The organism is Oerskovia sp. USHLN155 (assembly GCF_037145535.1).
GTDB classification, from domain to species: Bacteria; Actinomycetota; Actinomycetes; order Actinomycetales; family Cellulomonadaceae; genus Oerskovia; species Oerskovia rustica.
This window is the reverse complement of record NZ_JBBCXG010000009.1, coordinates 112,409-168,690: the sequence shown is the minus strand read 5'-3', so window position 1 is coordinate 168,690 and position 56,282 is coordinate 112,409. Positions and strand designations below refer to the sequence as shown.

The following is a 56,282-nucleotide window of genomic DNA, read 5'->3' as shown; positions in this document are numbered from 1 at the left end:
AGCCTCCGGTCGAGCGAGCTGGCCGCCTACCGGTTGTCGGGCACGTCGCCGCGTTCGCTCGGGGTGCTTCTGGCACTCGAACAATCGCTGGTGGCCGGGACGTTCGTCACGGCCTCGGCCGCGACGACGCTCCTCCTGGCCGGTCAGGCGCTCGCTCCCGCCGCGAGCGTGCTGTGGACGATCGCCGGGGGCCTGGTGTGGCTCGTGGTCGGCAACATCGTCGCCCTGCCGGTGCTGCGCCGTCGGCCCTCCGACATGGCCAAGGACCGCTGAGGGGCCGACCAGCGCCGTAGGGTACGGTCCCCCCGGGCGTGCGCTTCACCGTCGGCGGGCCGGACGTCACCGTCGGCGGCCGTGCCCGTCACCCTCGGCGGGGTGGGGCGTCGCCCTCGGCAGGCGTCAGCGTTCGCAGGCCACGCCGTTGCCGTCCCAGTCGAGCGCCGGGTTGAAGCCGGCGTCGCCCTGCTTGAGCGGGGCCTTGCCGTCGCGCTTCGCGGCCTCGCACGTCAGGTAGATGCCGTTGACCTTGCCGTCCTGCCAGCCGCCGTCGTCGTTCCCCGCCTCGGACTCCTTCTCCGCGATCGCTGCCTCGCGCTCGTCGAGGGCGATCTGCCGCTCGTCGAGCTCGGTCTCGCGCGCGGAGACCGCGGTCTCCCGGGCGGCGACCGCCTCGGTCGAGGCCGCGATGCCCGCGAGCTGGGTGTCGAGGTCGGCGCGCTCGGCGTCGAGCTTGGCCCGTTCGGTCGCCATCTGCTCGGTCGTCTGCGCTGCGGCAGCGGCGGCGTCGCCGGCCTCCGACTGCGCCTTGAGCGTCACGCCCAGCCCGAGGATGAGCCCGACGGCGACGCCTCCGACACCGATGCCCAGCGGCAGGAGCCAGCGCAGGTACGAGCGCTCCTCCCGGGGCTCGTCGTCCCCCGAGAAGATCGCGAGCGGGCCGTGCGCCGACGCGGTCGGCTCCGCTGAGGGGGCGGGGAGCGGGGTCGCGGGACCGGCCGCGTGCCCAGCGGCGGCGCCACCCGCGGCAGCGGCACCGTTGACGACCGGCAGGATCATGGTCGACGACGGCGCCTCGGCCGGTGCGCCGCCGCCGACGTCGCGCAGCGAGCGGCGTGTCGGCCCGGACGGCGTGCTCGTCGGTGACGGCGCCGACGGGGCTGCGGCCCCGGGTGTCACGGGGACGATCGCGGTCGGGAAGTGGAGCGGGATGCCGCCGCCCGGTGTCTGCCGCGACCACGCCTCGGCCCCTGCCGTCGGCGGGGCGGGCGGGGGCGTCGGTGCCGCCTCGACCCAGAAGACCCAGCCCGCGGGAGCGGCCGGCCAGGCGGGGTCCGGGTGCCAGTCCGACGAAGGGGAGAAACCGGGAGGTACCAACCAGCCGGGCGGCGGGTTGAAATGTACGGCCATGGGAGCTCTCCTTCGACGGTTCCTGCGCGCTCACTATGCTGCAGGACGGCCCGAAGACGCCAATTTCCTCACCTCTCGTGAGATGACGTCGCACCTTGGGCGCGACGTGACGGCACCGGGATGTGGGCGGCACCCGGTAGAAAGGAACCGGGTCGCGGCAAGCGCAGCGACCGTCGACCGACGCTCGACCGGTTCGTCGAGATCGACGACGCGCGTGAGCGATCCCGAGGAGTCGCCGTGTTCCTGATGGACCAGCAGGACCCGTCCACCGAGCCTCTGCTCGTCTTCTCGGCGAGCGACCTCGTCGCGGCGAGCGAGTGCGAGTACCGCCTGCTGCGCACGCTCGACGAGAAGGTGGGGCGTGCCGCGCACGCCGCGGTCGAGGTCGACGACATGCTCGAGCGCACCGCGACCCTCGGTGACGTGCACGAGCAGCAGGTGCTCGCGGGCTTCGTCGACCTGGTGGGGGCCGACGCGATCCGCGAGGTCCCGGTGCCGCGCACGGTGCGGCGCGCGGACCTGGAGGCCGCGCACGCCGCGACGCTCGACGCCCTGCGCGACGGCGTCGACGTCGTCTACCAGGGCTCGTTCTTCGACGGACGCTTCCACGGTCGCGCGGACTTCCTGATCCGTACCGACAGCCGGGCGGCCCACGCCTGGCCCCACGCAGCCGGCCCGACGACGTCGGGCACCCGGGTCGTCCCGGGTACCGGTGGCCCGGAGTACGCCGTGTACGACGCCAAGCTCGCGCGCCGCGCCAAGGTGCCCGCGCTGCTCCAGCTCGCCGCGTACGCCGACCAGCTCCTCGCTGCCGGGGTCGAGACGTCACCGGTGCTGCACCTGATCCTCGGGACGAGGGCCGTGACCGACCACCGGCTCGCGGACGTCCTGCCCGTCTTCCGCGAGCGGCGCACCGAGCTGCTGCGGCTCCTGGACGCGCACCGGGCGAGCGGTGAGCCCGCTGCCTGGGACGCGCCCGGCCTGCGCCAGTGCGGCGCGTGCGCGTACTGCGCGCAGCAGGTCACCGAGCACGACGACGTGCTGCGCGTCGCCGGGCTGCGCAGCACCCAGCGTGTCCGGCTCCGCGCGGCCGGCATCACGACGATGACCCAGCTCGCGACCGCCACGGCGCCCCCGCAGGGGCTCGCGGCGCGCACGTTCGAGACGCTGCGCGTCCAGGCCAGGCTCCAGGCCGGGCTCGTCGACGTGCCGGTCGACGGGGGAGGGGTGCCCGACGTCGGGCCCGGCCCCAGCGGGTCGGTCACGTGGAGCACGCCCGCGGCCGGGGGCGTCGGGGACGGAGCCGGACCCGAAGGTACGGCCGAGCCCGAGCGGCACACGCTGTCCTACGTCGTCGTCGACCCCGCCCCGCTGCGCGACCTGCCGCGCCCGGACCCGGGCGACGTGTTCTTCGACTTCGAGGGCGACCCGCTGTGGTCCGCGCCCGACGCCTCGCCCGAGGGCATCGTCTGGAACATCGACTACCTGTTCGGGCTCGTCGAGCGCCCGGGCAGCCCGGGCGAGAAGCCGCCCTTCACCGCGTTCTGGGCGCACGACCTCGACCAGGAGAAGCAGGCGCTCGTCGACTTCGTCGACTACCTCGCCAAGCGCCGCGCCCAGTACCCGGGGCTGCACGTCTACCACTACGCGTCGTACGAGAAGACGCACCTGCTCTCGATCGCGGCCCGGCACGGCGTGTACGAGCAGGAGGTCGACGACCTCCTGCGCGAGGGCGTCCTCGTGGACCTCTACTCGACCGTGCGCCACTCGCTCAAGGTCTCGGCGCCGTCGTACTCCATCAAGAAGCTCGAACCCCTCTACATGGGCGACCAGCTCCGTGGCGGGGACGTCACGGACGCGGCGGCGTCCGTCGTGGCGTACGCGACGTACTGCGCGGCGCGCGACGCGGGCCGCGCCGAGGAGGCCGAGCGCCTGCTGCACGGCATCGCCGACTACAACGAGTACGACTGCCTCTCGACCCTGCGCCTGCACGAGTTCCTCCTGGGGCTCGCGGGGCGTGCCGCTCCCGCGACCTCCGCCCCGGGCCCGCTTGCGACACCCCTCGGCAACGGCTGGGAGGACGACCTGCCGCCCGCGCTCGAGCTCTCCGACGCGGAGGTCGCGCGGCGCGCCAAGCGTGCCGAGGCCGAGCAGGTCGAGCTCGACGTCCGGGCGCTGGCGGGGGGCGTGGACGGTCGCTCGGGGGACGGGCGGACCGACGACGAGGAGGCCGTCGCGCTCCTGGGCGCGGGCGTCGGCTACTACTGGCGCGAGGCCAAGCCGTTCTGGCAGGAGTTCTTCGCGCGCCTCAAGGAGCCGGTCGACCAGTGGCAGACGCCGCGCGCGTACTTCCTGGTGGAGCGCGCCGAGGTGATCGAGGACTGGGCGAGGGCCACGCCGCGCAGCAACCCGTCGCGGCGCCTGCGCCTGTACGGCGAGCTGCCGGACGGCTCGGAGCTCAAGGCCGGGTACGACGGCGCCACCGCGCTCTTCGAAGGACCGGCACCCGACGGGATCGAGCCCGCCCGCGGTGCGGTCCGCTGGTCGACGGGCAGCGTGCGCGTCCACGGCGTCGAGCGGGGCCGTCTCGGGAACGGGCGCGAGGTCGACGTCCTCGACGTGCGCCTGCCCGTGCCCAAGGGCGTCTCGCCGCACGAGGCGCTGCCCATGGCGCTCGCGGTCGGACAGGTGCTGCCGACGCCGCAGCAGGAGGCGTCGATCCGGGCGCTGGCGACGGCCGTGCAGGCGCAGAACCCCGCCGGCGTCGCTGCGCCCCTCGACCTCCCGGACCACCCCGCGCTCGACCTGCTCCGCCGTCGCCCGCCGCGCACGGTGTCCGGCGCTCCGCTGCCCGTCCTGGGCGACGGCCCCGAGCGGTACATCGACGCCGTGACCGACGCCGTACGGGACCTCGACGGCTCCTACCTCGGTGTCCAGGGGCCGCCCGGCACGGGCAAGACCCACCTCGCGTCGAAGGTCGTCGGCCGGCTCGTGGCCGAGGGGTGGCGCGTGGGCGTCGTCGCGCAGTCGCACGACGTCGTGGAGAACGTCCTCGCGGGGGTCATCACCAAGGGTGGCGTGCCCGCGGACCGCGTGGGCAAGAAGGCCTCGGGTCCCAAGGGCCGCGACGTGTCGAAGGTGGGGCGGGACGGGGGACCCCTGCCCGACGACGTCGCGGCGGCCTCCCTGCCCGAGGGCTCGCGGCTCGTGCCCTGGCGCCTCGTCGACTCCCCGCAGACCGCGGCCTTCGTCGCCGAGGGGCCCTGCGTCGTCGGCGGGACCGCGTGGGACTTCGCGCACGCCGAACGGTTCGGCGACGGCGAGCTCGACCTGCTCGTGATCGACGAGGCCGGGCAGTTCTCGCTCGCCAACACCATCGCGGTCTCCCGGGCCGCGCAGCGGCTCCTGCTGCTCGGCGACCCGCAGCAGCTCCCGCAGGTCTCGCAGGGGCAGCACCCCGAGCCCGTCGACCAGTCGGCGCTCGGGTGGCTGACCCGTGCGGGCGGCGGCCACGACGTGCTGCCGCCCGAGTTCGGCTACTTCCTGGCCCGCTCGTGGCGCATGCACCCCGCGCTGTGCGACGCCGTGTCCGAGCTCGCGTACGAGGGCCTGCTGCACGCCGAGGCCGCTGCGGGCGAGCGGCTCCTCGTGGGCGTCGAGCCCGGTGTGCACGTCGTCGAGGTCGAGCACGCGGGCAACGCGGTGTCCTCGGTCGAGGAGGCCCAGGAGGTGGTGCGGCAGGTCAAGGCGCTGCTCGGGACGACGTGGTACCCGGGAGGGCCCGGTGGGTCGGACGGCGCCGCACGTGCCTCACGCGCCCTCACGGAGGACGACTTCGTCGTCGTGGCCCCCTACAACGCGCAGGTGTGGACCGTGCGCCACGCGCTCCAGGCCGCGGGGCTGGGCGACGTGCGGGTGGGCACGGTCGACAAGTTCCAGGGCAAGGAGGCGCCCGTCGCGATCGTCTCGATGACGGCCTCGGCCCGCGAGGACGTGCCGCGCGGCATGGAGTTCCTGCTCTCGCGCAACCGGGTCAACGTCGCGGTCTCGCGCGGCCAGTGGTGCGCCGTCGTGGTCCGTTCGCCCCGGCTCACGGACTACCTCCCGAACCATCCCGAGGAGCTCGCCGAGCTGGGCGCGTTCATCGGGCTGTGTCGGTCGGGCGTGGCCCCGCTCCGCTGAGTGCGGAGTACTCGTCGTCGTTCGGGGCTCTCGGCGACGAGTGCTCCGCACTCAGGCGTTGGACTCAGAAGTCGCCGAAGCCGCCGAAGTCGCCGCCACCGAAGTCCCCGAAGCCGCCGAAGTCGCCGCCCGCCTCGGTGACGTCCCCGCCACCAGTGTCTCCGGCCCCCGTGTCGCCGGCTCCCGGGTCCGTCTCGCCGCCCGTCTCGGTCGCGCCGGGGTCGCCCTCGCCCGAGGTCCCGCCGTCGCCGGCGAAGTCCGCGGTCGGGTCACCGAACATCGGGCCGAACAACATGTTGGCGACCGCGGAGCCGATCACGACGCCCGCGATGGTGCCGAGCATGCTCGAGCCGATCATCGAGCCCATGCCCGGACCGCCCGGACCGCCCTGCCGGCCGCCGAACGACCGTTCGAGCGTGCCGGGGTTGCGCATCTCGGCGCGGGTCGCCATGCGGGCGAGCGACTGCGGGTCGTCGGAGGTCGCGCGCTCGGCGGGCGGCAGGTTCTCACCGAGCTCGGCCAGCACGCGGCGCCGCTGCTCCGGCGTCAGCCGCTCGAACGCCTCGGCGTGCGCCTGCTCGACGGCCTCGGGGGGAGCCGTGCGCAGCAGGTAGCGGTAGCGGTCGATCGCGACGTCGTCCTCGCTGCGTGCGGGGCCCGTCGGGGCCGGGGGCGGGGTGCCGTAGGCAGGGGCGCCGGGGCGGTCTGCCGAGCCGTAGGGTGAGCGCTCGTCCTGCGGGGTGCGGCCGAGGAGGCGGTCGAGGAATCCCATGAGCGTGTCCTTTGGTCGAACCGTCGAGGGCGGACGCCCTCACTGGTCCAACGCGGCGCCCGGCTCACCCGTTCCGCCGAGTGCATGATGCGGCCGAGAGACGCCCGGCGGGTCGCGGCCGGAACGCACTCAGCGGGGAGAGCGCACCGGTTCCGGCGTCGGGCCCACCCCGCCGAGCAGCCGCACGTTGAGGCCCTGGCCCTCGACCTCGAGCGCGTGGTACTGCTCGTGCACCCGCACGGTGGCACCGGGGCCGACGTCGAGCAGCGTGTGATGCCACACCCGGCACGCCCCCTCGCCCGACGCGTACTCGACGACGACCTCGGCTCCGCCGTCGTGCGCCCGCACCGCGAGCACGACGCCCTCGCGCCAACCCCAGGGCCGGTTGCGGAGCATGCGCTCGTGGACGGGGTGCAGGAGGTGCCCGGTGTCGAACCGTTCGCACACAGCGGGCGGGGGACAGGCGACGACCGTCGCCCGGCGTTCCATGACGCGCTCGGCCATGGTGCTCCTTCTCTCCGTGCCCGACGGCGGAGCTCGCCCCCGTGCGCACAACCACCCGGGACCGTCCCCGGGTGAGGGGCACGAGGAGGCGCCCTACGACGTCGGGCCTCGCTCTTCCCCCACGGTCGTGGGGGCGGGTCTTCCTCCGGGAGCACCGTGCGCGTCGCGCGGTTGCCGGACCAGCACGCCGGAGGGCGGTTCGCTGGTCCTCTGGACCGTTCTCAGTTCTACCACGGCGTCACCGCCCGAGCACCAGGGTGCCTGGTCCTGGACGCACGAGTGCCCCCGACCGAGACGGTCGGGGGCACTCGTTCAATGATCAGCTACGCCCGGAGGCGAGTGAGATCAGAGCGGGCGGATGTTCTCCGCCTGCGGGCCCTTGGGGCCCTGCGTCACGTCGAACTCGACGCGCTGGTTCTCCTCGAGCGAGCGGAAGCCCTGCGTCTGGATGGCGGAGTAGTGCGCGAACACGTCGGCGCTGCCGTCCTCAGGTGCGATGAAGCCGTAGCCCTTTTCGCCGTTGAACCACTTCACGGTTCCCAATGCCATGGGGATCTCCTTCTAGAGTTTCAAACAGCTCCATGATCTGGAGCCGAACATCACGGTGTTCGTCGTCAACTCTTGGGTAACAAGGTTCGCGGTGGCATGGGGCCGTTGCGCAAGGACAAGCGAGGCACTGCAATCTCACCGGCTACGGTACAGGGGTTACTCCGACTGTGCTAGCCCTGATGCTAACGATTGAAGTACGCGTGTCCGCCAACCAGGCCAGGGCCGAGCAAATCGGGCACCGTCACGAGCGTGTAGCCCGCGGCCCGCAGGCCGTCCACGATGCCCGGGACGGCGTCCACGGTGGAGCCGTGGATGTCGTGCATCAGGAGGATCGCCCCAGGTCGGACGCCTGCGAGAGCCCGCTCGGTCGTCATGGCGGTGTCCTTGTTCTTCCAGTCCTCGGTGTCGACGTCCCACAGGATCGCCGGCTCGTTCCGCTGGGAGAGGACACTCGTCACAGTGTCGCTCGTCGCGCCGTACGGAGGGCGAACGAGCGTCGGTCGGACGCCCGACGCGGCCTCGACCGCGTCCGCCGTCGAGGTCAGCTCGTCCGTGATCTGGTCGGTGCCGAGCTTCGAGAGGTCGGGGTGGGACCAGGTGTGGTTGCCCACCGCGTGCCCCTCGGCGACCTCGCGACGGACCAGGTCGGGATGCGACTTCACGGAACGGCCGACGAGGAAGAACGTCGCCCTCACCTGCTTCTCGGCGAGCGTGTCGAGCAGTCGGGACGTGTGCTTGCCCGGGCCGTCGTCGAAGGTCAGGGCCACGCACCGCAGCACCGAGCAGTCGGGGGCGCCGGACGGGTCGGGCGCGACGGGCGGGGTCACGGGCGGCGGCTCGACGGGGGGCGGTGCGATGCCCATGAACGGGGCGCCGCTCGCCGCGACGTCCGCGATCTGCTTCCCGACGGCGGACAGGGCCGTCCGGGTCGCGTCGGGCTCGATGCGCACGGCCAGCTCTCCGTCGGAGCGGGCAGAGACCAGGCCGGGCGCGAAGACCAGGGTCGCGGCGCCGTCGGGCCCGAGACGCACGTCCCGGAACGTGTCCTCCGACGAGGGCACCGGCTCGTCGAACCCCAGACCGGCCGAGGCGAGCGCCGCGTCGACCCACTGCGCGGCCTGCGTGCGTCCGTCGGCCGTGAAGAGGTCCGACGACCACGTCGTGGTCGCGCGAGGGAGGTCGGTGTAGAACGTCTGGGAGCCGACCTCGCCGTTCGCCCCGCCCGTGAAGGCGTACGTCGTGGCACGCACCCCCAGCACGTCGCCCTGCGCGAGCACCAGGTCCCACCCGACGTTGAGCTCGTTGCCCACCCCGTCCGGGTCGATCGCGGCGTCGTACGCCTTCTCGGTCGCGTCGACGAACCGGCCGAAGGCGTGCGAGAGGGAGCGCTCCCCAGGGATCGAGACCGTCGAGATCGAGCGCGCGTCACCGGCGTCCGCGGTCGACTCCTGGTGGATCTCGAGGTTCTCGACCGAGGCCGGGTCCAGGACCGCCGGCGGGTCGACCCGCTCGGCGGGGACCGGGGTCTGCGTGGGTGACGGGGCGCCCGTGGGGGAAGCCTCCCCGGACGGGTCCGCAGCGGCGCGCGTCAGGTAGAACGTGACCCCTGCGGCGACGACCAGGAGCGGCACGAGCACGGCGAGGACCCAGACGGCACGGTTCCGCGGGCGCGCGGGAGCGGAGCCGCCCGGCGTCTGGTCGTGGGTCGGAGGAAGGGACTGGGGCACCAGACCACCGTGCCACCCGCACCCGGTGCGCGTCGCGACCGGCACGGCGGATGAGAGCAGCGCCACAGTCGTCTTCAGCACCCTCGTGCACGGTCGTCGCAAGGGCTCCACAGCCTTCACCTCTCGGCCACCGAGGGACTTCCCCCCGCGTGCCCGTCCGCCGTCGCAGGGACGGGTGGTGCCCACCGTGCGCGCCGGGGTAGAACTGGACGATGGTCTCTCCCGCGCAGGTTCCCGACGTCGTCCTCAACAACGGCGTCACCGTCCCGCAGGTCGGGCTCGGCGTCTTCAAGGTGCCCGACGACGCGACCCAGCAGAACGTCGAGCAGGCGCTCGAGTCCGGCTACCGGCACATCGACACCGCGGCCGGCTACTACAACGAGGCCGGCGTGGGTGCCGCGCTGCGCGCGAGCGGCCTGCGCCGCGACGAGATCTTCGTGACGACCAAGCTCCGCAACGGCGACCAGGGGTACGAGTCGGCCCTGCAGGCGTTCGAGGACTCGCGGGAGGAGCTCGACGTCGAGGTCGTGGACCTCTACCTCGTCCACTGGCCCGTCCCCAGCAAGGACCTCTACGTCGAGACCTGGCGGGCGTTCGAGAAGCTCTACGCCGACGGCGCGGCGCGGGCGATCGGCGTCTCCAACTTCCTGCCCGAGCACCTCGCGCGCCTGCTCGCCGAGACCGACGTGGTGCCGGCCGTCAACCAGATCGAGGTCCACCCGACCTACCAGCAGCGCGCGACCCAGGCCGCGACCCGGGCCGCCGGGATCGCGGTCGAGGCGTACTCGCCGCTCGGCCGCGGAGCGGACCTCGACCACCCCGCGGTCGCCGCGGCCGCCGACGCCCACGGCGTCACGCCCGCCCAGGCGATCCTGCGCTGGCACGTCCAGAGCGACCGGATCGTGATCCCCAAGTCGGTGGACCCCGAGCGGCTCGCGACGAACATCGACCTGTTCGGGTTCGAGCTCTCGCCCGACGAGGTCGCGGCGATCGACGCGCTCGACTCCGACGCCCGGCTCGGCTCCGACCCCGCGACGGCCGCGTTCTCGCAGTACCCGTCCTGACCCGGTTCGCCGGGCATCTGCCGCTCCTGTGCCGGATCGAGACGTTCCCGTGACGGCGCCGTAACGAGGGACGGAGTCTCGTGTAACGGCGCCCGCGTACGTTCCAGGCACTCAGGTCGCCGGACCGGGGGCCCGGGACCACGGGCGCCTTGTCCGGTTCGCCGCGTGTGAGTCCCTGGTTGCAATTGTGCATCTGGGGTTTCGCGCTCGTCCGACCTGTGCCATCGTCAGCACGATATTCAGTGCTGAATATTCAGGTGATCCACCGCGGGTGCGAGGTCTCTGAGCACCCGGGTGCGATCTGGCGCACGGAGGTTCGGAATGCAACGCACAGCACGTCGAACGACGGGTGGACTGGCTCTCGCGCTGGCAGCCACCCTCGCCATCACCGCATGCGGCACCCAGTCTCAGGGGGACGACGGAGGATCGACGGAGACGTCGAGCGAGACAGGGTCGGCCGATCTCAAGATCGTGCCGTCCGTCCAGATCGACATCGACGGGGCCGAGGTCCCGGTCGAGACGTCGGGCGACCCCGTCGACCCGGCCGGCGACGGCGCGGCCGAGTGTGCCGAGGGCACCTCGATCGCCATGGCCGGTGCTCTGACCGGCCCCAACGCGGCGCTCGGGCAGAACATCCTCTACGGCGCCAAGGTCGCGGTGGACGCGTTCAACGCCGCGAACGCAGGCTGCCAGGTCACGATCAAGGAGTTCGACACCGAGGGCGACCCGCAGAAGGCGACCCAGGTCGCCCCGCAGATCGTCGGCGACGCGAGCATCATCGCGCTCCTCGGCCCGGCGTTCTCCGGCGAGACCTCCGCGACGGGCGACGTCTTCAGCCAGGCGGGCCTCCCGTCGCTGTCGGCGTCGGCCACCAACCCCGACATCACCAAGAACGGCTGGAAGACGTTCTTCCGCGGTCTCGCGAACGATGCGGTCCAGGGCCCGGCGGTCGCCAAGTACATGGTGGACACGCTCGGGTACGAGAAGGTCTGCGTGGTCCAGGACAACTCGGACTACGGCGTGGGTCTCGCGAAGGAGATCACCGCGGGCCTCGGCGACGCGGCCGACGACTCCTGCTCGGCCGAGGTCAAGGTCGGCGACAAGGACTTCGCGGCCGCGACGCAGCTCATCTCGAGCTCCGACGCGGACGCCGTCTTCTACGCGGGCTACTACGCCGAGGCCGCGCCGTTCGCGCAGCAGCTGCGTGACGCGGGCGTCGACATCCCGTTCGTGTCCGCGGACGGTACCAACGACCCGCAGTTCGTCACGCAGGCGGGCGCGGCGTCCAAGGGCGCGATCCTGTCCTGCCCGTGCGGTCCGGCTCCCGACGACTTCGCGGCCGCGTACGAGGCGCTCAACGGTCAGGCCCCGGGCGTCTACTCGGTCGAGGGCTACGACCTGGCGACGATCATGCTCACGGGCATCGCGTCGGGCGTCACGGACCGTGCCGGGATGCTCGACTTCGTGACGAACTACGACGGTGAGGGCCTGGCCCGCACCTACAAGTGGGACGACACGGGCGAGCTCTCGTCCGCGCTGATCTGGATCTACGAGGTCCAGTAGCCGGTCGGCGCCTGCCTGCCCGCAGCGCCGCCCCCTTCCCGGTCGAGCACGGCCGGGCCGGGGGCGGTGTCGCCTGACGGCAGCCGCCGAGCGGACCGCGGTGCGCCCGCCCTCCTCGCGGGGCGGACGCACCGCGGTCGGCCGACCGCCCTCCCACCGGCTTCAAGGAGCAGCATGTCGATGCTCGTCCACGGCGTCCTCGCCGCCGACCCACTCATCGGATTCGACCTCGCGGCGCTGGGCCGCAACTTCTGGGCCCTCACCGTCGACGGCCTGACCTACGGCGCGGTCTACGCGCTCGTCGCGGTGGGCTACACGCTCGTCTACGGCGTGCTGCGCCTCATCAACTTCGCCCACTCCGAGATCTTCATGCTCGGCATGTTCGGGCAGTACGCCACGCTTCTCGCCCTGGGCTTCTACCCGAGCGGCGACGCGTTCGACAAGGGCATCCTGCTCACGGTCCTCTACCTGGGGATCGCGATGATCGGCGGCATGGTGGTCGCGGGAGGGGCCGCCGTCGGGCTCGAACGCGTGGCCTACAGACCCCTGCGCAAACGTGGGGCCCCGTCGCTCGTCTTCCTCATCACCGCGATCGGCGCGTCGTTCGTGATCCAGGAGTTCGTGCACTTCGTGCTCCCGGCCCTGACGGGCGGTGAGCTGGGCGGCGTGAACGCCGAGCAGCCGATCCGGCTGGTCGAGCCCGAGGTCCAGTTCACGCTCTTCGGCGCCAACGTCACCAACGTGACCCTCATCATCATCTTCTCGGCGCTGATCCTGGCGCTCGCGACCGACATGTTCATCAACCGGACCAAGTTCGGTCGCGGCATCCGCGCGGTCGCGCAGGACCCCGTGACGGCGACCCTCATGGGGGTCTCGCGCGAGCGCATCATCATGCTGACGTTCCTCATCGGCGGCGTCCTGGCCGGTGCCGCGGCGCTGCTGTACACGCTGCGCGTCCCCAACGGGATCATCTACTCGGGCGGCTTCATCCTGGGGATCAAGGCGTTCTCCGCGGCGGTCCTCGGCGGGATCGGCAACCTGCGCGGGGCGCTGCTCGGCGGCCTGCTGCTGGGCGTCATGGAGAACTACGGCCAGGTCGTGTTCGGCACCGAGTGGCGCGACGTGGTCGCGTTCGTCCTGCTGATCGTGGTCCTGATGTTCCGTCCGACCGGCATCCTCGGCGAGTCCTTGGGGAGGGCGCGAGCATGAGCACCAGCACTCCTGCGGAGAACGACGGCACGACCCAGCCCGTGCGCCCCCGCCCCGAGCTCCCGCCCGCGGGTCAGACGCCCGTCGCCCAGCGCCCTCACGGCGGGCTGGGGGACCGGTTCCGGCTGTGGTGGGACGCGCTCGCGCGGCCCGCGCAGTGGGGGGTCGGGGTCCCGTTCATCCTGTTCGTGGCCCTGCTGCCGATCCTGAACATCCCGGTCCTGACCACGGTCGGCACCAACTTCGGGGCCGTGATGGCGCAGTTCGGGATGTACGCGCTCATCGCGATCGGTTTGAACGTCGTGGTGGGGCAGGCGGGTCTGCTCGACCTCGGCTACGTGGGCTTCTACGCGATCGGCGCGTACACGCTCGCGATCCTCACGAGCCCGGACAGCCCGTGGAACGTGACCCAGCCCGAGGGCTGGCTGTCGGACGACTGGGCGTGGCTCGCGATCCTGCCCGTCGCGGTCGCGATCACGGCCATGTCGGGCCTGGTCCTGGGGTCCCCGACGCTGCGCCTGCGCGGCGACTACCTCGCGATCGTGACGCTCGGCTTCGGTGAGATCGTGCGTCTGCTCGCGGACAACCTCGACGAGATCACGGGCGGTGGCCAGGGCCTCAAGTCGGTCGCCTACCCGCGGCTCGGCGTGACCGAGGAGCTGCCCAACGGCGTGTTCTCGGCGGGCAACGTCGGGACGACGCTCAACTCGGGCGTGTGGTGGTTCTGGCTGTCGCTCGTCTTCATCATCATCTCGCTCATGCTCGTGGGGAACCTCGAGCGCTCGCGCGTGGGCAGGGCGTGGGTCGCGATCCGCGAGGACGAGGACGCGGCCGAGATCATGGGCGTGCCGACGTTCCGGTTCAAGCTGTGGGCGTTCGTCATCGGGGCGTCGATCGGCGGCGTCTCGGGCGCGATCTACGCGGGCCAGGTGCAGTTCGTCATCCCGACGAACTTCAACATCATCAACTCGGTCCTGTTCCTGTGCGCGGTCGTCCTCGGCGGCCAGGGCAACAAGCTGGGCGTGATCCTGGGGGCGTTCATCATCGTGTACCTGCCGAACTTCTTCCTGGGGCGCACGTCCCTGTTCGGCATCCCGATCGACGGCAACGAGATCGCGAACTACAAGTACCTGTTCTTCGGGGTCGCGCTCATGGTGCTCATGATCTTCCGGCCGCAGGGGCTCATACCCGTCCGGCAGAAGCTCCTCACCTACGGGCGTGAGCTGTACGTCGCGGCGCGCCGCACGCTCGCCAAGATGCCCGACGGCGGCCCGCAGGCCGCGTACGCGACGGCCGCTCCGGCGTCGGGCACGGGGAGCGGGACGGACGGCCCCGCCGGGAACGGCGCCGGGGAGCACGACGAGACCACCGACGGGGGGAACCGATGAGCAACGATCCTGGTGGCATGGGGGCCGGCGGCGACGTCGGCGACGCGCACCTGTCGCTGTCCGCGGACGCGGGCGAGCCCATGGCCGAGAAGTACCTGCCCGGTGCCGGGCTCGCCGAGCCCGTGATGGTCGACGTGACCGAGGTGCGGCCCGAGCTCGCGGACTCCGCGCTGGTCGACGCGATCGTCGCGGCCGACCGCACGGTCCGCACCGAGGTGGGCGAGCCGCTGCTGCGCATGGAGGACGTGTCGGTCGTGTTCGGCGGCCTGACCGCGCTGGACTCGGTCTCGTTCGACATCCGGCGCGGAGAGATCTTGGGGCTGATCGGGCCCAACGGGGCCGGGAAGACCACGGCCTTCAACGCCATGACGGGCGTCTACCGGCCCACCAAGGGCCTCGTGCGGTTCGACGGGCAGGTCCTGGGGAAGGCCAAGCGCAACCAGATCACGCGCCTCGGCATCGCCCGGACCTTCCAGAACATCCGTCTCTTCAACGAGATGACGGCCCTGGAGAACGTCGTCGTCGGGACCGACGCGCGGCACCGGACCTCGGTGCCCGGAGCGCTGCTGCGCACCAGGAGGCACCGGCAGGAGGAGCGCGACGCGATCGACCGGTCCATGGCGATCCTCGAGTTCGTCGGGGTCGGGGCGCGTGCCACGGAGAAGGCGCGCAACCTGTCCTACGGCGAGCAGCGGCGCCTGGAGATCGCGCGGGCGCTCGCGACCGAGCCCAAGCTGCTGTGCCTCGACGAGCCCGCGGCCGGCTTCAACCCGGCGGAGAAGGAGGCCCTCATGGACCTCATCCGCCACATCCGCGACGACGGGTACACGGTCCTGCTCATCGAGCACGACATGCGCCTCGTGCGGGGCGTGACGGACCGCATCGTGGTGCTCGAGTTCGGCAAGGTCATCGCCGAGGGCACCCCCGAGGACGTCACGTCCGACCCCAAGGTCATCGCCGCCTACCTGGGCGTACCCGACGAAGAGCTGCCCGAGGGAGACGCAGATGCCCCTGCTTGAGATCACGGACATGACGGTCGCCTACGGGCGGATCGAGGCCGTGCGCGGAGTGTCGATCACGGTCGAGGAGGGCGAGCTCGTGACCCTCATCGGGGCCAACGGCGCCGGGAAGACGACGACCATGCGTGCGGTCTCGGGGATCCGGCCGCTGTCGCGCGGGAAGATCGTGTTCGACGGCAAGGACATCACGCGCATGAAGCCGCACCTGCGGGTCCTGGAGGGGATCGTGCAGGCGCCCGAGGGGCGTGGGATCTTTCCCGGCATGACGGTCCTGGAGAACCTCGAGATGGGGGCCTACGGGCGCACGTTCGAGAACAAGGCCGTGCACGACGAGACGCTGGCCCGCGTCTTCGAGCTGTTCCCGCGGCTCGAGGACCGCACGTCGCAGGTGGGCGGGACCATGTCCGGGGGTGAGCAGCAGATGCTCGCGATCGGGCGCGCGCTCATGGCGCGGCCCCGGCTCATGCTGCTCGACGAGCCGTCGATGGGCCTGGCGCCCATGGTCATCCAGCAGATCTTCCGGATCGTCTCGGAGATCAACGCGCAGGGCACCACGGTGCTGCTCGTCGAGCAGAACGCGCGGCAGGCGCTGTCGCGCTCGCACCGCGCGTACGTGCTCGAGACGGGGGAGGTCGTGCGTTCCGGGGGCGGCCGGGAGCTGCTCGCGGACCCGAGCATCAAGGAGGCGTACCTCGGGGTCGCGTGAGCGGGGGCCCGCCCCCTGTGCACACTGTCCCCAGGTCTGTGGATAACTTTGTGGACAGGCATGGGGACAACGTGTGGAGCACGGTGTGGACGGGCGTGGACAGGCGCGGCCGACGGTCCCCTCAGGATCCCAGGCGTTCCTTGGCCGCCAGGACCCGCAGCACCGCAGAGTCGACCTTGGCCGCGAAGGCGGGGTCGGCCTGCGCGCGCTCGACGAGGGCCGTCGCCATCTCGGGGACCACGGTCGGGTCGGCCGAGGCGAGCACCATGTCGCCGCCCGCGGCGATCGTCAGGACCGCCCGATCGCCCGGGGACCATGCCTGCACCTGCTCGGCCTTCGACACGTCGTCGGTGATGACGACGCCCCCGAAGCCGAGGTCGCCGCGCAGCAGCCCGTCCACGACCACGGGCGAGAACGCGGCGGGGAGGCTGCCGTCGATCTGGTCGTAGATCGCCGTCGACGTCATGACGAACGCCGCGCCCGCCTCGATCCCCGACCGGAAGGCCGCGACCGACGGGTCGTCGCGTGTCGTCGCGGCGTCGCGGACGTCCGCCGTCGTGTCGGTGTTGCCCCCGACGCGGCCCAGCCCCGGGAAGTGCTTGATCGCGACGTCGACGTCGTTCGCCTCCATGCCCGCGCTGAACGCGTTCGCGTGCGACGTCACGGTCTCGACCCCGAACCCGTAGTTCCGCTCGAAGTACCCGATCGGCGCGTTGGTCGCCGCCGTCTCGGGGCTCGTCACGACGTCCATGACGGGAGCGAGGTTGAGGTCGATCCCCGCGTCCGCGAGCTCCTTGCCCCACGTCGTGGCCTGGTTCTGGAGATCCGCAGGGGCGAGCGCGGACTGCTCCATGGCGCTCGGCATGTCGGAGAAGCCGGGCCCGCGGAGCACCTGGACCTCGCCGCCCTCCTGGTCGGTCGAGACGAACATCGGTGTCCCGTGCGTCGTCTCGTCGGACACCAGGGCCGTGAACGAGTCGACGAGGTTCTTCACGCGCACCGACCCTGCCTGGGTGCGGCCCGCGAGGAACACGTTGCCCACGTGGTGCTGGTGCACCGCGTCGTAGCTCGCCTGGTCGATCTTCCCCACGTTCACCCCGACCATGAGGAGCTGGCCCACCTTCTGCTCCAGGCTCCACCCGGCGAGGGGGTCCGCGGCGTCGGTGGTCGGGTCGGGGGTGGGGGGAGGGGTGGGCGTCTCGGTCGCGGTGGGGCTGGGCGTGCCCGACGGCGGAGCGCTCGTCGGGGAGGGCGTCCCGCCCCCCGGGGAGCACGCGGCGAGCAGCAGGACGGTGGTGAGCAGGGCGGCGCTCGTGGCGCCTCGACGGGACGACCTCATGCTTCGACCCTAGGACGGTTCCCGGGTGCACCGCGTCGCAGGGTGGCGCCGGAGGCGTGTTCTTCGCGTCACGTGCCGGGGTGCCGGGTGCTCCGGTACCGAGCATGATGCGCTCGATCTGGGTGGTGGGGCGGTCGGGGAGTCGGAAGGTGCCGGCGGTGAGACATGACGCGCCGGCCAGCCGCCCGACCGCCGCTGGTGTCTCATGAACGGTCGTTCCTGAGACGGCCGGGATGTTCACTCAAGTGTCGATGAGCGTGTCGTGGCCAGTCGTGATCGATCTGTCGCCCTGTCTGGCCGGCACAGAACGCTGGCGCGCGTCAGGCGCCGATGTGCGCTGCGCGCAGGGCGGAGACGGCTGCTTCGATCGCGTCGGGGCCGTCGCCGATGTCGGGCGCGTAGGCGCGGGTGGAGGGGTCGAGTCGCCCTCCCAGGTGTGCGAGCTCGACCAGGAGCGGCATCGCCGCCAGTCCGAGTTCGGTGAGCGAGTACCTGCCCTGCTTGCCGCGGGCGGTCTCGGCCTTCGTCAGGAGGCCCTGATCGACGAGGTCGGCCAGGCGGCGCGACAAGACAGGCGCGCTGATGCCCTCCTGACTGCCGGTGAGCAGCTCGCGGAAGGACCGCCGGTCGTGCAAGGCGATGTCACGCAGGATCAGCAGGCTCCACCGATCACCGAGCAGCTCCAGGCTGCGATTGATCGGGCACGACGATCGCGGTTCGGAGATCATCGCCCTCCATCCAGGTAGTTGCACTTCGTGATCACTCACTCTACGCTGAAACCAAGCAGTAACACAATGCAACTACTTGGCTGGTTTCGGCCGGCCCGAGGAGACACGATGAAGGCCTTCGTCCTGGAGACGTACGGAAAGCCGCTCCGGGCGGTCGAGATGCCCGAGCCGATGCCGGCCCCGCACGAGGTTCTCGTGCGGATGGTCGCGGCCGGGGTCAATCACGCCGACGAGCGCACCCGCATCGGCGAGTTCAAGGCCGTCTTCCACCTCGACCTGCCCAAGGTCATGGGTGGAGAGCTCTCCGGCGAGGTCATCGCCGTCGGTGAGGACGTGACCGGCTTCGGCCCCGGTGACCGGGTCTACGGCTACACGGGCGTCGTCGGCATGGGCTCCTGGGCCGAGGTCGTCGCCGTCGACGCCGCCGCCCTGGCACCCGCCCCGTCGAGCATCCCTCTCGTCGACGCTGCCGCCCTGCCCGTCGTCGCCCTGACCGCATGGCAGGCGCTCGTCACCCTCGGTCAGGTCCGGCCGGGGCAGACCGTCCTCGTGCACGGCGGGGCCGGCGGAGTCGGCTCGGCCGTGATCCAGCTCGCCAAGCACCTGGGTGCCACCGTCGCCACGACGGCGTCGGCCGACAGCGCCGACCTCGTCAGAGCCTTGGGCGCCGATGTCGTCATCGACTACCGCAGCGAGGACTTCGTCGACCGGCTCGCCGACACCCCCGTCGACATCGTCGTCGACACCCAGGGCGGCGACATCACCACCCGCTCCCTGCGTGTCCTGCGTCGCGGCGGCCTCGTCGTCGGGATCGCCGGGACACCCGACCCGCACCTGGCCGATCAAGCCGGCGCGGGACGCGTCGTCAAGGCCGCGCTCGCCGTCCTCAGCCTCCGCCTGCGGCGGCAGGCCCGGCGCCTCGGCGTGCGCTACCGGTTCCTGTTCATCCAGCCCGACGGCGAAGCCCTGGCCGCGACTGCCGGTCTCGTCGATGACGGCGTCCTGCGCCCGGTCGTCGACCGCGTCCTGCCTCTTGACGACACCCTGGTCGCACTCGATCAACTCCTCGCTGGTCGAGCTCGCGGCAAGATCCTCGTCACCACGACCTCCGAGGAGGACGCCAACCATGCCTGACGCACCCGCCACCCCGACGGGCCATCGCACCCGCGAGACCGTCGGCTGCGCAGCACGAGCGATGACCTGGGTCACCGCCCCCACCCTCCATCTGGACGTCGCCGGCGACACCCTCGCCTACCGCGAGCTCGGCGCCGACGCAGGCACACCGGTCCTGCTCCTCACCCACCTGGGTGCCACCCTCGACGAGTGGGACCCGCGCGTCGTCGACGCCCTGGCCGCTGGTCGCCGCGTCATCGCCGTGGACCTCCCCGGAGTGGGCGGATCGACCGGCACCGTCCCCCTGACCGTCCAGGGCATGGCCGACGCCGCGCGCGCGTTCGTCGCCGCGCTCGACCTCACCAGGATCGACCTGTTCGGCTTCTCGCTCGGCGGGTTCGTCGCGCAGCAGGTCGCCCTCGATGATCCCGGACTCGTGCGGAGGCTCGTCCTCACCGGCACCGGGCCAGCGGGCGGCGCCGGGATCGACCACCCCACCGGCGGCGCCTACATCTACGTCGACATGGTCCGCGCCGCGCTCGCCCGCACCGACGTCAAGGAGTTCCTCTTCTTCCCCCGCACGCCCGCAGGCAAGGCCGCTGCGAAGGACTACCTCACGAGGATCCGCGAACGCGTGACGGACCGCGACGACCCCATCACTCTGACCGCATTCCGGCGCCAGATCACCGGCATCAAGGCCTGGGGCCGCCAGCAGCCGCAGGACCTTGCCGCGATCACGGCGCCGACGCTGATCGGCAACGGTGACCACGACCGCATGGTCCCCACCGCGCTGTCCCGCGACATGCTCGCCCGCATCCCCGACAGCACCCTCGCCATCTACCCGGGATCAGGCCACGGCGGCGTCTTCCACCACCATCGCCACTTCATCCCCACGCTCCTGGCACACCTCGACGCCTGACCCCAGACCCCCGTGCACCAGTACGACGTCGACGGTCAGCCGCCGAGCGCGCGAGACACCCCGACAAGTACCCCTGCGGGAACATCGCCAATGAGCGCTGTGATTCACAGGGCGACGGGGGCCTTGCGGGGAGCCGCGGGGGGGAGGGGAGCGGCCGGGCGTCAGCTGGCGAGGTGTCGGCCCACGGGGTCGGGGGTCGCGATCGGCCGGCCGACGGTCAGGGCGTCGCGCATCGCCGGGTCGAGGTCGGCGAACACCGCGTCGGCCTGCGTCCCGGTCGCGTCCAGGACCGAGCTGAAGAAGCAGCGCGCCGACGCGGCCAGGATCACGTCGAGGATCTCGCCGTCGTCGAGCCCGAGGTCGCGCAGCTCGGTGAGGTCGGGCTCGGTCATGTCGGCGGCCCCGGCCGCGACCTTGTCCGCGAGGTCCATGACGGCGCGGTCGATCGGCGAGAGCTGGACGGTGTCGTGCCCCTCGGCGACCTCGCGCACGGCGTCGGCCCCGACGTGGTGGTCGGCGAGGACCGCGCCGTGCGCGAGCGCGCAGTACGTCGACCGGAGCCGCAGCGCCGCCGCGAGGGTCGCGAGCTCGTACCGGCGGGGCGACATGGACGCCTTGATCGCGCCGTTGAGCCCGATCCACGCGTCGAGCACCGCGGGCCGGTTCGCGAGGAGCCGCGTGAGGTTCGCGACGTACCCCAGCGTCTCGTGGTCCTTCGCGAACGCTGCCGCGACGGCGCCGCTGGGCTCGCTCTCGTCGGCCTCTCGGATCCAGCTCATGGCAGGTCTCCTTCCCGGGCGGCTGTGCGCTCGCGGTAGGGAGCGCCGCGCCCCGGGGCTGTCCCTCCAGGCTCGCACGGTGCCGGCCGCGCCGGAAGGTCTCCAGCGTCGCCGAGCATGCGGTTCCCGTCGCCCGAGCATGCGGTTGGCGTCCGAGTTCAGCCGAAGGGCGACGCCCACCGCGTGCTCGGCACCGAGAGGGATGGCCCCTAGGCGCGTGGTTGAGTGCGGAGGCGGGAGAGCTCCTGCGCGATCGCCGAGCCGACGACCTGCCCCGGGGCGATGCCGGTCTCGTCGGTCGGTGCGATCGCGGTCAGCCCGGCCAGGCCGATCCCGACCATGAGCAGGCGCAGGGCGGCGTCGCGGTTGCCGTCGTCGGGCCGTTCCCGGTCGAGGAGCCGTTCGAGGACCGTGCAGACCTGCTGGAGCGATGTCAGGTATGCGGGGGCGAACTCCTGGGTGAACCGCGCGTACGAGCCCGCCTCGGCCCAGAGGGCGAGGGCACCGCCGTCCTGCCCGCCGCGCAGGCCCTCGAAGAAGTGGCCGACCGCTTCCTGCGGGTCGAGGTTCGCCGCCTCGGCCTCGAACTGCTCGACCTCGGTCCGGGTGTACAGGAGCCAGGCCTCGGCGACGAGCTGCGTCGTCGACCCGAAGTGGTGGTGGATCTGCCCCTGGGAGCCGCCGAGCTCCGCCGCGACCGAGCGGGCCGTCACGGCGGCGATGCCGTCGCGTCCCAGGACGACCACGGCCGCGTCCAGGATGGTCCTGCGGCGCGCGTCTCGTGCGAGATAGCTCCCCATGGTGTTCTCCTCGGTGTCGGCAGCGGCCTATTGCATCACGACGGAGCGCACGAACGCGCTGGTCCGGGTGCGCAGCCCGTCGCGACGGGACGCGACGATCTCTGCGGCCGGCGGGTCGAGGGGGCCCGGGAGCGGGGTGCTGTGGACGTTCGTGTGGCAGTCGAGGTCGACGCACACGTAGATGCCGAGGGTGTCGAGGCGGGCGCGCTTGTCCGCCCCTGCGCGGGCGGCCGAGAACAGGGCGACCTCGTTGAAGCGCCGGGTGAAGCGGCACAGCACGCACATCACGGCGCGGCTCGCGAGCTCGTTGCGGGTCGCCGACTGGCGGAGCATGACGCCGTGGGGCACGTCGTCGACGAGGGCGACGAGGTACGCGCGCAGGGGTGACCGGGGGTCGCGCCAGCCGAGGTAGTCGAGGCGGGACCAGTCGAGCGTGTCGAACGTGGCGGGGAGCCGCAGGACCTTCGTCTCCTGCGTGGTGGTGTTCCTGAAGGCGTGGCGGGTCTCCTGCCGGGTCAGTGGTCGCACGTGCGGCTCCGGTTTCCGTCGAATTTGTACGGGTGTTCAAGTTGGACACTAGTACAGATTCGTGGGGCGGAGCACGCCCTTTCTCCCGCCCCGACCTGGTGGCTCCTCAGGGAAATCACCCTCCCGCTCCCTCGCCGACGCGCGCCCGCGGGTCTAGCGTCGAGAACAGGTACGCCCGTCGCTCGACCGGGGGGATCTCATGTGGGCGATCCGTGGACGCGTCGTCGCACTGTCGGACGACCGGTCGGTCGCGCCGTCCGAGTCCGCGGTCTTCACGGGCCGCGTGTGGATCGACGACGACGGCCGCGTCGCCGCCGTCACCCGCAGCACCCGGCCCGGTCCCGCCCGCTTCGACGGATGCCCGGTCGTCGACGTCGGCGGCTCGCTCGTCCTGCCGGGCCTGATCGACCTCCACAACCACCTGGCCTACGACACGCTGCCCCTGTGGACCGAGCCGTCGCAGGCCGTCCCGTTCGCGCACCACGACTCGTGGCCCCGTGCCAGGACCTACGCCGCGAGCACCACGTGGCCCGCGTACGCGTTCATCACCGCGAGCCCGCACGAGCTCCTCGCGTACGTCGAGACCAAGGCGATCGTGGGCGGCACGACCTCGGTCCAGGGCTCCCCGCCCATGAACCGCCCGCGCGACGGGTGGCTCGTGCGCGAGATCGACGACGAGAGCTTCGGGACGGGGGACCGCAACAAGGTCCTCGCGTCGGTCCTCACGGCCAAGCCCGCCGACCTCGCCGACCGCGCGAACCGCATGCGCGCCGGATCGCTGTTCGTCTACCACTGCGCCGAGGGGCAGCCCGGCAGCCTCGTCGCCCGCGAGTACACCGACGCCGAGTCGGCCGGCTGCCTCCAGCCCCGGTTCGTCGCGGTCCACGCGACCGCGGTCGATGCGGCCGGCTTCGCGCGCTGGGCCGACCCCGGCGCCGTCGTCTGGTCGCCCTTCTCCAACCTGTGGCTCTACGGCGTCACCACCGACGTCCCCGCGGCGAGGGACGCGGGACTCGCCGTGTGCCTCGGGGCGGACTGGGCGCCGTCGGGCTCGAAGAACGTCCTGGGCGAGCTCAAGGCCGCGCGCCTCGCCGCCGACCACGCCGGGTGGAACCTCAGCGACGAGGACCTCGTGCGCATGGTGACCTGCGTGCCCGGCGACGTCCTCGCACGCGGCTGGGGGCGGCAGACCGGGCGGCTGCAGCCCGGGGCGCTCGCGGACGTCCTCGTGCTGCGCGCCGAGCGTGGCGCCGACCCGTTCGCCTCCGTCGTCGCCGCGACCGAGGAGGACGTGGACCTCGTCGTGATCGACGGCGTCGCGCGCTACGGGACTCCCGCGCTCACGGCCGCCGCGGGCGCGCCCGACCTCACGGCCCTCACCGTCGGCTCGCGCGACATGCGCCTGAGCCTCACGCACCCCGACGACGGCACGACGCCCTGGGGGTGGGACGACGTCGTCGACCGGCTCGAGGCCGTCCGTGCCGACCCGCAGGCCGAGATCACCGCAGCCCAGGCGCGCGCCGCGGCATGGGCCGGGAGCATGAGCGACGAAGGCGCGCCCCTGCGCCTCGCGCTCGACATGCCCACGGGCGTCGGCCCGGTCGGCGGGCTCCCGCGCGACCTCGGGACGATCGTCGTCCCGCCGCTCGAGTCCCTGATGCCCGACGACGCCTGGCTCGCCCAGGTCGTCGGGCGCGGCTTCCACGCGGGAGTGCTCGACGGCCTGCGCGCCTACTACTGAGGTCGCGTCGCAGCGATCTCGCCGACCGCCGCACCACCGCACCACTGCACCACCGCTGGGAGGGAACGTGACGACCACCGACCCGCGCGACGCCCGCGTCCGGCGCCTGCTCGCCGAGGCCGTCACGGCCACGACCCTCGCCGACGTCCCCGCGGCCGCGCACCTCGACGGCGGCGAACGGCTCCAGGTCGTCGACACGTTCGTCACGGTCCTGGGCGGGCTCTACTCCCACCTGCCCGCCAAGCGCGCGGCCTACGCGAGCGACCCCGTGCAGGGGCTCACGCTGCTGCGGCGCCGCGCCGTCGACCTGACCGACGCCGAGTTCCACCTCGCGCTCACGGGCATCCTCACCGGGCTGCGCGACGCGCACACCCGCTACGTCGGGCCCGTCGCCGCACGCGGGCAGGTCGCGACGCTGCCGTTCCTGATCGAGGCCCACGGGCCCGACCACGAGCCGCACTTCCTCGTGACCAAGGTCGGCCCCGGCGCCACGACCGACAGGTCGTTCGCCCCAGGTGTCGAGGTCCTCGCATGGAACGGCGTGCCCATCGCCCGCGCGGTCGAGGTCCACGCCGACCGCGAGACCGGCGGGCGACCCGACGCGCGGCGCTCGCGCGCGCTCGAGTCCCTGACGTTCCGCGCTCTCGACTACGGGCCGCCGCCCGACGAGCACTGGGTCGTCGTCGAGTACCGGACGCGCCGCGGGGCCAGCCGGGAGACACGCTTCGACTGGACCGTCGTCGCCCCCGGTCGGGCCGAGACGGCCGTCAGCCGAGCCACGCGCGCGGCGCTCAAGGTCGCGGTCGACCCCGCCGCGGACGCCGTGCGCCGGGCCAAGAAGCTCACGTTCGTCCCCGAGCTGTGGGCCACCGAGGACGAGGCCGAGCCCGCCGCGCCACCACCGCCGCTTCCCCGGGCGAGCACGACGCGAGCGGGCGTCGCCCGCGCAGGGGGAGCGGCGCCGTCGGGCCGTCTCCCGACCGGGAACGCGGGCGGGGCGGGCACGGACTGGATCCCCACCCCGCTCCAGGACGTCCTCGCCGCGCGGGCGCTCGACGCCGACCACGGCCTGCTGCGGCTGTGGTCGTTCGACGTGGGGGACGACGCCGCCTACCTCGACGAGATGACCCGGCTCCTGGGGCTCCTGCCCGCGGGAGGGGTCGTCGTGGACCTGCGCGGCAACCCCGGCGGGCTCGTCTGGGCCGCCGAGCGCGCGCTGCAGCTCTTCACGGACCACCCGGTCGTCCCCACGCGCTTCAGCCTCGTCGCCACACCCCTCACCCGGCTCATGGCCGCCAGCCCGTTCAACCGGCTCGAGCTCGAGGCGTGGAACGGCTCGCTCCAGGACGCCGTGTCGACCGGCGAGCAGTACGCGCAGCCCCTGCCGCTGACCGACCCCGCCTGGTGCAACGACCGCGGACGGGTCTACCCCGGACCCGCGGTCGCGGTCGTCGACCCGAACACGTACTCGTCGGGCGACCTGTTCGCGGCCGGGTGGGTCGACAACGACGTGGGTCCGCTCGTCGCCGTCGGGCAGGCCACCGGGGGCGGTGGGGCCAACGTCTGGACGCTGTCCCAGGTGCGCGACGCGCTCGCGGGCACCGAGCGCGCGCTGCCGCCCATGCCCGCAGGGACGTCGCTGACCGTCGCGGTGCGGCGGACCATCCGCTCGGGCCGGGGCGACGGCATCCCGGTCGAGGACCTCGGGATCGCGGGCGTCCCGTACGACATGACCCGCGACGACCTGCTGCGGGACAACGTCGACCTCCAGGCGTTCTGCCTGGGGCTGCTCCGCGCCGGCTGAGAGCCGGTCCGCGCGCGAACGGAGGAACGACATGAGCACCGACCACGACCCCGGACCGCCGCCCGAGATCGCCGAGATCTTCGAGCGGCTCCCGAGCTACGGCGAGCACGCCGCGCTGTTCTGGCACGACTGGGGTCCCGTGCTCTACCGGGGCCGCCTCGACGGGTCCGCGCGCCTGCTCGTCATCGCGTCCGACCCCGGCCCCACCGAACGCATCGCGGGCCGCTCGCTCGTGGGCAACGCGGGCCAGCGCGTCCAGGGCTTCCTCACCAAGCTCGGGCTGACGCGCAGCTACGTGTGCCTCAACGCCTACGCGTACGCGACGCTGCCCTCGCGCGCGGACGAGGCCGCGCGCGAGATCCTGCGTGCCCCCGAGCACACGCGCTGGCGCAACCAGCTGTTCGACGCCGTCACGGGACCCGGTCTCCAGGCGGTCGTCGCGTTCGGGGCCCAGGCGCGCGACGCCCTGGGGCGCTGGGAGGGCGCCCCGAACGTCCCCGTCCACAAGGTCCCGCACCCCTCGAGCCGCGACCCCAAGGCGCTGCTCGACGCGTGGCGCGACGCGGTCGGCGACCTGCGGGGCGTCGTGACGCCGGACCCCGACGGCGACGCGACCGTCCCGACCTACGGCGCGACCTTCGAGGAGGCCGACTACGCACCGATCCCGCGCGGTGACCTGCCGTACGGGATGCCCGACTGGTTCGGGGACGACGCCTGGATCCGTGCGCTCGGCGAGAACGGCACCGTGCAACGGCCGCGCAGCGACCCGGCGCACACGATCGAGTGGAGGGCGCCGGGCGGAGCGGTCTGAGGCGGGCGCGGGGCCTGAGGCCCCAACGGTCGTCCTACGGCCCCTCGTGCGGGACCAGCACCCGCACGCCACGACGCTCGACGACCGTCGCGGTCGTCTCGTCGAGGGTCCGCGTCGTCGCCTCGTCGAAGCCGTTCCCGACCGAGCGCACCAGGAGCGTCGCCGACCCCGACGTCAGGTAGCGCAACGCCTCGCGCTGCCACGCGGCGTTCTGGTCGCGCGGCACGGGGCGCCCCACGGAGTCCTTCGCCCCGACGTCGTACGCGTACCCCGACAGGTCCACGGGCAGCTCGCAGCCGCGCGCCAGGTCGCGGCTCAGGACCTCGGTCAGCGCGAGCAGCGCGGGGGAGTCGGCGCGGACGCACCCGTCCTCCGGCAGGTGGGACCGCACCGCGGCGGCCGGGAAAGGCACGACGCGCTGCGTCGCCGTCACCCCGGCACCGAGCGTGAAGCCCAGGCACACGAGCGCCGCGACCGGCTGCCGCCAACGCGCCGGCACGAGCGAGGCCGCGGCCGCGACGACCAGCACGAGCGCCGGGACGACGAACGCCGCGTACTGCTGGTACGCCGACGGCGACGCCACGAGCACCACGGTCTGGACGGCGAGCAGCGCGACCCACAGGCGACCGCGCCGCCCGACCCAGGCAGCGACCGCCGCGACGACCACGAGGCCCAGCACGGCCCAGACCAGGGCGAGCTGCGCCGTCGGGGTCCGGGCCCACTCCGCGTTCCCCGTGCCCGCGATCCACGTGAGCCGCTGGAGGACCCCCGTGTCCGTCTCGCGCGGTCGCCCGAGCTGGTCGAGCACGACCATGCGGAACATGTCCGAGCCCGCGGCCAGCGCGAACGGCGCCATCACGACCACGACCGCCCCGACCGCCCCCGCGCCCGCCCGCACCGCGACCCGCCACCCCGCCGTCACGAGCAACCAGACGACCACGACCGCGAGCGGCACGACGCCCCAGATCTTGACGCTCACGCCGAGCCCCAGGACCGCGCCGCCCGCCCACAGCCAGCCCATCCCGGAGGCTGTCGCGGGGCGCCGGTCCGCATCGAGGCCGCGCAGCACCAGGACGACCCCGCCCAGCAGGCACAGCGACCCCAAGGGCTCGAGCAGCGTGATGCGCTCGGCCCACGCCGCGGCGTACGACACGGCGTACAGGACGCCGCCCACGACCATCGCGGTCGTGCCCCACCGGCGCGCGACCCGCGTCACCAGGACGGCGTTCGCGGCGCCGACCAGCAGGAAGCCCACGCGCGCGGCGACCAGGGCGTCGCTGTCGCTCGTCCACGCGGTGAGCGCCGCGAAGGGCGTCAGGGCGAGCATCGAGCCGGGTGGGTGCAGGAGCAGGAAGTCGCGGTAGGGCAGGAGGCCGTGCGCGAACGCCACGGCCGACGAGAAGTACACGCCGTCGTCGTACCCGTGATACCCGCGGAGGCCGACCGTCCCGCCCACGAGGTGCCATCGCACGAGGAACGCGAGCGCCCCGACCGCGGCGGCGACCGCCCAGCCCAGCGCAGCGCCCGGCCGGCGGTCCGGGCGGGGGGTTCGGGGTGCGGGGCTCACTTCCTCGAGTCTGCCCGGCGTGGTGCGGGGCCGCGCGCGGAGGCCCGACGGCGGCGCGCACCGAGCACCGCTCAGCGGGAGCGCGGAGCCAAGGGGCAGCCCGTGCAGGCCGAGGGGAGGCGACGGGTGGGCTGTGCGTCGCCGGGAGTGCCCGGGGTACCCGGAGCACCCGGCGTGCCGGGGCAGCCCGACCCCGAGCAGGGCCCCCCGGCTCGCGGCGGGCCCGCGACCTGCACGAGCCTCAGCCGGACGAGCTGCGCGACGGTCGCGTCGACGAGCCCGGGGTCGAGGCCGAGCGCGACGGCGGCCTCGTCGGTCGTGTCGCCCGCGCGGATCCTCGCCAGCACCGGCCGCACGAGGTCGCGGTGCCGCGCGGGAGCGTGCGCCGTGGTGCTCACCAGACGAGCCGCAGGAGCTGGAACGTCGCGACCGACAGGACCCAGGCGACCGTGAGCTGGGCCGCGACCGCACCCAGGGTCCAGCGCCAGCCGAACAGGCGCTTCTGCTCGGCGACCGTCGCGAGGCACGGCGTGTAGGCGAGCACGAAGACCATGAACGCGAGCGCCGCGGCCGAGGCGTGCCCGCCCGAGGTCTCGTCGAGCGTGGTGCGCAGCTGCTCGCCGAGCTCGCCCGGTGACGACCGGGTGGGCTCGTCCACGGCGTACGCCTGCGCGAGCGCCCCGACCGCGACCTCCTTGGCGACGAACCCGGTGACCAGGGCGGACGTCGTGCGCCAGTCGCCGTAGCCAGCGGGGGCGAACACGGGCGCGACCTGGTCGGTCAGGCGGCCGTACGCCGAGTCGTGCACAGGGACCTCGCCGAACGTGTGGCCGGCGGTGACGGGGATCGCGAGCAGCAGCCACACGGCGACGAGGACCGCGACGATGATCGTGCCCGCGCCGCGCAGGAACGCGAGCACACGCCGGCCCGTGGTCGCCAGGAGCGGGCCGAGGCGCGGCACGTGGTACGCCGGGAGGACCAGCGCGAGGGGTTCCCGGTCGAGGTCGCGGAACAGCGTGCCGCGCAGCGCGAAGGCCCCGCCGAGCACGAGCAGCACGCTCAGCACGTACATGGCGAGCACCACGAGGCCCGTGTGCCGGGGAAAGAACGTCCCGGCCAGCAGGACGTACACCGTCAGCCGCGCGGGGCACGACGCGTACGGGACCAGGAGCCCCGTGAGCAGACGCTGCCGGGCGTGCGGGAGCGTCTTGGTCGCCGCGAGGGCGGGCAGGTTGCAGCCGAAGCCGACGATGAGCGGCATGATGACGCGGCCGTCGAGCCCGACCGAACGCATGAGCCGGTCCGCCAGGACCGCGACCCGTGCGACGTAGCCAGAGTCCTCGAGCAGCCCGATCGCGAGGAACATCATGGCCATGAGCGGCGCGAACGCGACGACGACGCCGACGCCCGCGACGACGCCGTCGACCACCAGACCCTCGAACCACCCGCCGCCCAGCCCCAGGCCGGCGAGCGCCCACGAGACGACTCCCGCGACGGGACCGGTCACGAGCGCCTCGGCGGCTCCCATGATCGGCGCGGCCGCCCACGTGGCGAGCTGGAACAGCGCCCAGAGGGTCAGGACGAACACGGGCAGCCCGACCCACGGGTTGAGCAGCCAGCGGTCGATCCGGTCGGCTCGGCTCCGGGTCGGGGAGTGGTGGGCGTCGATCGCCTCGACCACGTCGTCGGCCCAGCCGAGCAGCGCGTCGATCCGGTCGAGGTCGCCCCGGTCGAGGTCGCCCGCCGGGCGGTCGTCGGCAGGAGCAGGCAGCCCGACGACGGCGCGCGGGTTCGCCGCGACGGTGCGCACGGCCTCGGCGAGGTCGTCCGTGCCGTGTCCCGTGCGAGGGTCGACCTCGACGACCGGGACACCGAGCCGGTCCGCGAGCCGGTCCGGGTCGACGACGAGGCCGTCGACCGTGGCGACGTCGGTCATGGTGAGGGCGACCACGACACGGTCGGTCAGGGCGCCGACCTGCCCGAGGAGGAACAGCGCGCTGTGGAGCTCGGCTGCGTTGGCGACGAGCAGGCAGACGGCGTCGTCCGTGCGCCCGGTGCCCGCAGCGCCCCCGGTGCCCGCTGTGCTGCGGGCGATCTCGGCCGCGGTCACGGCCTCGTCGGGCGAGACGGGGGTCAGCGAGTAGGCGCCGGGCAGGTCGACGATCGCGAGGGTCGACGAGGCGGCGAGGGCGACCGCGGTCTCCTGGGAGCCGCGCGCCTCCGCGGACCGGCCGGGCCCGGGGCGCCAGGTCCCACGGGCGAGCTCGACCGTCGTCCCGGGAGCGTTGCGGGTGGTCTGGCGGGCGCCCGTGAGGCGGTTGAAGAGGGTCGACTTCCCGGAATTGGGCGTCCCGACGAGCAGGATCCGCGCGGCGGGGAGGTCCGTCGCGTCGAGCGGTACCCCCGGGCCGGTCCCGCGACGGCGACGTCGCGCGGGCGGGTGCGCGGCGCCGTCGTGCCCCTCGGTGCCGCGTCCGGGTCCCACGTCGCAGTGCGGACAGCTCACGACGCGATCTCGAGCCGGCGGACCGTCGCGGCGTCGAGCGCGATGCGGCGGCGGCCGACGAGGACGACGCGCCCGCCGAACGGGGTCCGCAGCGCGACGGTCATGCCTGCGCCCGGTCGGAGTCCCAGCTCGCGCAGGCGAACCCCGGAGCCCGGCGAGGTGCGTGCGTCCTCGCGGACCGACGACAGGACGACGTGCGCCCCCGGTGGGACCTCAGCCAGGTTCATGCTCTCGACGCTAGACGTGAGGTGAGCCTCACCTCACGTGCTGGAGGTCCCGGGCGGCCCGGGCCGTAGGTCCCGTCAGAGGTTGAGGAGTGCGCCCGCGCCGATGCCCGCGAGGATGCCCAGGGCCATGGTCGTGACCGTGAGCACGACCGGGTGCGAGGGGCTGCTGTGCAGGCGCTGCCAGAGGCTCGGGGCAGGGGAGGCGGTCTGGGCGTGGTGGATCTCGCGGCGCGAGAGCCCGGCCGTGACGGGGGCGGGCTCGGTGGCGTGCTGGGTGCTCATGGTTCGTACCTCCGGGGTTGTGCGTTCACCACGGTAGACACGGTTGCGGGGCCGACGTGACGCGAGATGCGCGTGAAGAGAGTCACGTGGCCCCCGGTGGCGGGGCGTACGGGGCTGGGGTATCCCAGGTGCTATCGAGCCGCCGTGCTCCCGCGCACCACGAGGCTCGTCGCGAGGTCCATGCGCGTGTTCGTCACGTCGCCCTCGCGCGCCTTGAGGACGAGCCGCGCGGCCTCCTGGCCCATCTCCTGGAGCGGCTGGTGGACCGTGGTCAGCGCGGGGCTGGACCAGCGGGCCACGGGGACGTCGTCGTACCCGACGATCGAGAGGTCCTCGGGGACGCGCAACCCGTGGCGGCGCGCGGCCTCGAGCACGCCGAGGGCCTGGAGGTCGGAACCCGCGAAGATCGCGGTGGGGGGCTCGGGCAGGCTCAGGAGCTCCTCGGCGCGGTCGGTGCCGCCCTGCGGGTGGAAGTCGCCGAACCGCACCAGGTCGGGGTCGGCCGCGATGCCGGCCGTGCCGAGCGCCGAACGGTAGCCGTCGAGGCGGGCGAGCGAGCACATCATGTCCTCGGGGCCCGTGATGACGCCGATGCGGCGGTGGCCGAGCTCGATGAGGTGACGCGTGGCCATGAGCCCGCCCTGCCAGTTCGCGGAGCCGACCGACGGGACGTCGGGCTCGGGGTCCCCGGCGGGGTCGATGACCGCGAACGGGATGGCCCGTGAGCGGAGCTGTTCCTTGACGGCCGCGGGCAGCGTCGAGAAGACGAGCACGACGCCGAGCGGCCGGCGGGCGAGGACGCCCTCGATCCACTCGGGCCCGGGGGCGTGCCGGGTGCCTGACTCGGTCAGCACGACGCTCGCCCCGTGCTCGCGCGCGACGTCCTCGACGCCGCGGATGAGCTCCATGGCCCAGATGCTCTCGAGCTCGTGGAACACGATCTCGATGAGGGGGGCCGAGGCGGTGGGGCTCTTGCGTCGCCGGTAGCCGTGCTGGACGAGCAGCGCCTCGACCCGGTCGCGGGTCCCTGCGGACACGTCGGTGCGCCCGTTGAGCACCTTGGACACGGTCGAGAGGGACACCTGGGCCTCGGCCGCCACGGCGGCGAGGGTGACCCGGCCGGGAAGAACGTCGTCGGTCATGCGGGTCAGCGTAGCGCCTCGGGCGGAAAGTTTCGATGGGTGATCTCCGAGGTCTCGACGAGCAGTTCCCAGGCTTCTCGCAGCAGGTAACAGTTCAGGCTCGGTGTTGACCCCGAGGATTTCGCGTCTTAGAGTCCAGGGCAACCGAGTACTTTCGGCGCAGACGCCGAAACTTTCGAAAGGGTTCGATGATGAACACAAGAACGCGGAAGTCGCTCACGGCCGCGGCCGTGGCGTCGGCGCTGGTCCTCCCGCTCGCTGCGTGCGCGAGCGGGGACTCCGGTGGGTCGAGCCGCCCCGAGAACGAGATCCACGTGATGGTCTACGGGGACGCGACCAACAAGGTCGAGCAGCAGATGGTCGACACGTTCAACAAGACCTCGGACGTCAAGGTCGTCCTCGACACCATCCCCGGCGCCGACTACCAGCAGAAGCTCCAGACGATCATCGACACCAACGCGGCGCCGGACGTCTTCTTCAACTGGGGCGGCGGCTCGATCGAGCCCTTCGTCGACGCCGACCTGCTGCTTCCCCTCGACGACTTCATCGCCGAGGACCCCCAGCTCAAGGACGCGTTCCTGCCCGCGGTGTTCAACTCGGCCGTGATCGACGGCACGTCCTACGGCATCCCGATGCGCGGCACGCAGCCGGTCATGCTGTTCCACAACAAGCAGGTCCTCGCGGACGCCGGCATCGAGGCCCCCGAGACCTGGGACGAGCTCCTCGCGGCGGTCGAGACCCTCAAGGCCCAGGGCGTCACGCCGATCGCCCTCGGCGGCGCCGACCAGTGGCCGACCCTCATGTGGTACCAGTACGCGTTCGACCGCGTCGCGGGCCCCGAGCTCTTCGAGAAGGCCCTCGCGGGCGACACCGACGTGTGGGACTCGGCCGAGAGCCACGAGGCCCTCGACAAGCTGTCCGAGCTCATCGACGCCGGCGCCTTCGGCACCAACTTCGACTCGGTGAAGTTCACCGACGGCGGCTCGCCCGCGCTCCTGCGCACGGGCAAGGCGGCGTTCGAGCTCATGGGCTCGTGGAACTACTCGACGCACTACGACGTGGACCCCGCGTGGACCGACGCCAACCTCGGCTACACGGCCTTCCCCGCGATCGACGGCGGCAAGGGCGACGCGGCCAACATCACGGGCAACACCAACAACTTCTACTCGGTGCTCGCCAAGACGCGCTACCCGGACGCCGTGCGCGACTTCCTCAAGCTCATGTACTCGGACGAGTTCGTCGAGGCGCAGCTCGCGATCGGCAACCTGCCGACCACGACCAACACCGAGCAGTTCCTGGACCAGGCCGCGAGCCCCGAGTACGCCGCCTTCCAGTTCGACCTCGTGAAGAACGCGCCGCACTTCCAGATGTCCTGGGACCAGGCCTTCCCCCCGGCTGCCGGCACCCCGCTCAAGATCGCGGTCCAGCAGTTCTTCAGCGGCCAGATCGACGCCGACGGCTTCATCGCTGCGATGAAGTCCCTGCCGGCCTCGCGCTGACCCGGTCCCCCGGACGGAGATCGTCATGACCACCCGCGCACCCCAGGGGCGCACGCGCCCGGGCGCCGCCGACCTCCAGGTCGGTCGCCCGGGCGTGGTCTGGGCCCTGCCCGCCGCCCTGTTCTTCGGGCTCTTCGCCCTCCTGCCCATGGTCCTCGTGCTCGTGCTGTCGTTCACGCAGTGGAGCGGCCTGGGCAGTCCCGAGCTCGTCGGGACCGAGAACTGGTCCCGCCTCCTCGACGACCCCGTGATGCTCAAGAGCATCGGGCTCTCGCTCGTGCTGACGGCACTCGGCGTCGTGACCCAGACCCCGGTCGCGATGCTGCTGGGTGTGTGGGCCGCGGGCCACCAGTGGAACCGTGCGGTGCTCTCGGCGATCTTCTTCGTGCCGCTGCTGCTGTCCGCGGCCGCGGTGTCGGTCCTGTGGCGCGCGGTGCTCGACCCGAACTTCGGCGTCCCGGCCCAGATGGAGTGGCTGTTCGGCGACGGCAACCTGTTCGGCAACCAGTCGACCGCGATCGCCGTCCTGGTGTTCGTGAGCCTGTGGCAGTTCACGCCGCTGCACGCCTTGATCTACCAGGGCGCCGCGAAGGCCGTGCCGCCCATGCTCTACGAGGCGGCCGAGATCGACGGCGCCGGGCGCGTGCGCTCGTTCTTCGCGATCACGCTCCCGCAGCTGCGCAACACCATGATCACGTCGGTCATCCTCATGGTCGTCGGCGGCCTGACGACGTTCGACACGGTCCTCATCCTGACCAACGGCGGGCCCGGCACGGACACGACCATCACGGCCTTCTACATGTACCAGAAGGCGTTCCGCGGCTTCGACTTCGGGCTCGCGTCGGCGATCGCCGTGGTCCTGGTCGTCGCGGCGACCGCGATCTCCCTGGTCATGGTCCGCCTGTCCGGGTACGACAAGATGCGCAGCGAGCTGGAGGGCGTGTGATGAGCAACGACCTGAGCGTCACCCCCGCGGAGCAGGTCTCCGGCCCGACGACGTCGCCCGGCTCGGGTGGGGGGGGGCGCCCCGGCGGGGCGCCCCCCACGACGGCGGCGCGCGGCGGCGTCGGGCAGGCAGCCGGTCAGGAAAGGGCAGCCGCAACCGGCCCAACTGGGGCGCGGGCGTCGCGGTCACGATCTGGCTGCTGATCGTCGCGATCCCCCTCTACGTGCTCGTCACGGCGTCGTTCCAGACGCAGGCCGGGTACGCCGAGGGCGGCCCCCTGTCCCTGCCGACCACGTTCACGCTCGACAACTTCACCAACGCGTTCGACCAGGGCTTCGGCCGCTACTTCCTCAACACGCTCGTCGTGACGGTCGCCGTGGTCGGGATCGTGGTGCTGCTCGTGCCGCCGCTGTCGTACGCGATCGTGCGCAACCGCTCGCGCGCCACCACGGGCATCTTCCGGATGTTCCTCCTGGGCCTCGCGGTCCCCGCGAGCGCCGTGATCGTCCCGATCTTCTACGTCATCTCGGTCGTGGGCCTGTACGACAACCTGATCGGCGTGATCCTGCCGACCGCGGCGTTCTGCCTGCCGATCTGCACGATCATCCTCAGCGGCTCGATGCGCGACATCACCAACGAGCTCTACGAGGCCATGGCCCTCGACGGCGCGTCGCCCAGGCGGGTGTTCATGCAGCTCGTGCTGCCGCTGTCCAAGGGCGGCGTCGCGACGATCGTCGTCTACTCGGCGCTGCAGGCGTGGAACGGGTTCCTGTTCCCCCTGATCCTCACGCAGTCCGAGTCGACCAAGGTCATCACCCTCGGCCTCTTCAACTTCCAGACGCAGTACGGCGTCAACATCCCCGGCCTCCTCGCGGCGGTCGTCATGTCGATGATCCCGATCCTGCTCGTGTACCTGTTCGCCCGGCGTGCCCTGGTCCAGGGCCTCATGGGCGTCGGCGGAAAGTAGCTCCACCATGACTCCTCAGACGAACCAGACCGAACTGCCCGTGTGGTCCGACCCGACGGTCGGCACCGCGACCCGCGTCAAGGCGCTCATGGCCGAGATGACGCTGCGCGAGAAGGTCGCCCAGCTCTTCGGGGTGTGGGTCGGCGCGTCGGCCGAGGGCGGCGAGGTCGCCCCGCACCAGCACGACATGGAGGACGGCGTCGACCTCGACGCGATCCTGCCCGACGGGCTGGGGCAGCTCACGCGGCCCTTCGGGACCAACCCGGTCGACCCGGCCCTGGGTGCGCTGTCGCTGCTGCGCACGCAGGAGCGCGTGCGCTCGGCGAACCGTTTCGGCATCCCGGCCCTCGCGCACGAGGAGTGCCTCGCGGGCTTCGCCGCGTGGGGTGCGACGGCCTACCCCGTGCCGCTGTCGTGGGGTGCGACGTTCGACCCCGCGCTCGTGCGCCGCATGTCGACGCGGATCGGGCAGGACATGCGCTCGGTCGGCGTGAACCAGGGCCTGGCCCCCGTGCTCGACGTCGTGCGCGACGCCCGCTGGGGCCGTGTCGAGGAGACCATCGGCGAGGACCCGTACCTCGTCGGGACCGTCGCCACGGCCTACGTCCAGGGCCTGGAGTCCGCAGGGATCGTCGCGACGCTCAAGCACTTCGCCGGGTACTCGGCCTCGCGCGGCGGGCGCAACCACGCGCCCGTCTCGATGGGGGCGCGCGAGCGCGCCGACGTCATCCTGCCGCCGTTCGAGATGGCCGTCCGCGAGGGCGGCGTGCGGTCGGTCATGCACGCGTACACCGACACCGACGGCATCCCCTCGGCCGCCGACCGCGACCTCCTCACGGGTCTGCTGCGCGACACGTGGGGCTTCGACGGGACCGTGGTCGCCGACTACTTCGGGATCGCGTTCCTGAAGATCATGCACGGCGTGGCCGGCGACTGGGCCGAGGCCGCCGCGGCGGCGCTCGCGGCCGGGGTCGACGTCGAGCTGCCGACCGTCAAGACGTTCGGCGAGCCGCTCGTCGCGGCCCTCGAGGCCGGGGACGTCGACGTCGCGCTCGTGGACCGCGCACTCGAGCGCGTGCTGCGCCAGAAGGTCGACCTCGGACTGCTCGACGCCGACTGGGACCCCGTCCCCGAGGTGCTGCGCGACGTGCCCGCGGACGTGCTCGCTGCCGTCTCCGGATCGGGTGACGATGCAGCCGTGGCTGCGCTGCGCGGGACCGTCGACCTCGACGGACCCACGAACCGGGCGCTCGCCCGCGATGTCGCCGAGCAGGCCGTGGTCCTGCTCGCGAACGACGGCGTGCTGCCGCTCGGCCCGGACGTGCGCCGCGTCGCGGTCGTGGGCCCCACGGCCGAGGACCCCATGGCCGTGCTCGGCTGCTACTCGTTCCCCGCGCACGTGGGTCTGGCCCACCCCGAGATCCCGCTCGGGCTCTCGCTGCCCACGCTCGCCGAGTCCCTGCGCGCCGAGCTGCCGGGCGTCACGGTCGACGTGCTGCCCGCGATCACGCTCGACGGCACGAGCGACCCGTCCTCGACCGGGGCCGTGAGCACGGCCGAGGTCGCGGCCGCCGACGCCGCAGGCATCGCCGCGGCGGTGCACCTCGCCCGCGAGGCCGACGTCGTCGTGGTCGCCCTGGGCGACCGGGCCGGCCTGTTCGGTCGCGGCACGAGCGGTGAGGGCTGCGACGCCGAGTCGTTGCGCCTGCCCGGCGCCCAGCAGGACCTGCTCGACGCGCTGCTCGCCACAGGTCGCCCCGTGGTCGCGACGATCCTCTCGGGTCGTCCCTACGCGCTCGGCGCGGCCGCGACCCCGGCGCCCGGTGAGCCCGGCGCCGCCGCGATCGTCCAGGCGTTCTTCGCGGGCGAGGAGGGGACCCCCGCGGTCGCGGGCGTCCTGTCGGGGCGCGTGGCGCCGTCGGGCCGGCTGCCCGTGAGCGTGCCCGGGACCGAGGGCGCCCAGCCGACCTCCTACCTGGCCGCGACGCTCGCGCAGGCGACCGACGTGTCGAACATCGACCCGACCGCGGCCTTCGCGTTCGGCCACGGGCTCACCTACACGAGCTTCGACTGGTCGGACCTCGTGGTGAGCGCGACCGAGGCCGCGACCGACGGGGCCTTCGAGGCGTCGTTCGTCGTGCGGAACACGGGCGGGCGCGACGGTGTCGAGGTCGTGCAGCTCTACGCGCACGACCCCGTCGCGTCGGTCGTGCGGCCCGTGCAGCGGCTCGTCGGGTACGTGCGCGTGCCGCTCGCCGCGGGCGCCTCGGCGCGCGTGAGCGCGACCGTGCCCGCCGACGTCCTGTCCTTCACGGGCCGCGACGGGCGCCGGATCGTCGAGCCGGGCGCGATCGAGCTCCGGTTCGGGGCGTCGAGCGCCGACGTGCGGCTCGTGGCCCCGGTGTCGCTCGTGGGCGACGTGCGCGTGGTCGACCACACGCGCGAGCTGCACGCACCGCTCGTGGTGGGCGAGGTCTGAGGTGACCTTCACGAACCCCGTCCTGCCCGGGACGCACCCCGACCCCAGCATCTGCCGGGTCCCCGGGGCCACCCGGGCGGACGGGACCGTCGCACCCGACGACTACTACCTCGTCACCTCGACGTTCGAGTACTTCCCGGGCATGCCGGTCTTCCACAGCCACGACCTCGTGACGTGGACCCAGGTGGGCCACGCGATCCACCGCACCGAGCAGGTGGACCTGTCGACCGTGCCGTCCTCGGGTGGGCTGTACGCCGCGACGATCCGGCACCACGACGGGACGTTCTACGTCGTCACGACGCTCGTCCACACCCAGGGCCAGGGCGGGCACCTCCTCGTGACCGCGACCGACCCCGCCGGACCGTGGTCCGACCCGGTGTGGCTCGAGGGCGACGGGATCGACCCGTCGGTGTTCTTCGACGACTCGACCGGGCGCGTGTGGCTCACCGCGACGCGACTCGCCGACCCGGGGGAGTGGGAGGGGCAGACCGAGGTGTGGCTGCGCGAGCTCGACCTCGCCGCGGGCGCGCTCGTCGGCCCCGAGCACGTCCTGTGGCGCGGCGCGCTGCACGGCGCGGTCTGGGCCGAGGGCCCGCACCTGTACCGGGTCGGCGACCACTACTACCTGCTCGCCTCCGAGGGCGGTACCGAGCACCAGCACGCGGTCTCGGTCGCGCGCGCGGACACCGTCACCGGCCCGTACACGGGCAACCCCGCGAACCCGATCCTCACGCACCGCCACCTGGGCCGGGACTTCCCCGTGGTCGGCGTCGGGCACGCCGACCTCGTGGAGACCGCCGCCGGCGAGTGGTGGACGGTCCTGCTCGGCAGCCGCCCCTACGGCGGCTACTTCCCCAACCTGGGGCGCGAGACGTTCCTCGCCCCTGTCGTCTGGGAGGACGGGTGGCCCGTGGTCGCCCCGGGCGTGGGCCACGTCGCGGGGAGCTTCCCCCGGCCCGACGTCGGAGCGCGGCTTCCGGGGGTGGGCTCGCCTGCCGTGGTGGGCCAGCCTTCCGGGGTGGGTGCCGTCGTCGTGCACGAGACGTTCGACGGGCCCGGCGAAGAGCTCGACCTCGCGTGGAACCAGGTGCGGACCGGGGACCCGTTCTGGTCCCTGACCGAGCGTCCCTGGCACCTGCGGCTCCCGCTGCTGCCCGCGACGCTGTCCGACATTGCGACCCCCGCGTTCCTGGGCCGCCGCCAGCAGCACGCGGACATGGACCTGACCGTGCGCGTCGACGTCGACCCCGCCGGGCCCGACGAGTGGGCCGGGCTCGCGGTGCGCCAGTCCGAGGAGGCGTGGATCGCGGCGGTCGTGACGCGGGCGGCCTCTGGTCCTGGCGGGGCGACGGTCCGGCCGCGGGGCGCGGTGTCCGGCTCCGTGCCGGGCTCCGTGCCGGGCTCGGTGACCGGCGGGCGCGAGGTGCTCGTGGTCGAGCGCTTCGGGGGAGAGGAGGTCGTCGTGGGGCGCGCGGCGCTCGGGCCGCTGGGGCTGGCCGAGGGGCCTGTGGACGTGGTGCTGCACGCCACCGGTCAGGAGTACGCGCTCGGGGTCCGGACGTTGCGTGGCTTCCACGCCGTCGCGACCGTGCACGGCGGGCGGCTCAGCTCGCCCGAGGCGGGCGGGTTCCTGGGCGTGTGGGTCGGTCCGTACGCGACGGGCCGCGGGACGACGACCGCGACGGTCGCGGACGTCGAGTGCGTGGAGTACCGAGGGCGCAGAGCATCTGCAGGCCGCAGGACCCGTGCTAACGCTCGGCCCCGACCGGCAGATCGTCCATGACATCCCCTTGAAGCGATATCCCTTCGAAGGTATGCTCAGTGGGTGCTGATCGACTGGACCGCGGCCTTCGACCGGTACTTCGCCGAACTCGAGAAGCGGGCTGACCAGGGAGACGGTGACGCCCGCGCGGTGCTCGATCTCCTCGTCGCCCAGCTCGGCTACGTGCAAGACCTGGAGACCGAGCCACAGGAAGACACCAAGACGCTCAAGTGGGTGCGCCAGTCGAAGAAGCACCCCGTCTGGCGCCTGTCGCACCCCTACCGGCAAGGCATCGCGCTCCGAACCATCGTCTGGTTCACGCCAGACGGCCGTGCCGTGGTCGCCTTGTTCAGCAACGACAAGGCAGCGATGGGCGACGTCTTCTACGACAGTGTTGGACCACGGGCCGACCAGATCATCGACCAGTGGCTACGAGAGCGGAGTGGTGAACCATGAGTCAGAATCGCATGCGCGACGATTTCGTCCGCGGCAATGACCGCTTGACGGGATATCTACGGACCCCCGAACGTGCCCAGGCCGTCGCAGCGATCCGCAAGGAGATGGACACCGAGGATCGCGCCTACGCCCTCAATCTCGCGGCGATCCGCAAGGCCGCCGATCTCACGCAGAAGCAGCTCGGTGAACGACTGGGAGTCGGACAGAACACGGTCTCGCGCACCGAACGGCGCAGCGACGTCTTGTGGTCCACGCTCGTCGACTATCTCAGCGCAGCAGGCGGATCCGACATCACGCTCGCCGTCACGATCAACGGTCAACGCATAGAGCTCGACCTCGACGCATCACACCACACCCGCAACTAGTCGCCACGCCGCCAGCCCTCGGGGATCGCTGCGGCGCCCCGGGCGCAGGCCGTGATCTCGTGCCAGCGGAACCGGTCGACGAAGGCGCTGACGGACGGGACCTTCACGAGCGCCGAGAACACCGCGAAGCCGACCGCCCCACCGGTGATGTTGGAGATCAGGTCGTTCACGTCCGCGATGTGCCCCCCACCGAGCAGGTGCGCCGTCACGAGCTGGGTGACCTCGATCGTCAGGCTGAGGACCGCGGCCGCCAGCACAACCCTCCCCCATGAGGCCCGGGCTATGAGCAGCGGCACGAGGACGCCGACCGGGACGAAGACCAGGACGTTCATGACCGCGTCGGCGATCTCGTAGTCCACGAAGGGCACGACGGCGAGATGGCTGCCCCAGGGGGCGCTGCTGACGGGCTTGTCGAGGAAGACCGGGAAGATCGTGTTCGCGACGATCCCCGCGACGTAGACCCCGAGCGCGAGGGCGACCGCGGCTCGCGGGACGGAGAACCGCCCGCTGCGGATCAGGGACCACATCAACCCCGCGAACACGGCCGCAGCCAGAGGGACGACGACCGGGAGGACCGGGACCTGGTGGAACACTGACGACCTGCACCTTCTCCGAGACGGGCACGGCGGCTCGTGCCGCGGCTCCACGCAACACTGCCCGCTGGGCCTCGGGCTCGGCATCCGTCCGTGGGCGGATCCGAGGAGACGGCAAGTGCGACCGTCGTCGTCCCCCGGGCGGAGCGTGTGCGCGCGGCGCGGGGATCAGCGGGACGGCACGTCGGGCGGGTCGAGCAGGCGGCGGAGGCGGGTCTTCTTCTCGTTCTCGCGCACGATCCAGGCCACGTCCGGGTCGTCCGAGCCGCGCAGCGCGGCGAAGCGCGCCAGACCGGCTGCCGGGTCGCCCGCGACGGCGACGCTCCAGCAGTACCCGAGGGCCTGGCGCAACGCCCGGACGCCGGGGTCGCGGCGGGCGTCGGACGGGAGCGCGTGGATCGAGGCGGTCGCGGCCGCGCAGGCGTCCAGGGCGGCCGTCGCGGTGGTGGGGGTGCGCAGGAGGCGCGGCTCGCAGATCCCGGCGACCGCGGCGCGGCGGACCATCGGGTCCTGGTCGTCGACCCAGGAAGCCGCGAGCGAGCGGAGGGTCGCGGGCTCGGCGTCACCGATGCGCTGCAGCGCCATCGCGACGGCCTCACGCACGCGCCACGACCCCTCGGCCGCGCGGACGCGCAGCAGGTCGGTGCGTGCACGGGCGGGGACGTCGACGACGAGCCGGCCGAGGCCGACCGTCCCGCAGCAGCGCAGGTACTCGTCGGGGGAGTCGGCCAGGGCGAGCACGAGGCCTGCCGGCGCGACGTCGGCGAACGCGCCGATCAGCTCGAGGTTCGCCCGAGGCCCGGGGAGGCCTGAGCGGGCCGTGAGGTAGGCGCGCACGGCGGCCGGATCATCGTCGAGCGCGCGCAAGGCGGCCCGGTGCTCTTCACGCACGCTCATGACGAGCACGCTAGGGCTCCCGCCCCTGCTGGGGTAGGGCCGAAAGGCCTCCTCGCGCCCGAGGCTCAGGCGCGTGCCGCCTCGTCGGAGGATTCTGGCTCGTGCGACGGCCACCGTCGTGCGGCCCAGATCGCGGCACCGGCCAGGAGGGCGCCGATCGCGGCCCCGATCGAGTTGGTGAGCCAGTCGTTCGTGTCGCACGAGCGCCCCAGTGCGGGGGCCAGCGCCTGCACCAGCTCGACCGCGGCGGAGCCCGCGGCGCCACCGAGGAACGCGACCAGCGGGCGGCGGCTCGCGATCGCGGCGAGCAGGACGGGCGGCACGCAGAGGATCACGTTGGCCATCAGCTCGACGCGGCCGAACGTCGGGAGCGTCCAGGCGACGGCGCACCGTTCGACGATCTCCCGACCGGACGGCACGAGCGTGAGCAGCACGATCGGCACGAGCGAGATCCAGAACAGGGCCCAGATGACGTGAGGGCGCCCGTACAGCCACCTTCCCGCGACCGGGCCGGCGATCACGAGCAGAGCGAGGACCGTCGGGGAGAACCACGGGTACTGGACCAGGAGGGTGGAGATCACGGTGCGAGGACGCTCCAGCTCGGATCGGGCACGGGCGCCCCACCGTAGCCGTATGCGCAACCTGGACGCGCAGGTGCCTCCGTCCCCAGCGCGGCGAGTGAGACCGGGCGCCTTGGAAGGGATCAGCCGTGTTCGGCCTGACGCGTGGGGGGTGCAGGTAGACCGGCACCTCGAGCTCGTCGGTCTGGGTTCTGCAGTGCCTGACAACCGGTCGTCTCTTCGGCATCGGTCACTCTTCGAGGACCAGTGATCATGGGCAGCGGTCTCTGCCAGACTCTCGGCATGCAACCGATCCGCAAGGAACGTCACCTCAGAGCCAGCGCGTGGCTCCTGACTGGTGCGGCCCTCGTCCTGCTCGGTCTCTTCCTCACCACGTGGGAGTCGAACTACCACCTCGGCTCGGTGTGGAACTACATCAATCAGTCGGCTGAGACCGTTGAGCCATGGAGCTCAGCGGCGATCCGTTCCAACATGGAGTACCTCGTAGCGGCTGGCTTGCTCGCGCTGGCTGGGCTCACATGCTTCGTCGTGGGTGGGGTCGACCTCGTCCGGAGGCGTCGCCGAGATTGATGGCTGCGTCGCGCGGCGAGGACGGCCACCATGTGGGTACGGCCGCATCTGCCAGGCTTTCCGCTGTGGGGGACGAGCGAACGTGGAAGTGGTTGCACCAGGTGGCACGTCCGGCGCTTGAGCTGTTCGGGGCCGCGACGCTCGTGCTCGCCCTCGCCGGTGTTCTTCCAGGGTTCATCGTGACCGCGGCCGTCATGGAGTACCAGCAGGAGGCGCCTCGGGCCGCCGCGGTCTCGGCCGAGCTCCTTGCCGGGGAGCGGGAGTTCGCGTTCATGGTGGGCGGGTTCGGCGTTGCGCTGGCGGTGACCGTCGCGTTCCTGGGCTACTGGATTGCGCGCCGGGTGGGCGTGCGATCTCGCATCGCGGCACCCGGGACGGTTGCCCTCTGCGCGGTGACCTGCGCGGCCACGAGCTTGACGGCGCTTCTCCTGGCGATGAGCGAGAGCCGTCTGGCAGCCGGCTGCGCGACCGCAGCGACGCTGCTGCTCCTCGGCGCGCTCGGCACCGTCGGATCGACGCAGGTCCACGCAGCGCTGCGGAGAACGTCCCGCTAGGCGTCGGGCCACGTAAGGTCACTGCGCATGAGCGAGGTCGAGATCACCGCGAGTCTCCTTCGCGACGTTCTGCGCGAACAGCACCCGGACCTGTCCGAGCTGCCGCTTCGCGAGGTGAAGGGCGGCTGGGGCAACCAGATGTGGCGCCTGGGGGACGAGCTCGCTGTGCGCGTCCAGCGCATGGACACCACCCACGACCACCAGCTCAAGGAGCGACGGTGGCTGCCGCTGCTCGCGCCAGACCTGCCGCTGCCCGTTCCCGTCCCTGTCCGGGAGGGCGCACCGTCCGAGCGTCTCCCCAAGATCTGGACGGTCGTGACGTGGGTGCCGGGCCAACCGCTGGACCACGGGTCGATCACGCGCGGCGAGCACGCCGCGGACACGCTGGCGACGTTCCTGCGGTCGCTGCACGTACCGGCGCCCGTCGACGCGCCCGTCGACCCCGCCCGCGGCACGCATCCCCGGGACTGCAAGGACGGCTTCGACCACTTCTTCGGAGCCGTCGACGCCGAGGCGATCGGTCCCGACGCCGACGGTGTCCGGGCGGTCTGGGACGACGCCGTCGCGGCCGCCGCCTGGCAGGGCCCGCCGGTGTGGGTGCACGGCGACCTGCATCCCGCGAACGTCGTCGTCTCGGACGGGACGCTGGCAGGCGTCGTCGACTTCGGTGAGCTGTTCGCCGGCGACCCGGCGTGGGACCTGGCCGCTGCGTGGGTGCTCCTGCCGGCGGGCTCGGCCGAACGCTTCTTCGCCACCTACGCGATCGCGGACGAGGAGACGATCCGACGGTCCCGCGGGCTCGCCGCGCTCAAGAGTCTCTTCCTGATGCTCATGGGCCAGAACGGGGACCGTGGTCTCCCCGGCGGCAAGCCCGGGTGGGGACCCGCGGGACGGGCCGCTCTCGACCGGGTCCTGAGCGAGCATCGGACCCCGTTCCGCGGCTAGGTACCCGGCCGCCTCACGGTGTCGCGAGCGGCTCCTCACGCACGAGAGCGAGATCCCGGCGGACGTAGCGCAGGTGCGCCCACTCCTCCTCCAGGATCACGCGCACGCAGTCTCCGACGGTGGGGTGCCAGTCTTCGCCGCCCCACGGGTCGTCGCGTTCCTCCGCGAGCAGGCCCGGGGTGGCCGTGGCCAGGAACTCGGTCAACTGCCCCTGCCGCTCGGCCCGCACCGCGAGGATCTCCTCGTACGCAGGCGGCTGCGCGCGGAAGATCGACATGTCGAAGCCCATCCGGTCGGCGCCGGTGAAGATCTGCCCGATCTCGTGGAACGGCTGCTGCCTCCGCAGGATCCCGCCGCCGAGCCAGGCGTCGGTCGCCAGGACGAGGTGCCGCAGGGTCTGGGCCAAGGACCACTCGTCCTCCACGTGGGCGTCCACCAGGTCAGGTGGCGTGCCGTCCGCCGTCTCCTGCCACGCGGCCTGCACGGCGACCCACCCCTCGCGCAGCCCCTCGACGGTCTGCGCCTTCTGCAGCTCGCGACCGGGAAACTGCCGGTTGAGCTCGGCGTCCACGTACGGCACCACGTCGACCCCGTTGACGATCAGGCGGCCGAAGAACAGGTCGTGGCTGTCGACGTCGAGGCCGTCCAGGTCGACGCCGCGCATCGTCACACCGCTGACGTCGGAGAACCGCAGGGTGGCGCCCTTGAAGCTGGCCCTGACGAAGGTCGCGCCCTCGAACTCCTTCGTCCCGGAATAGGTCGTCATCGCTCCACCATGACGGACCCGTGGCGGTCCTGCCCGGTGACGACCAGGTCAGCCGACGACCAGCCGCAGCCGGTTCGCCCCGACCCGCACCGTGATCTCCTGGCCCCAGGTCGCGACGAGCCGGTCCGACTCGACGCCGTCGCCGAAGACCACGAGCTGGTCCGACTCGACCGTGAGCCGGAGCTCGCCGCCCGCGTCGAGCAGCCCTTCGGTCAGGTCCGCGCCGGTCGCGGGCGACGGCCACGCCTCGCGCACGAACCAGGCGAGCAGCGGGTCCGTGGGGCTGGGGAGGCGTCGCCCGCCGCGCTCGCGCGCGATCGACGCGCACCAGCCCGTCGCGCCGGCGCCGGTCGCGACGATCACGCCCGACGACGACTGCCGCTCGACCCGGACGGACCCGCGTTCCCCGCCGCGACCACCGGCCGCGCCCCGCTCGCCGCTGCCCCCGCGCGCTCCTCGCCCGCCTCCGGGCCCGTCCGCGGCGATCCGGTACCGCGCCGACTGGTGCGACGGGTGCCCCACGAAGACCTCGTTGAGCGCGGCCAGGTGCTGCCCGTCGTCGAGGTGGGCCACGACCGTCGTGAGGTCCTCGGTCCGCCAGCCGAGGCTGCCGAGGTTCGCGGCGCCGTCGGGCCTGGGGCGGGTAGGACCGGCACTGCCGGGGGTGCTCGCGGCCTTCCCCGCGCGGGTCAGGAGGCGTACGGCCGTGGTGACGTCGAGCCGGACGAGCGCGCCCGCGTTGGTCCCCGGCTCGGGGTCGACGCCCAGCACCGGCTGGTCCGTGAGGTACTTGGCGACGTTCGCGACGAGCCCGTCCTGCCCGACCACGACCACGACGTCCTCGGGGGCCACGAGGAACCGGCCGAGGTCGGCGCGCTCGACGTCGGCCCGCCGCCAGCCCTCGGGGATCGCGGCGACGACCCGGGCGCGGGCCTCGGCCACGGCGTCGTGCCGCTCCTGGACCGCGGCGAGCGTGCGGCCGCGCGTGCGGAGGAAGAACTCGGCCTGACCGCGGGTCGCGTGCCGGTCGAGGAGCTCGTCGAGCTCGGTCCGCCGGTGCACGACGACCACGCGTCGCTGGAGGGGCACGTCAGGCTCCCCGGCCGGCGGTTGCGCCGCCGGTGGCCGGACCGCCCGCGGCTCCCGTGAACGCGGCGAGCGCCCCGCTGAGCAGGTCGGGCGTGATGGTCAGGCTGCCGATCTTGGGCAGCGCCCCGGCGAGGTCGCGCATCGCCACGGCCAGGATGGTCGACCGGTCCATGCCCTCGTAGACGTCCATGACGGTCCGGAACTTGGCGTTGTTCGCCTCGCCGAGCCGGCGGATCTCCTCGGCCTGCGCAGCCGACGTGAGGTCGCGACGCTCGGCCGCGGCCCGGGCCTCGACGAGCGCCGCGGCGGCGGTCTCCTCGGCCTCGCGCCGGAGGTTGGCGCCCTCCTGCGCGACGAGCCTCTCCCGCCGGGTCGCGAGCTCGATCTGGCTCGCGAGCTCGTTCTCCGAGATGGTGCGCTCGCGTTCGACGGCCAGCGCCCGCCGCTCGTACGTCGACCGGTCGGCCTCGGCCTGGACGTGCTCGCGCAACGGGGTCTGCAGGGCGCGCTCGACGTCGCCGTCGGGACGGACCGCGAGCACGTGGACCCCGAGGACCTCGATGCCGGTCGAGGCCAGCCGGGCGTCCGCCCCCAGGGCTCCTACGAGCTGGGCCCGGACCTGGCTCACGCCCTGCTCGAGCGCGGTCGTCAGAGGGACGGCCGCGAGGTGGTCGATCGCGTGGCTCTGCGCGAGCTGGCCGATGATCGTCGCGACCTGGTCGCGGCCCGTGGTCGTCGCGGCGCCGGTGTCGGGGTCGATCCCGAAGTCGAGCCGCTGCGAGACGACGGCCGGGTCCGCGAACCGGTACGTCACGTTGACCTGGACCGTGACGTCCTGGTGGTCGCGCGTCGTGGCGTGGAAGAGGACGGGCAGCTCCTGGTCGCCGACGGGGACCTCGCTGAGGACCGAGGTCCCGGGACGGAACCAGAAGGCCTGGCCGATCCCGCGGTGCGCGACCCGTCCTGCCTTGAGGTGGATCACGGCGCCCGTGGGGCTGCCGAGGAAGTGTCGCAGCCAGGGGTAGCGCTTGATGGTGGCCATGGGAGGCTCCGTCCGTCGTCGTTGTTTGTGTCACTTTGACGATAAGCCAGGATCGTCGTTAGCGTCAACTTGACGATAAGAAGGTAGGGTGGAGGCATGAGCGAGCACCCGGAGACCCCGCCGTCCGCCGCCCGGATCCCCGTCACGGTCGACGTCGTCGCGCTGACGGTCCGCAACGGCACGCTCCAGGTCCTGCTCGTGACGCGGCTCCTCGACCCCTTCCGGGACCGCCTCGCCCTGCCGGGCGGGTTCGTCCTGCCCGACGAGTCCCTGCCGCAGGCCGCCGCCCGCGAGCTCGCCGAGGAGACGGGCGTCGCGGTCCCCGGCCACCTCGAACAGCTCCGCACCTACGGGCCGCTCGGCCGCGACCCGCGCGGCCCCGTGCTGACCGTCGCGCACCTCCTGCTCGCACCCACGTACGGCCTGCCGACCGCGGGCAGCGACGCCGCACAGGTCGACTGGTACCCGGTCGAGGAGGCGCTCGCGGACCCGGAAGGGCTCGCGTTCGACCACCACCGCATCCTGCGCGACGGCGTCGAGCGTGCCCGCGCGAAGCTCGAGTACTCGACGCTCGCGACCGCCTTCTGCGGCCCCGAGTTCACGATCGCGCAGCTCCGAGCGGTCTACGAGGCCGTCTGGGGCACCCGGCTCGACCCCCGCAACTTCCACCGCAAGGCCGTCGGCACCCCGGGGTTCCTCGTCGAGACGGGGGAGTCGACCTCGGGCGGGACGGGCCGGCCCGCCGCGCTCTACCGGCTCGCGCCCGAGGCGGAGCGCTCCGCCGGGCCGCGCGACGTCGTCGGGCAGGACGAGGCGCCCGCCTCCGTGCCCGCCGTGCTGAACCCGCCCCTCATGCGGCCCGCGGGCTGATCCTGCCCTTCCCGGGGTGCTCGCCGGATGCGCCGTGGCGCACCGTCGCTAGCGTGGGAGACGACAGCACGAACCGCTGCTGGAGCGCACGGCACGAGGAGCCCGACGATGAGCGACACGACCGGCACGACCCCGAGCACCACCACTGCCCGCACCGCCGCCACGACCCCGCGCGGCCTGACGACCGTGAGCCTCTGGTCCGACGACGTCCCCGCGGCGGTCGCCTGGTACACCGAGGTGTTCGGCGTCGACCCGTACTACGTCATGCCGCCCGCGCCGGCCCCCGCCGCGTACGTCGAGTTCCGGGTGGGTGACTACCAGCACGAGCTCGGGATCATCGACCGCTCGTACGCGCCCGCAGGGGCCGCGACGGCGCCCGGCGGAGCGGTCGTCTACTGGCACGTCGACGACGTCCGCGCCACCTACGCGCGGCTGCTCGCGCTCGGCGGCACCGAGTACCAGCCGGTCACGCCGCAGGGAGACGGCGGGTTCGTGACCGCGGCCGTCGTGGACCCGTTCGGGAACGTGCTCGGCGTCATGGAGAACCCGCACTACCTCGCAGTGTTGGAGGGACGCGAGGGGTGAGCGCTCACGGGTGGTCGCCGGGCCAGGACCGTCCGGATGTCGAGCCGTTTCCGCCCGTCAGACGGCGCCCACAGAGCACTTTCGAAGGGGCTTCGAACGCCAGATGAACTCCAGGTGAACAGTCGTCGAAGACTCGCCGACTTGGTTCAGACCGCTGTCATACAGCGTCCACCATGGAGTACGTGACCGAGACGATCCTGCTCGCGCTCGTGGTGGTGACGGCCCTGGCCTTCGACTTCACGAACGGCTTCCACGACACCGGCAACGCGATGGCCACGTCCATCGCTACACGTGCCCTCAAGCCCAAGACCGCCGTCGCGCTGTCTGCAGTCCTCAACCTGGTCGGGGCGTTCCTGTCCCTGGCCGTGGCGGCGACCATCGCCAAGGGGATCGTGGACGCGAACGTCATCACCCTCGAGGTGGTGCTCGCCGGCCTGGTGGGTGGCATCACCTGGAACCTGCTGACCTGGTTGCTGGGTATCCCGTCGAGCTCGTCGCACGCCCTCATCGGCGGCGTCGTGGGTTCGGTCCTGGCTGCGGTCGGGACGAGCGGGGTCCTGTGGACCGGTGTCCTGTCCAAGGTGATGATCCCCGCCCTGCTCGCTCCCGTGATCGCGATCGGGGTCGCCGCGCTCGGCACCTTCCTGGTCGCTCGCATCACCAAGGACCTGCCGCAGGACACGACGAGCCGCGGGTTCCGCTGGGGCCAGATCGGCTCCGCCTCGCTCGTCTCGCTCGCGCACGGCACCAACGACGCGCAGAAGTCGATGGGCATCATCCTGCTCGCGCTCATCGCGGGCGGCGCCGTCCCGTCCGACTCGGGAGTCCCGTTCTGGGTCGTCCTGTCGTGCGCGTTCTTCATGGCGCTGGGCACGTACCTGGGCGGCTGGCGCGTCATCCGCACGCTCGGCAAGGGCCTCGTCGAGATCGACTCGCGCCAGGGCATGGCCGCCGAGACCTCCTCGGCCGCGGTCATCCTCCTCTCGAGCCACTTCGGCTTCTCGCTGTCGACGACGCACGTCGCGACCGGTTCGATCCTCGGCTCGGGCGTCGGCATGCCGGGTGCGAAGGTCCGCTGGGGCGTCGCGGGCAAGATGCTCGCCGCGTGGGGCCTGACCCTGCCGGCCGCCGGCATCGTCGGCGCGCTGTGCTTCTGGCTGCAGGACGTCATCGGTGGCGTCGGCGGGACCGTCGCGGTCTTCACGATCCTCATCGGCGTCTCGACCGCGATCTGGGTCGCGTCGCGCCGCAAGCCGGTCGACGCGTCGAACGTCAACGACGAGTGGGACGGCGAGGGCGAGACCGCTGTGGTCGACGCCGCCGAGTCCTTCACGGCCGTCGCCGTCGAGGTCACGGCCGAGGCCGAGGCCACGATCGCCGCGACCACGGCCGCGAACGCCGCCGCCCCGAACGCCGCTGCTCCGACCGCCACCGCCCGTGAGGGAGTCCACGCATGAGCGAGTTCATCCACTTCGACGCCCTGCTCCAGGTCGTGGTCGCCGGCGCGATCGTCGGTGCGGGCCTGCCCGCGCTGTTCGCGCTGGGAGTCCGTCTGCTCGCCCCGTCGCAGGGTGCGGCGCTCGCGGTGGAGGGTGCGCCGTCGGGCACGGACTCCGGCCCGACGACGGCGCGCCCCACGGGCCTGCGTCTCACCGCCGCCGTGGTGTGCTTCGGCACGGTGCTGGCCGCGTGCGCGGTGGGCATCTGGTTCCTCGCGTCCGGCGGTCACTGACCTCCCGCACGACCCCCGACAGGAGGCCGCCCCGTCGTTCGACGACGGGGCGGCCTTCGTCGTCCGTGACGAGCCAGGAAGCGTGCGAACAGCGGGTGCGCCCAGGTGGGGGCGCGTTCACCCTGCCCTTCGGGAACCCGCGACGTGATGAGGTGAACACCACATCCGGGCGGTGGTGGTCGAATTACCACGGTCGCCCCACCTTGTCCCGCATTTCGGTGCGCAGAAGTGCGACCGTGTCGCGGGATGTGATCGGGAGCACCCGAAACTCCCGTCATACCGCCGTCGGGGTCTGGTCTTCTGGGTAGTTGGACAACTGTTCCGGTCATCCGAAGGAGCGTCATGAGCACCCCCCACCGGGCTCGTCGAGCGGGTTCCCCGTTCGGCAGGGCCGTCGCCGCCGCCACCGCCGCGGTCCTCGCCCTGACGGGAGCGCTCGCGCTGGGCGCGGGTCCGCTCGCGGCACCTGCGTCCGCCGCGGCCAAGGCGCAGCTCCCGCAGTGCCCGGCGCCGGGTGAGATGCCCAACGTGTCGACCGGCGTCCCGATCTTCACCGACAGCAACGTGGCGGTCTGGGTCGGGGGGAACTACTCGGCGCTCCACAGCGCCGCCGAGTCGGAGGGCGTCCTGGTCGTCGAGGGCGACGCGACGTTCGACGCCCCCGGCAACTTCAGCATCGGCGCCGTCGGGGCGGGGTCGCAGATCGCGCCGCCCGACGGGTCGACCATGCTGCACGTGGGCGGCTCCATGACCGTGGGAGCGGAGACCGGCATCACCGTCGGTTCGACGCAGCCGAACGGCGGCGGGGTGAACGTCGGCGGCACGCTGACGATCGACGGTTCGCTCAGCACCACCGGGTCGGCGTCCAGCGCGCCGGTCCAGCAGGGGATCGGGGCTCCGGCCGCGCTCGCGCCCTGGGCCGACTTCCGCACGGTCGTCGAGGACACCTCGGCCACGATCGCCTCGTGGGGCGGGACGGCCGTGACGCGCTCGGGCAACCAGCTCACCTTCACGGGGTCCGGGACGGACGACCCGCAGGTGTTCACGATCCCCGCGACGATGCTCGACGGGGCCAAGGAGATGTACTTCGTCGGGATCCCCGACAAGGTCTCGATCGCGATCAACGTGACCGGCACGGAGCCCGTCGACATCGCGCCGAACTACTGGTCCGGCAACGGGACGGGGTTCATCAACGACTTCAACACCCCCGGGTTCGGCAACTGGGCCGCGCGCACGCTCTGGAACTTCGTCGAGACCCCTAGCCTGAGCATCGGGCGCGGCGACCAGTTCCTCGGGACCATCCTCGCGCCCGCAGCGGACGCCACGATCTCGACCGCCACGAACGGGCGCGTGATCGTCGGCGGCGACCTGAGCTTCGGCATCGACGGACTCACGACCGGGCTCGAGATGCACAGCTACCCCTGGACCGGGCCCGGCCCGTTCACGTGCCTCTCGGTCGAGCCCGGTGGGTTCACCGTCGCCAAGAGCGTGGTCGGTGACGGCGCGGACCTCGTGCCGGCCGGCACCGAGTTCACCGTCGCGTACTCGTACACCGCGAACGGGACGCCCGTCACGGGCACCCTCACGGTGAAGGCCGACGGCACGGTCGTGGACGGTCCGGCGGGCCTGCCCGCCGGGACCGTCGTGACGCTCTCCGAGCCCGAGCTGCCCGTCGTCCCCGGGGTCGAGTGGGGCACCCCGTCGTTCGCCCCGTCGGACACCGTCACGGTCGGTGCCTCCGGGAAGACCGCCGTGCGGCTCACCAACACCGCGTCGGCGCAGCTCGGCGGGTTCTCGGTCGCCAAGGCGCTCACCGGGCTCGCCGCGGGGCAGGTCCCCGCCAACACAGAGTTCACCGTTGCCTACACCGTGACGGTCGACGGCACGTCGACCCAGGGGACCGTGAAGGTCCTCGCCGACGGCACCGTGGTCGACGGTCCGCAGGACCTGCCTGTCGGCGCGGTCGTGACCTTCACCGAGATCGACCTGCCGACCGTGCCCGGCGTGGTGTGGGGCGCGCCGTCGTTCGACCCCGCCTCCGTCACGGTCGCCGACGGCACGAACCCCCTGGTCACGCTGACCAACTCGGCCGACGCCGCGGTGATCCCCGTCGGTGGCTTCTCGGTCCAGAAGGTCGTCGACAACGCTCCTGCGGGCACGGTGCCCGCGGACACCGCGTTCACGGTGGCCTACTCCTACGAGCTCGACGGCGCACCGCTGTCCGGCACCCTGACCGTGCGCGCAGACGGCGCCGTCGTCGACGGCCCGCAGAACCTCCCGGCCGGCACGGTCGTCACGTTCGGCGAGGTGAGCCTGCCCGACGTCGACGGCGTCGTGTGGGGAGCGCCGGTCTTCAGCCCGGAGAGCCTCGTGGTCGGCGCGAACGAGAACGCCAAGGTCACGCTGACGAACACCGCCGAGGAAGCACGGGCGGGCGGGTTCTCGATGGCCAAGTCCGTCACGGGCGCGGCCGCCGGCAAGGTGCCCGCGGGCACCGAGTTCACCGTTCGCTACGCCTACGACCTGGACGGCGTGCCCACCTCGGGCACGATGAGCGTCACGGCGGACGGGATCGTGGTCGACGGCCCGCAGAACCTCCGAGAGGGCACTGTCGTGACGTTCGAGGAGATCGTGCTCCCCGCGGTCGACGGCGTGGTGTGGGGCGCCCCGGTGTTCAGCCCGGAGAGCCTCGTGGTCGGCGCGAACGAGAAGGCCAAGGTCACGCTGACGAACACGGCGCTCGACGCCCCGGCGGGCGGCTTCTCGCTCGCGAAGGCGGTCACCGGGCTCGCAGCGGACCAGGTGCCCGACGCGACCGAGTTCACCGTGCGGTACTCGTACGACCTGGGTGGCGTCGCGACCACGGGCGACCTGACGGTGAGTGCGGACGGGACCGTCGTCGACGGCCCGCAGAACTTCCCGGTCGGCACGGTCGTGACGTTCGACGAGATCGACCTGCCGTCGGTCGACGGCGTGGTCTGGGGCGCGCCGGTCTTCAGCCCGGCCTCGGTCACGATCGCCGACGGCGAGAACGCCCTGGTGACGGTGACGAACACCGCGAACGCGGTCGTCGTCCCGCTCGGCGGGTTCTCGATGGCCAAGTCCGTCACGGGAGAGGCCGCGGGCCGCGTCCCGGCGGGCACCGAGTTCACCGCGACCTACGAGTACACGGTCGGCAGCGCCACGCTCGGCGGGACCCTGACGCTCCTCGCCGACGGGACCGTCGTCAACGGCCCGCAGAACCTCGTCGCGGGCACCGTGGTGACGTTCACCGAGCTCGCGCCCGCCCACGTGGTCGGCGTCGAGTGGGGCACGCCGGTCTTCAGCCCGGCGAGCGTCACGATCGGCAGCGGCGAGAACACCGCCGTCACGCTCACGAACACGGCCGACCTCGCCGTGGGGACGTTCTCGATCACGAAGGCCGTCACGGGCGAGGCCGCCGACCTGGTCCCGGACGGGACCGAGTTCACCGTGCAGTACTCCTACGAGCAGGACGACCAGACGCAGACCGGCACCCTCGCGGGCCTGACCGACGGCACCCCCGTGCCCTTCCCGGGCAACCTGGTCGAGGGGACCGTCGTGACGCTGGGCGAGATCGCCCTCCCGGACATCGACGGCGTCGTGTGGGGGACCCCGGTCTTCAGCCCCGACGTCGTCACCATCGGCGCGGACCAGACCGTCGAGGTCACCCTGACCAACACGGCGGACGCCGAGCCCGCAGGCGGCTTCTCGATGAGCAAGAGCGTCGTGGGCGAGACGGCCGGCCAGGTCCCGGGAGACACCGAGTTCAACGTGGCCTACTCCTACGACCTGGGTGGCTCACCGGCATCGGGCACGCTCGTCGTGCGCGCTGACGGGACCGTCGTGGACGGTCCGCAGAACCTCCCGGTCGGCACGGTCGTGACGTTCGACGAGATCGACCTGCCGTCGGTCGACGGCGTCGTGTGGGGGGCGCCGGAGTTCAGCCCGGCGAGCGTCACGGTCGCCGACGGCGAGAACACCGCGGTCACCCTGACCAACACGGCGAACGCCGAGCCCGCTGGCGGGTTCTCGCTCAGCAAGGTCGTCGAGGGCTCCGGCGCCTCGGTCGTCCCGGCCGGGACCGAGTTCACGGTCGCCTACTCCTACGAGCTCGACGGTCAGGCCGTGGCGGGGACGGCGACGGTCCGCGCCGACGGCACCGTCGTGAACGGCCCGCAGAACCTCCCGGTCGGCACGGTCGTCACGTTCACCGAGATCGACCTGCCCGCGGTCGCGGGCGTCGTCTGGGGCACCCCGGTGTTCAGCCCGGCCCAGGTCACCATCGCCGACGGCGAGAACGCGGCGGTCACCCTGACCAACACGGCAGACGTCGTGGCCGCCCAGGTCGGCGGGTTCACGATCACCAAGGAGGTCACGGGGACGAATGCGTCGAAGGTCCCCGCGGACACGCAGTTCACGGTCGCGATCTCCGGGACCGTCAACGGCGAGCACACCGAGGGCACTCTGACGGTCCGCGCCGACGGCACCGTCGTGGAGGGCCCGGCGAACCTCCCCGCGGGGACGGTCGTCGACCTCGCGGAGGTCGACCTGCCGAAGGTCGCGGGCGTGCGCTGGGGGAGCCCGGTCTTCACGGTCGACGGCGAGAAGGTCACGTCGGTCACGATCGGCGCGGGCCAGACCGTCGCGGTGACCCTGACCAACACCGCGAACACCGCGGACGGCGGTCTCGCGGCCACGGGAGCCCGCGTCGCGGGCATCGCCGCCGTCGCGCTGCTGCTGGTCGGCGGAGGTGGCGCGCTCCTCGTGGGTGCGCGACGCCGTCGGGCATGAGGTCCTGACCGGACCACCGCCCGAGCGTGCCCCGGAGCGGGCGTGACCTACCCGGTCACGCCCGCTCCGGCGTTCACGCGCCGAGCGCCGTGCGGACCGCAGCGGCGAACGCGTCGACGTCCTCCTCCGACGTGTCCCACGAGCACATCCACCGGGCCTCGACGCGTTCGGCGCCCGTGACGCGGTCGGGAGCGGTGGCCGCCCAGTCGTAGAACGCGAAGTCCGCGCGCAGGGCCTCCGCGACGGCGCGCGGCAGCACCGCGAACACCGCGTTCGCCTGGGTGGGCTGCGTGAATGCCAGGCCCGACGACGCCGCCTGCGTCCCGCCGTCGGGGACCTCTGCCTCGCTCGCCACGGGCGAGAGCGCCGCACGCAGGCGCGCGGCCATCGCGTTGG

At 72.7% G+C, this 56,282-nt stretch carries 51 protein-coding genes and 1 riboswitch (2 of these 52 running past the window's edge); of the genes, 28 read left to right on the top strand and 23 right to left on the bottom strand.

Annotated elements, in window-relative coordinates; translation table 11 throughout:
- Positions 1 to 273: the final stretch of a hypothetical protein gene (locus tag WFH32_RS14530; protein WP_191794545.1), read on the top strand. The gene continues 792 nt to the left of window position 1, outside the view; only the last 273 of its 1,065 coding nucleotides appear in the window; its start codon lies off the left edge, out of view; its stop codon occupies positions 271 to 273.
- 126 nt (positions 274 to 399) lie between these two features.
- On the opposite strand, the gene WFH32_RS14525 is transcribed toward WFH32_RS14530, so the two are convergent.
- Positions 400 to 1,407: an excalibur calcium-binding domain-containing protein gene (locus WFH32_RS14525; RefSeq protein ID WP_336708051.1), complete on the bottom strand. Its 1,008-nt coding sequence runs from the start codon at positions 1,405 to 1,407 to the stop codon at positions 400 to 402.
- Positions 1,408 to 1,653: 246 nt separating this feature from the next.
- Here WFH32_RS14525 and WFH32_RS14520 point away from each other — a divergent pair, with 246 nt between their 5' ends.
- The gene (locus WFH32_RS14520) at positions 1,654 to 5,589 is read left to right on the top strand and encodes a TM0106 family RecB-like putative nuclease (protein WP_336708086.1); all 3,936 of its coding nucleotides are present in this window, start codon (positions 1,654 to 1,656) and stop codon (positions 5,587 to 5,589) included.
- Between the two features lie 64 nt (positions 5,590 to 5,653).
- Here the strand turns inward: WFH32_RS14520 and WFH32_RS14515 are convergent, their stop codons facing one another.
- The 4 genes from WFH32_RS14515 to WFH32_RS14500 form a co-directional block, all read right to left on the bottom strand.
- Entirely contained in the window at positions 5,654 to 6,361 is a 708-nt protein-coding gene (locus WFH32_RS14515; RefSeq protein WP_191794543.1) for a hypothetical protein, read from the bottom strand.
- Positions 6,362 to 6,490: 129 nt separating this feature from the next.
- Positions 6,491 to 6,865, bottom strand: a complete 375-nt coding sequence (locus WFH32_RS14510) for a hypothetical protein (protein ID WP_191794542.1) — start codon at positions 6,863 to 6,865, stop codon at positions 6,491 to 6,493.
- A 105-nt stretch (positions 6,866 to 6,970) separates the two neighbouring features.
- A riboswitch (SAM riboswitch) is annotated at positions 6,971 to 7,082 on the bottom strand.
- A gap of 128 nt (positions 7,083 to 7,210) precedes the next feature.
- Positions 7,211 to 7,414 carry a cold-shock protein gene (locus tag WFH32_RS14505; protein ID WP_030152390.1) on the bottom strand — a complete coding sequence of 68 codons (204 nt, stop codon included), beginning with the start codon at positions 7,412 to 7,414 and terminating at the stop codon, positions 7,211 to 7,213.
- A 182-nt stretch (positions 7,415 to 7,596) separates the two neighbouring features.
- The gene (locus tag WFH32_RS14500) at positions 7,597 to 9,141 is read right to left on the bottom strand and encodes a polysaccharide deacetylase family protein (protein ID WP_336708049.1); all 1,545 of its coding nucleotides are present in this window, start codon (positions 9,139 to 9,141) and stop codon (positions 7,597 to 7,599) included.
- Between the two features lie 212 nt (positions 9,142 to 9,353).
- Between WFH32_RS14500 and WFH32_RS14495 the strand changes: the two genes are divergently transcribed.
- The 6 genes from WFH32_RS14495 (at position 9,354) to WFH32_RS14470 (ending at position 16,090) form a co-directional block, all read left to right on the top strand.
- Positions 9,354 to 10,205 (top strand): aldo/keto reductase, encoded by an 852-nt coding sequence (locus tag WFH32_RS14495; RefSeq protein ID WP_336708048.1) that lies wholly within the window; start codon positions 9,354 to 9,356, stop codon positions 10,203 to 10,205.
- A 321-nt stretch (positions 10,206 to 10,526) separates the two neighbouring features.
- Positions 10,527 to 11,768, top strand: coding sequence for a branched-chain amino acid ABC transporter substrate-binding protein (locus WFH32_RS14490; RefSeq protein WP_191794539.1), 1,242 nt, complete (start codon positions 10,527 to 10,529; stop codon positions 11,766 to 11,768).
- A 174-nt stretch (positions 11,769 to 11,942) separates the two neighbouring features.
- Complete coding sequence (locus WFH32_RS14485; protein WP_191789974.1) at positions 11,943 to 12,977, top strand: branched-chain amino acid ABC transporter permease; 1,035 nt, start codon at positions 11,943 to 11,945, stop codon at positions 12,975 to 12,977.
- A complete protein-coding gene (locus WFH32_RS14480) occupies positions 12,974 to 14,365 on the top strand; it encodes a branched-chain amino acid ABC transporter permease (protein ID WP_336708047.1) in 1,392 nt (463 codons plus the stop codon). The genes WFH32_RS14485 and WFH32_RS14480 overlap by 4 nt, the downstream gene beginning before the upstream one ends.
- 125 nt (positions 14,366 to 14,490) lie before the next feature.
- Positions 14,491 to 15,384 (top strand): ABC transporter ATP-binding protein, encoded by an 894-nt coding sequence (locus WFH32_RS14475; protein ID WP_225227649.1) that lies wholly within the window; start codon positions 14,491 to 14,493, stop codon positions 15,382 to 15,384.
- On the top strand, positions 15,371 to 16,090 hold the full coding sequence (locus WFH32_RS14470) for an ABC transporter ATP-binding protein (RefSeq protein WP_056653240.1): 720 nt from the start codon (positions 15,371 to 15,373) through the stop codon (positions 16,088 to 16,090). Before WFH32_RS14475 ends, WFH32_RS14470 begins: the two co-directional genes overlap by 14 nt.
- A 121-nt stretch (positions 16,091 to 16,211) precedes the next feature.
- Here the strand turns inward: WFH32_RS14470 and WFH32_RS14465 are convergent, their stop codons facing one another.
- Both WFH32_RS14465 and WFH32_RS14460 read right to left on the bottom strand, forming a co-directional pair.
- A complete protein-coding gene (locus WFH32_RS14465) occupies positions 16,212 to 17,429 on the bottom strand; it encodes a glycoside hydrolase family 3 N-terminal domain-containing protein (protein WP_336708044.1) in 1,218 nt (405 codons plus the stop codon).
- A gap of 320 nt (positions 17,430 to 17,749) precedes the next feature.
- Entirely contained in the window at positions 17,750 to 18,157 is a 408-nt protein-coding gene (locus WFH32_RS14460; protein ID WP_336708042.1) for a winged helix-turn-helix transcriptional regulator, read from the bottom strand.
- 108 nt (positions 18,158 to 18,265) lie between these two features.
- Here WFH32_RS14460 and WFH32_RS14455 point away from each other — a divergent pair, with 108 nt between their 5' ends.
- A complete protein-coding gene (locus tag WFH32_RS14455) occupies positions 18,266 to 19,291 on the top strand; it encodes an NADP-dependent oxidoreductase (RefSeq protein ID WP_191794535.1) in 1,026 nt (341 codons plus the stop codon).
- On the top strand, positions 19,284 to 20,189 hold the full coding sequence (locus WFH32_RS14450) for an alpha/beta fold hydrolase (RefSeq protein ID WP_336708041.1): 906 nt from the start codon (positions 19,284 to 19,286) through the stop codon (positions 20,187 to 20,189). The genes WFH32_RS14455 and WFH32_RS14450 overlap by 8 nt, the downstream gene beginning before the upstream one ends.
- A gap of 161 nt (positions 20,190 to 20,350) precedes the next feature.
- On the opposite strand, the gene WFH32_RS14445 is transcribed toward WFH32_RS14450, so the two are convergent.
- From WFH32_RS14445 to WFH32_RS14435, 3 genes are all read right to left on the bottom strand, one after another.
- A complete protein-coding gene (locus WFH32_RS14445; RefSeq protein WP_336708039.1) occupies positions 20,351 to 20,968 on the bottom strand; it encodes a carboxymuconolactone decarboxylase family protein in 618 nt (205 codons plus the stop codon).
- A 209-nt stretch (positions 20,969 to 21,177) separates the two neighbouring features.
- Complete coding sequence (locus tag WFH32_RS14440) at positions 21,178 to 21,768, bottom strand: TetR family transcriptional regulator (RefSeq protein ID WP_138826837.1); 591 nt, start codon at positions 21,766 to 21,768, stop codon at positions 21,178 to 21,180.
- A 27-nt stretch (positions 21,769 to 21,795) separates the two neighbouring features.
- The gene (locus WFH32_RS14435) at positions 21,796 to 22,296 is read right to left on the bottom strand and encodes an FBP domain-containing protein (RefSeq protein WP_191794533.1); all 501 of its coding nucleotides are present in this window, start codon (positions 22,294 to 22,296) and stop codon (positions 21,796 to 21,798) included.
- 199 nt (positions 22,297 to 22,495) lie between these two features.
- Here WFH32_RS14435 and WFH32_RS14430 point away from each other — a divergent pair, with 199 nt between their 5' ends.
- The 3 genes from WFH32_RS14430 (at position 22,496) to WFH32_RS14420 (ending at position 26,652) form a co-directional block, all read left to right on the top strand.
- Positions 22,496 to 24,037, top strand: a complete 1,542-nt coding sequence (locus tag WFH32_RS14430; RefSeq protein WP_336708036.1) for an amidohydrolase family protein — start codon at positions 22,496 to 22,498, stop codon at positions 24,035 to 24,037.
- A gap of 67 nt (positions 24,038 to 24,104) precedes the next feature.
- Positions 24,105 to 25,841 carry a S41 family peptidase gene (locus WFH32_RS14425; protein WP_336708035.1) on the top strand — a complete coding sequence of 579 codons (1,737 nt, stop codon included), beginning with the start codon at positions 24,105 to 24,107 and terminating at the stop codon, positions 25,839 to 25,841.
- A 31-nt stretch (positions 25,842 to 25,872) separates the two neighbouring features.
- Entirely contained in the window at positions 25,873 to 26,652 is a 780-nt protein-coding gene (locus WFH32_RS14420; RefSeq protein ID WP_336708034.1) for a uracil-DNA glycosylase family protein, read from the top strand.
- A gap of 34 nt (positions 26,653 to 26,686) precedes the next feature.
- On the opposite strand, the gene WFH32_RS14415 is transcribed toward WFH32_RS14420, so the two are convergent.
- From WFH32_RS14415 to WFH32_RS14390, 6 genes are all read right to left on the bottom strand, one after another.
- On the bottom strand, positions 26,687 to 28,219 hold the full coding sequence (locus tag WFH32_RS14415; protein WP_336708032.1) for a glycosyltransferase 87 family protein: 1,533 nt from the start codon (positions 28,217 to 28,219) through the stop codon (positions 26,687 to 26,689).
- Positions 28,220 to 28,290: 71 nt separating this feature from the next.
- Positions 28,291 to 28,617: a hypothetical protein gene (locus WFH32_RS14410; protein WP_191794528.1), complete on the bottom strand. Its 327-nt coding sequence runs from the start codon at positions 28,615 to 28,617 to the stop codon at positions 28,291 to 28,293.
- Positions 28,614 to 30,704 carry a ferrous iron transporter B gene (gene feoB, locus WFH32_RS14405; protein WP_336708030.1) on the bottom strand — a complete coding sequence of 697 codons (2,091 nt, stop codon included), beginning with the start codon at positions 30,702 to 30,704 and terminating at the stop codon, positions 28,614 to 28,616. The genes WFH32_RS14410 and feoB overlap by 4 nt, the downstream gene beginning before the upstream one ends.
- 17 nt (positions 30,705 to 30,721) lie before the next feature.
- Positions 30,722 to 30,952, bottom strand: a complete 231-nt coding sequence (locus tag WFH32_RS14400) for a FeoA family protein (protein ID WP_191794527.1) — start codon at positions 30,950 to 30,952, stop codon at positions 30,722 to 30,724.
- Between the two features lie 75 nt (positions 30,953 to 31,027).
- Positions 31,028 to 31,234, bottom strand: a complete 207-nt coding sequence (locus WFH32_RS14395) for a hypothetical protein (protein ID WP_191794526.1) — start codon at positions 31,232 to 31,234, stop codon at positions 31,028 to 31,030.
- Between the two features lie 131 nt (positions 31,235 to 31,365).
- Complete coding sequence (locus WFH32_RS14390) at positions 31,366 to 32,376, bottom strand: LacI family DNA-binding transcriptional regulator (protein ID WP_191794525.1); 1,011 nt, start codon at positions 32,374 to 32,376, stop codon at positions 31,366 to 31,368.
- A 191-nt stretch (positions 32,377 to 32,567) separates the two neighbouring features.
- Between WFH32_RS14390 and WFH32_RS14385 the strand changes: the two genes are divergently transcribed.
- The 7 genes from WFH32_RS14385 (at position 32,568) to WFH32_RS14355 (ending at position 40,850) form a co-directional block, all read left to right on the top strand.
- Positions 32,568 to 33,875: an ABC transporter substrate-binding protein gene (locus WFH32_RS14385; protein WP_336708028.1), complete on the top strand. Its 1,308-nt coding sequence runs from the start codon at positions 32,568 to 32,570 to the stop codon at positions 33,873 to 33,875.
- Positions 33,876 to 33,900: 25 nt separating this feature from the next.
- The gene (locus WFH32_RS14380; protein ID WP_191794523.1) at positions 33,901 to 34,821 is read left to right on the top strand and encodes a carbohydrate ABC transporter permease; all 921 of its coding nucleotides are present in this window, start codon (positions 33,901 to 33,903) and stop codon (positions 34,819 to 34,821) included.
- A gap of 223 nt (positions 34,822 to 35,044) precedes the next feature.
- Positions 35,045 to 35,788: a carbohydrate ABC transporter permease gene (locus WFH32_RS14375; RefSeq protein WP_336708026.1), complete on the top strand. Its 744-nt coding sequence runs from the start codon at positions 35,045 to 35,047 to the stop codon at positions 35,786 to 35,788.
- A gap of 7 nt (positions 35,789 to 35,795) precedes the next feature.
- Positions 35,796 to 38,267 (top strand): beta-glucosidase family protein, encoded by a 2,472-nt coding sequence (locus WFH32_RS14370; RefSeq protein WP_336708024.1) that lies wholly within the window; start codon positions 35,796 to 35,798, stop codon positions 38,265 to 38,267.
- 1 nt (position 38,268) lies between these two features.
- A complete protein-coding gene (locus tag WFH32_RS14365) occupies positions 38,269 to 40,050 on the top strand; it encodes a glycoside hydrolase family 43 protein (protein WP_336708023.1) in 1,782 nt (593 codons plus the stop codon).
- Positions 40,051 to 40,092: 42 nt separating this feature from the next.
- Positions 40,093 to 40,485: a hypothetical protein gene (locus WFH32_RS14360; protein WP_336708021.1), complete on the top strand. Its 393-nt coding sequence runs from the start codon at positions 40,093 to 40,095 to the stop codon at positions 40,483 to 40,485.
- Between the two features lie 11 nt (positions 40,486 to 40,496).
- Complete coding sequence (locus WFH32_RS14355; RefSeq protein ID WP_191789957.1) at positions 40,497 to 40,850, top strand: helix-turn-helix domain-containing protein; 354 nt, start codon at positions 40,497 to 40,499, stop codon at positions 40,848 to 40,850.
- On the opposite strand, the gene WFH32_RS14350 is transcribed toward WFH32_RS14355, so the two are convergent.
- The 3 genes from WFH32_RS14350 to WFH32_RS14340 all read right to left on the bottom strand — a co-directional run bounded on the left by WFH32_RS14350 (position 40,847) and on the right by WFH32_RS14340 (position 42,921).
- The gene (locus tag WFH32_RS14350) at positions 40,847 to 41,443 is read right to left on the bottom strand and encodes a VanZ family protein (protein ID WP_336708020.1); all 597 of its coding nucleotides are present in this window, start codon (positions 41,441 to 41,443) and stop codon (positions 40,847 to 40,849) included. The genes WFH32_RS14355 and WFH32_RS14350 overlap by 4 nt on opposite strands.
- A 168-nt stretch (positions 41,444 to 41,611) precedes the next feature.
- Positions 41,612 to 42,340 carry a HEAT repeat domain-containing protein gene (locus tag WFH32_RS14345; RefSeq protein WP_336708018.1) on the bottom strand — a complete coding sequence of 243 codons (729 nt, stop codon included), beginning with the start codon at positions 42,338 to 42,340 and terminating at the stop codon, positions 41,612 to 41,614.
- Positions 42,341 to 42,405: 65 nt separating this feature from the next.
- On the bottom strand, positions 42,406 to 42,921 hold the full coding sequence (locus WFH32_RS14340) for a VanZ family protein (RefSeq protein ID WP_336708017.1): 516 nt from the start codon (positions 42,919 to 42,921) through the stop codon (positions 42,406 to 42,408).
- A gap of 282 nt (positions 42,922 to 43,203) precedes the next feature.
- Here WFH32_RS14340 and WFH32_RS14335 point away from each other — a divergent pair, with 282 nt between their 5' ends.
- From WFH32_RS14335 to WFH32_RS14325, 3 genes are all read left to right on the top strand, one after another.
- A complete protein-coding gene (locus WFH32_RS14335) occupies positions 43,204 to 43,491 on the top strand; it encodes a hypothetical protein (RefSeq protein WP_138826798.1) in 288 nt (95 codons plus the stop codon).
- A gap of 101 nt (positions 43,492 to 43,592) precedes the next feature.
- Positions 43,593 to 44,045, top strand: coding sequence for a hypothetical protein (locus WFH32_RS14330; RefSeq protein ID WP_336708016.1), 453 nt, complete (start codon positions 43,593 to 43,595; stop codon positions 44,043 to 44,045).
- A gap of 27 nt (positions 44,046 to 44,072) precedes the next feature.
- Positions 44,073 to 44,990 (top strand): phosphotransferase, encoded by a 918-nt coding sequence (locus WFH32_RS14325; protein WP_336708015.1) that lies wholly within the window; start codon positions 44,073 to 44,075, stop codon positions 44,988 to 44,990.
- A gap of 13 nt (positions 44,991 to 45,003) precedes the next feature.
- Here the strand turns inward: WFH32_RS14325 and WFH32_RS14320 are convergent, their stop codons facing one another.
- Genes WFH32_RS14320 through WFH32_RS14310 form a run of 3 tightly spaced genes read right to left on the bottom strand, consistent with a single transcriptional unit; the run spans position 45,004 to position 47,887 of the window.
- Positions 45,004 to 45,756, bottom strand: coding sequence for a DinB family protein (locus WFH32_RS14320; RefSeq protein ID WP_336708013.1), 753 nt, complete (start codon positions 45,754 to 45,756; stop codon positions 45,004 to 45,006).
- A 48-nt stretch (positions 45,757 to 45,804) separates the two neighbouring features.
- Complete coding sequence (locus WFH32_RS14315) at positions 45,805 to 46,845, bottom strand: hypothetical protein (RefSeq protein WP_336708011.1); 1,041 nt, start codon at positions 46,843 to 46,845, stop codon at positions 45,805 to 45,807.
- A gap of 1 nt (position 46,846) precedes the next feature.
- Positions 46,847 to 47,887 carry an SPFH domain-containing protein gene (locus tag WFH32_RS14310; RefSeq protein WP_336708009.1) on the bottom strand — a complete coding sequence of 347 codons (1,041 nt, stop codon included), beginning with the start codon at positions 47,885 to 47,887 and terminating at the stop codon, positions 46,847 to 46,849.
- Between the two features lie 96 nt (positions 47,888 to 47,983).
- Between WFH32_RS14310 and WFH32_RS14305 the strand changes: the two genes are divergently transcribed.
- The 5 genes from WFH32_RS14305 to WFH32_RS14285 all read left to right on the top strand — a co-directional run bounded on the left by WFH32_RS14305 (position 47,984) and on the right by WFH32_RS14285 (position 55,886).
- The gene (locus tag WFH32_RS14305) at positions 47,984 to 48,757 is read left to right on the top strand and encodes an NUDIX hydrolase (protein WP_336708008.1); all 774 of its coding nucleotides are present in this window, start codon (positions 47,984 to 47,986) and stop codon (positions 48,755 to 48,757) included.
- A 108-nt stretch (positions 48,758 to 48,865) separates the two neighbouring features.
- Positions 48,866 to 49,342, top strand: a complete 477-nt coding sequence (locus WFH32_RS14300) for a VOC family protein (RefSeq protein WP_336708007.1) — start codon at positions 48,866 to 48,868, stop codon at positions 49,340 to 49,342.
- A gap of 173 nt (positions 49,343 to 49,515) precedes the next feature.
- The gene (locus tag WFH32_RS14295; RefSeq protein ID WP_336708005.1) at positions 49,516 to 50,799 is read left to right on the top strand and encodes an inorganic phosphate transporter; all 1,284 of its coding nucleotides are present in this window, start codon (positions 49,516 to 49,518) and stop codon (positions 50,797 to 50,799) included.
- Complete coding sequence (locus WFH32_RS14290; protein WP_191794508.1) at positions 50,796 to 51,074, top strand: hypothetical protein; 279 nt, start codon at positions 50,796 to 50,798, stop codon at positions 51,072 to 51,074. Before WFH32_RS14295 ends, WFH32_RS14290 begins: the two co-directional genes overlap by 4 nt.
- A gap of 342 nt (positions 51,075 to 51,416) precedes the next feature.
- Positions 51,417 to 55,886, top strand: a complete 4,470-nt coding sequence (locus WFH32_RS14285) for a DUF5979 domain-containing protein (protein ID WP_336708003.1) — start codon at positions 51,417 to 51,419, stop codon at positions 55,884 to 55,886.
- Between the two features lie 73 nt (positions 55,887 to 55,959).
- Here WFH32_RS14285 and WFH32_RS14280 read toward each other — a convergent pair whose 3' ends face one another.
- Positions 55,960 to 56,282, bottom strand: the 3' end of a protein-coding gene (locus WFH32_RS14280) for a threonine aldolase family protein (RefSeq protein ID WP_336708001.1). Its footprint extends 787 nt past the window's final position; 323 of the gene's 1,110 nt are visible here — the last part of the coding sequence; its start codon lies off the right edge, out of view; it ends in the stop codon at positions 55,960 to 55,962.

What these genes read in the sequence shown, in the direction of transcription:
- WFH32_RS14355 (WP_191789957.1), top strand. Translation starts at nt 40,497, where the DNA reads ATGCGCGACGATTTCGTCCGCGGCAATGACCGCTTGACGGGATATCTA.
- WFH32_RS14470 (WP_056653240.1), top strand. Translation starts at nt 15,371, where the DNA reads ATGCCCCTGCTTGAGATCACGGACATGACGGTCGCCTACGGGCGGATC.
- WFH32_RS14480 (WP_336708047.1), top strand. Translation starts at nt 12,974, where the DNA reads ATGAGCACCAGCACTCCTGCGGAGAACGACGGCACGACCCAGCCCGTG.
- WFH32_RS14400 (WP_191794527.1), bottom strand. Translation starts at nt 30,952, where the DNA reads ATGAACCTGGCTGAGGTCCCACCGGGGGCGCACGTCGTCCTGTCGTCG.
- WFH32_RS14505 (WP_030152390.1), bottom strand. Translation starts at nt 7,414, where the DNA reads ATGGCATTGGGAACCGTGAAGTGGTTCAACGGCGAAAAGGGCTACGGC.
- WFH32_RS14485 (WP_191789974.1), top strand. Translation starts at nt 11,943, where the DNA reads ATGTCGATGCTCGTCCACGGCGTCCTCGCCGCCGACCCACTCATCGGA.
- WFH32_RS14430 (WP_336708036.1), top strand. Translation starts at nt 22,496, where the DNA reads ATGTGGGCGATCCGTGGACGCGTCGTCGCACTGTCGGACGACCGGTCG.
- WFH32_RS14520 (WP_336708086.1), top strand. Translation starts at nt 1,654, where the DNA reads ATGGACCAGCAGGACCCGTCCACCGAGCCTCTGCTCGTCTTCTCGGCG.
- WFH32_RS14380 (WP_191794523.1), top strand. Translation starts at nt 33,901, where the DNA reads ATGACCACCCGCGCACCCCAGGGGCGCACGCGCCCGGGCGCCGCCGAC.
- WFH32_RS14395 (WP_191794526.1), bottom strand. Translation starts at nt 31,234, where the DNA reads ATGAGCACCCAGCACGCCACCGAGCCCGCCCCCGTCACGGCCGGGCTC.
- WFH32_RS14370 (WP_336708024.1), top strand. Translation starts at nt 35,796, where the DNA reads ATGACTCCTCAGACGAACCAGACCGAACTGCCCGTGTGGTCCGACCCG.
- WFH32_RS14320 (WP_336708013.1), bottom strand. Translation starts at nt 45,756, where the DNA reads ATGACGACCTATTCCGGGACGAAGGAGTTCGAGGGCGCGACCTTCGTC.
- WFH32_RS14475 (WP_225227649.1), top strand. Translation starts at nt 14,491, where the DNA reads ATGGTCGACGTGACCGAGGTGCGGCCCGAGCTCGCGGACTCCGCGCTG.
- WFH32_RS14295 (WP_336708005.1), top strand. Translation starts at nt 49,516, where the DNA reads ATGGAGTACGTGACCGAGACGATCCTGCTCGCGCTCGTGGTGGTGACG.
- WFH32_RS14390 (WP_191794525.1), bottom strand. Translation starts at nt 32,376, where the DNA reads ATGACCGACGACGTTCTTCCCGGCCGGGTCACCCTCGCCGCCGTGGCG.
- WFH32_RS14460 (WP_336708042.1), bottom strand. Translation starts at nt 18,157, where the DNA reads ATGATCTCCGAACCGCGATCGTCGTGCCCGATCAATCGCAGCCTGGAG.
- WFH32_RS14305 (WP_336708008.1), top strand. Translation starts at nt 47,984, where the DNA reads ATGAGCGAGCACCCGGAGACCCCGCCGTCCGCCGCCCGGATCCCCGTC.
- WFH32_RS14335 (WP_138826798.1), top strand. Translation starts at nt 43,204, where the DNA reads ATGCAACCGATCCGCAAGGAACGTCACCTCAGAGCCAGCGCGTGGCTC.
- WFH32_RS14455 (WP_191794535.1), top strand. Translation starts at nt 18,266, where the DNA reads ATGAAGGCCTTCGTCCTGGAGACGTACGGAAAGCCGCTCCGGGCGGTC.
- WFH32_RS14300 (WP_336708007.1), top strand. Translation starts at nt 48,866, where the DNA reads ATGAGCGACACGACCGGCACGACCCCGAGCACCACCACTGCCCGCACC.
- WFH32_RS14285 (WP_336708003.1), top strand. Translation starts at nt 51,417, where the DNA reads ATGAGCACCCCCCACCGGGCTCGTCGAGCGGGTTCCCCGTTCGGCAGG.
- WFH32_RS14450 (WP_336708041.1), top strand. Translation starts at nt 19,284, where the DNA reads ATGCCTGACGCACCCGCCACCCCGACGGGCCATCGCACCCGCGAGACC.
- WFH32_RS14440 (WP_138826837.1), bottom strand. Translation starts at nt 21,768, where the DNA reads ATGGGGAGCTATCTCGCACGAGACGCGCGCCGCAGGACCATCCTGGAC.
- WFH32_RS14310 (WP_336708009.1), bottom strand. Translation starts at nt 47,887, where the DNA reads ATGGCCACCATCAAGCGCTACCCCTGGCTGCGACACTTCCTCGGCAGC.
- WFH32_RS14385 (WP_336708028.1), top strand. Translation starts at nt 32,568, where the DNA reads ATGAACACAAGAACGCGGAAGTCGCTCACGGCCGCGGCCGTGGCGTCG.
- WFH32_RS14325 (WP_336708015.1), top strand. Translation starts at nt 44,073, where the DNA reads ATGAGCGAGGTCGAGATCACCGCGAGTCTCCTTCGCGACGTTCTGCGC.
- WFH32_RS14490 (WP_191794539.1), top strand. Translation starts at nt 10,527, where the DNA reads ATGCAACGCACAGCACGTCGAACGACGGGTGGACTGGCTCTCGCGCTG.
- WFH32_RS14345 (WP_336708018.1), bottom strand. Translation starts at nt 42,340, where the DNA reads ATGAGCGTGCGTGAAGAGCACCGGGCCGCCTTGCGCGCGCTCGACGAT.
- WFH32_RS14465 (WP_336708044.1), bottom strand. Translation starts at nt 17,429, where the DNA reads ATGAGGTCGTCCCGTCGAGGCGCCACGAGCGCCGCCCTGCTCACCACC.
- WFH32_RS14420 (WP_336708034.1), top strand. Translation starts at nt 25,873, where the DNA reads ATGAGCACCGACCACGACCCCGGACCGCCGCCCGAGATCGCCGAGATC.
- WFH32_RS14525 (WP_336708051.1), bottom strand. Translation starts at nt 1,407, where the DNA reads ATGGCCGTACATTTCAACCCGCCGCCCGGCTGGTTGGTACCTCCCGGT.
- WFH32_RS14290 (WP_191794508.1), top strand. Translation starts at nt 50,796, where the DNA reads ATGAGCGAGTTCATCCACTTCGACGCCCTGCTCCAGGTCGTGGTCGCC.
- WFH32_RS14495 (WP_336708048.1), top strand. Translation starts at nt 9,354, where the DNA reads ATGGTCTCTCCCGCGCAGGTTCCCGACGTCGTCCTCAACAACGGCGTC.
- WFH32_RS14515 (WP_191794543.1), bottom strand. Translation starts at nt 6,361, where the DNA reads ATGGGATTCCTCGACCGCCTCCTCGGCCGCACCCCGCAGGACGAGCGC.
- WFH32_RS14510 (WP_191794542.1), bottom strand. Translation starts at nt 6,865, where the DNA reads ATGGCCGAGCGCGTCATGGAACGCCGGGCGACGGTCGTCGCCTGTCCC.
- WFH32_RS14445 (WP_336708039.1), bottom strand. Translation starts at nt 20,968, where the DNA reads ATGAGCTGGATCCGAGAGGCCGACGAGAGCGAGCCCAGCGGCGCCGTC.